General features: G+C 63.7%; 48 protein-coding genes and 2 pseudogenes (2 of these 50 running past the window's edge). 20 read left to right on the forward strand and 30 right to left on the reverse strand.

Annotation, left to right across the window (positions count from 1 at the left end; all coding sequences use genetic code 11):
- Window positions 1-1,184, reverse strand: partial view of a translational GTPase TypA gene (gene typA, locus RW095_RS29600; RefSeq protein ID WP_020070123.1) — the 5' portion only. 643 nt of this gene lie to the left of the window's left edge; the window shows 1,184 of its 1,827 coding nt (coding positions 1-1,184); the start codon lies at window positions 1,182-1,184; the stop codon falls past the left edge of the window.
- Between the two features lie 346 nt (window positions 1,185-1,530).
- Between typA and RW095_RS29605 the strand changes: the two genes are divergently transcribed.
- From RW095_RS29605 to RW095_RS29620, 4 genes are all read left to right on the forward strand, one after another.
- A complete protein-coding gene (locus tag RW095_RS29605) occupies window positions 1,531-2,046 on the forward strand; it encodes a MarR family winged helix-turn-helix transcriptional regulator (RefSeq protein WP_317022290.1) in 516 nt (171 codons plus the stop codon).
- Window positions 2,047-2,095: 49 nt separating this feature from the next.
- Window positions 2,096-3,664 carry an efflux transporter outer membrane subunit gene (locus tag RW095_RS29610; protein ID WP_317022291.1) on the forward strand — a complete coding sequence of 523 codons (1,569 nt, stop codon included), beginning with the start codon at window positions 2,096-2,098 and terminating at the stop codon, window positions 3,662-3,664.
- 90 nt (window positions 3,665-3,754) lie between these two features.
- Entirely contained in the window at window positions 3,755-5,011 is a 1,257-nt protein-coding gene (locus tag RW095_RS29615) for an EmrA/EmrK family multidrug efflux transporter periplasmic adaptor subunit (protein ID WP_317022292.1), read from the forward strand.
- 31 nt (window positions 5,012-5,042) lie between these two features.
- Window positions 5,043-6,605 carry a DHA2 family efflux MFS transporter permease subunit gene (locus tag RW095_RS29620; protein ID WP_317022293.1) on the forward strand — a complete coding sequence of 521 codons (1,563 nt, stop codon included), beginning with the start codon at window positions 5,043-5,045 and terminating at the stop codon, window positions 6,603-6,605.
- A gap of 150 nt (window positions 6,606-6,755) precedes the next feature.
- Here the strand turns inward: RW095_RS29620 and truB are convergent, their stop codons facing one another.
- From truB to RW095_RS29665, 9 genes are all read right to left on the reverse strand, one after another.
- The gene (truB, locus tag RW095_RS29625; protein ID WP_317022294.1) at window positions 6,756-7,691 is read right to left on the reverse strand and encodes a tRNA pseudouridine(55) synthase TruB; all 936 of its coding nucleotides are present in this window, start codon (window positions 7,689-7,691) and stop codon (window positions 6,756-6,758) included.
- A gap of 109 nt (window positions 7,692-7,800) precedes the next feature.
- Window positions 7,801-8,166 carry a 30S ribosome-binding factor RbfA gene (gene rbfA / locus RW095_RS29630; protein WP_027777275.1) on the reverse strand — a complete coding sequence of 122 codons (366 nt, stop codon included), beginning with the start codon at window positions 8,164-8,166 and terminating at the stop codon, window positions 7,801-7,803.
- A gap of 178 nt (window positions 8,167-8,344) precedes the next feature.
- Window positions 8,345-11,290 (reverse strand): translation initiation factor IF-2, encoded by a 2,946-nt coding sequence (infB, locus tag RW095_RS29635; protein WP_317022295.1) that lies wholly within the window; start codon window positions 11,288-11,290, stop codon window positions 8,345-8,347.
- A gap of 94 nt (window positions 11,291-11,384) precedes the next feature.
- Window positions 11,385-12,860, reverse strand: a complete 1,476-nt coding sequence (nusA, locus tag RW095_RS29640) for a transcription termination factor NusA (protein ID WP_317022296.1) — start codon at window positions 12,858-12,860, stop codon at window positions 11,385-11,387.
- On the reverse strand, window positions 12,857-13,315 hold the full coding sequence (gene rimP / locus RW095_RS29645) for a ribosome maturation factor RimP (protein ID WP_317022297.1): 459 nt from the start codon (window positions 13,313-13,315) through the stop codon (window positions 12,857-12,859). The genes nusA and rimP overlap by 4 nt, the downstream gene beginning before the upstream one ends.
- Window positions 13,316-13,790: 475 nt before the next feature.
- A complete protein-coding gene (rluB, locus tag RW095_RS29650) occupies window positions 13,791-15,680 on the reverse strand; it encodes a 23S rRNA pseudouridine(2605) synthase RluB (RefSeq protein ID WP_317022298.1) in 1,890 nt (629 codons plus the stop codon).
- A gap of 65 nt (window positions 15,681-15,745) precedes the next feature.
- Complete coding sequence (scpB, locus tag RW095_RS29655; RefSeq protein ID WP_317022299.1) at window positions 15,746-16,882, reverse strand: SMC-Scp complex subunit ScpB; 1,137 nt, start codon at window positions 16,880-16,882, stop codon at window positions 15,746-15,748.
- A gap of 349 nt (window positions 16,883-17,231) precedes the next feature.
- Window positions 17,232-18,458 (reverse strand): pyridoxal phosphate-dependent aminotransferase, encoded by a 1,227-nt coding sequence (locus RW095_RS29660; protein WP_317022300.1) that lies wholly within the window; start codon window positions 18,456-18,458, stop codon window positions 17,232-17,234.
- A gap of 237 nt (window positions 18,459-18,695) precedes the next feature.
- Entirely contained in the window at window positions 18,696-19,598 is a 903-nt protein-coding gene (locus RW095_RS29665; protein ID WP_317022301.1) for a LysR family transcriptional regulator, read from the reverse strand.
- A 407-nt stretch (window positions 19,599-20,005) separates the two neighbouring features.
- Here RW095_RS29665 and RW095_RS29670 point away from each other — a divergent pair.
- Window positions 20,006-20,401 (forward strand): annotated as a pseudogene (locus RW095_RS29670) (transposase); the annotation flags it as partial.
- Between the two features lie 569 nt (window positions 20,402-20,970).
- Window positions 20,971-21,225 (forward strand): hypothetical protein, encoded by a 255-nt coding sequence (locus RW095_RS29675; RefSeq protein WP_201701820.1) that lies wholly within the window; start codon window positions 20,971-20,973, stop codon window positions 21,223-21,225.
- Window positions 21,226-21,635: 410 nt separating this feature from the next.
- On the opposite strand, the gene RW095_RS29680 is transcribed toward RW095_RS29675, so the two are convergent.
- On the reverse strand, window positions 21,636-21,959 hold the full coding sequence (locus tag RW095_RS29680) for a hypothetical protein (protein ID WP_317022302.1): 324 nt from the start codon (window positions 21,957-21,959) through the stop codon (window positions 21,636-21,638).
- 309 nt (window positions 21,960-22,268) lie between these two features.
- Here RW095_RS29680 and RW095_RS29685 point away from each other — a divergent pair, with 309 nt between their 5' ends.
- From RW095_RS29685 to RW095_RS29695, 3 genes are all read left to right on the forward strand, one after another.
- Window positions 22,269-22,946: a YdcF family protein gene (locus tag RW095_RS29685; RefSeq protein ID WP_317022303.1), complete on the forward strand. Its 678-nt coding sequence runs from the start codon at window positions 22,269-22,271 to the stop codon at window positions 22,944-22,946.
- A gap of 220 nt (window positions 22,947-23,166) precedes the next feature.
- Window positions 23,167-23,409, forward strand: a complete 243-nt coding sequence (locus tag RW095_RS29690) for a hypothetical protein (protein ID WP_317022304.1) — start codon at window positions 23,167-23,169, stop codon at window positions 23,407-23,409.
- Window positions 23,410-23,630: 221 nt separating this feature from the next.
- Entirely contained in the window at window positions 23,631-23,888 is a 258-nt protein-coding gene (locus RW095_RS29695; protein WP_006052974.1) for a hypothetical protein, read from the forward strand.
- A 95-nt stretch (window positions 23,889-23,983) separates the two neighbouring features.
- Here the strand turns inward: RW095_RS29695 and RW095_RS29700 are convergent, their stop codons facing one another.
- On the reverse strand, window positions 23,984-24,274 hold the full coding sequence (locus RW095_RS29700) for a putative quinol monooxygenase (protein ID WP_128591228.1): 291 nt from the start codon (window positions 24,272-24,274) through the stop codon (window positions 23,984-23,986).
- 539 nt (window positions 24,275-24,813) lie between these two features.
- Between RW095_RS29700 and RW095_RS29705 the strand changes: the two genes are divergently transcribed.
- Window positions 24,814-26,139 carry an EAL domain-containing protein gene (locus tag RW095_RS29705; RefSeq protein ID WP_317022305.1) on the forward strand — a complete coding sequence of 442 codons (1,326 nt, stop codon included), beginning with the start codon at window positions 24,814-24,816 and terminating at the stop codon, window positions 26,137-26,139.
- On the opposite strand, the gene arfB is transcribed toward RW095_RS29705, so the two are convergent.
- The 4 genes from arfB to recC form a co-directional block, all read right to left on the reverse strand.
- The gene (gene arfB, locus RW095_RS29710) at window positions 26,136-26,540 is read right to left on the reverse strand and encodes an alternative ribosome rescue aminoacyl-tRNA hydrolase ArfB (RefSeq protein WP_317022306.1); all 405 of its coding nucleotides are present in this window, start codon (window positions 26,538-26,540) and stop codon (window positions 26,136-26,138) included. The two genes, RW095_RS29705 and arfB, sit on opposite strands and share 4 nt — an antisense overlap.
- Window positions 26,541-26,745: 205 nt before the next feature.
- Entirely contained in the window at window positions 26,746-29,046 is a 2,301-nt protein-coding gene (locus RW095_RS29715; RefSeq protein WP_317022307.1) for an AAA family ATPase, read from the reverse strand.
- Window positions 29,043-32,744: an exodeoxyribonuclease V subunit beta gene (gene recB / locus RW095_RS29720; protein WP_317022308.1), complete on the reverse strand. Its 3,702-nt coding sequence runs from the start codon at window positions 32,742-32,744 to the stop codon at window positions 29,043-29,045. The genes RW095_RS29715 and recB overlap by 4 nt, the downstream gene beginning before the upstream one ends.
- Window positions 32,741-36,130 carry an exodeoxyribonuclease V subunit gamma gene (recC, locus tag RW095_RS29725; protein ID WP_317022309.1) on the reverse strand — a complete coding sequence of 1,130 codons (3,390 nt, stop codon included), beginning with the start codon at window positions 36,128-36,130 and terminating at the stop codon, window positions 32,741-32,743. The genes recB and recC overlap by 4 nt, the downstream gene beginning before the upstream one ends.
- A gap of 225 nt (window positions 36,131-36,355) precedes the next feature.
- On the opposite strand from recC, the gene RW095_RS29730 reads away from it, so the two are divergent.
- Window positions 36,356-38,857, forward strand: a complete 2,502-nt coding sequence (locus tag RW095_RS29730; protein WP_317022310.1) for an FUSC family protein — start codon at window positions 36,356-36,358, stop codon at window positions 38,855-38,857.
- Between the two features lie 192 nt (window positions 38,858-39,049).
- Here RW095_RS29730 and RW095_RS29735 read toward each other — a convergent pair whose 3' ends face one another.
- Both RW095_RS29735 and RW095_RS29740 read right to left on the reverse strand, forming a co-directional pair.
- Window positions 39,050-39,277 carry a hypothetical protein gene (locus RW095_RS29735; RefSeq protein WP_317022311.1) on the reverse strand — a complete coding sequence of 76 codons (228 nt, stop codon included), beginning with the start codon at window positions 39,275-39,277 and terminating at the stop codon, window positions 39,050-39,052.
- Between the two features lie 160 nt (window positions 39,278-39,437).
- Entirely contained in the window at window positions 39,438-39,911 is a 474-nt protein-coding gene (locus RW095_RS29740; protein WP_317022312.1) for an Lrp/AsnC family transcriptional regulator, read from the reverse strand.
- Window positions 39,912-40,169: 258 nt separating this feature from the next.
- Here RW095_RS29740 and RW095_RS29745 point away from each other — a divergent pair, with 258 nt between their 5' ends.
- Complete coding sequence (locus RW095_RS29745; RefSeq protein ID WP_317022721.1) at window positions 40,170-40,673, forward strand: cysteine dioxygenase family protein; 504 nt, start codon at window positions 40,170-40,172, stop codon at window positions 40,671-40,673.
- Between the two features lie 10 nt (window positions 40,674-40,683).
- Here the strand turns inward: RW095_RS29745 and RW095_RS29750 are convergent, their stop codons facing one another.
- The 4 genes from RW095_RS29750 to RW095_RS29765 all read right to left on the reverse strand — a co-directional run bounded on the left by RW095_RS29750 (window position 40,684) and on the right by RW095_RS29765 (window position 45,521).
- A complete protein-coding gene (locus RW095_RS29750; RefSeq protein WP_317022313.1) occupies window positions 40,684-43,404 on the reverse strand; it encodes a mechanosensitive ion channel family protein in 2,721 nt (906 codons plus the stop codon).
- A gap of 229 nt (window positions 43,405-43,633) precedes the next feature.
- Window positions 43,634-44,281 carry an NAD(P)-dependent oxidoreductase gene (locus tag RW095_RS29755; RefSeq protein WP_317022314.1) on the reverse strand — a complete coding sequence of 216 codons (648 nt, stop codon included), beginning with the start codon at window positions 44,279-44,281 and terminating at the stop codon, window positions 43,634-43,636.
- A gap of 178 nt (window positions 44,282-44,459) precedes the next feature.
- Window positions 44,460-44,915 (reverse strand): Rrf2 family transcriptional regulator, encoded by a 456-nt coding sequence (locus RW095_RS29760; RefSeq protein ID WP_317022315.1) that lies wholly within the window; start codon window positions 44,913-44,915, stop codon window positions 44,460-44,462.
- Between the two features lie 129 nt (window positions 44,916-45,044).
- A complete protein-coding gene (locus RW095_RS29765; RefSeq protein ID WP_317022316.1) occupies window positions 45,045-45,521 on the reverse strand; it encodes a hypothetical protein in 477 nt (158 codons plus the stop codon).
- 221 nt (window positions 45,522-45,742) lie between these two features.
- Here RW095_RS29765 and RW095_RS29770 point away from each other — a divergent pair, with 221 nt between their 5' ends.
- The gene (locus tag RW095_RS29770) at window positions 45,743-46,324 is read left to right on the forward strand and encodes a DJ-1/PfpI family protein (RefSeq protein ID WP_128591664.1); all 582 of its coding nucleotides are present in this window, start codon (window positions 45,743-45,745) and stop codon (window positions 46,322-46,324) included.
- Between the two features lie 114 nt (window positions 46,325-46,438).
- Entirely contained in the window at window positions 46,439-46,765 is a 327-nt protein-coding gene (locus RW095_RS29775; RefSeq protein ID WP_128591666.1) for a hypothetical protein, read from the forward strand.
- 103 nt (window positions 46,766-46,868) lie between these two features.
- On the opposite strand, the gene RW095_RS29780 is transcribed toward RW095_RS29775, so the two are convergent.
- A complete protein-coding gene (locus RW095_RS29780; protein WP_317022317.1) occupies window positions 46,869-48,551 on the reverse strand; it encodes a sensor histidine kinase in 1,683 nt (560 codons plus the stop codon).
- Window positions 48,552-48,957: 406 nt separating this feature from the next.
- On the opposite strand from RW095_RS29780, the gene RW095_RS29785 reads away from it, so the two are divergent.
- The 3 genes from RW095_RS29785 (at window position 48,958) to RW095_RS29795 (ending at window position 51,392) form a co-directional block, all read left to right on the forward strand.
- Window positions 48,958-50,160 (forward strand): ammonium transporter, encoded by a 1,203-nt coding sequence (locus tag RW095_RS29785; RefSeq protein WP_317022318.1) that lies wholly within the window; start codon window positions 48,958-48,960, stop codon window positions 50,158-50,160.
- A 234-nt stretch (window positions 50,161-50,394) separates the two neighbouring features.
- A complete protein-coding gene (gene crcB, locus RW095_RS29790) occupies window positions 50,395-50,775 on the forward strand; it encodes a fluoride efflux transporter CrcB (protein ID WP_317022319.1) in 381 nt (126 codons plus the stop codon).
- 143 nt (window positions 50,776-50,918) lie between these two features.
- The gene (locus RW095_RS29795; RefSeq protein WP_317022320.1) at window positions 50,919-51,392 is read left to right on the forward strand and encodes a PRC-barrel domain-containing protein; all 474 of its coding nucleotides are present in this window, start codon (window positions 50,919-50,921) and stop codon (window positions 51,390-51,392) included.
- A 93-nt stretch (window positions 51,393-51,485) separates the two neighbouring features.
- Here RW095_RS29795 and RW095_RS29800 read toward each other — a convergent pair whose 3' ends face one another.
- A complete protein-coding gene (locus RW095_RS29800) occupies window positions 51,486-51,809 on the reverse strand; it encodes a DUF883 family protein (RefSeq protein ID WP_317022321.1) in 324 nt (107 codons plus the stop codon).
- 212 nt (window positions 51,810-52,021) lie between these two features.
- Here RW095_RS29800 and RW095_RS29805 point away from each other — a divergent pair, with 212 nt between their 5' ends.
- On the forward strand, window positions 52,022-52,474 hold the full coding sequence (locus RW095_RS29805; RefSeq protein ID WP_317022322.1) for a DUF3597 domain-containing protein: 453 nt from the start codon (window positions 52,022-52,024) through the stop codon (window positions 52,472-52,474).
- A 254-nt stretch (window positions 52,475-52,728) separates the two neighbouring features.
- Here the strand turns inward: RW095_RS29805 and RW095_RS29810 are convergent.
- From RW095_RS29810 to RW095_RS29835, 6 genes are all read right to left on the reverse strand, one after another.
- A protein-coding gene (locus RW095_RS29810; protein ID WP_317022323.1) for an IS5-like element ISRme6 family transposase occupies window positions 52,729-53,546 on the reverse strand; the annotation gives its coding sequence in 2 pieces (ribosomal slippage) (window positions 52,729-53,198 and window positions 53,198-53,546; 819 coding nt in all).
- Between the two features lie 102 nt (window positions 53,547-53,648).
- Window positions 53,649-53,921 (reverse strand): hypothetical protein, encoded by a 273-nt coding sequence (locus RW095_RS29815; protein WP_317022324.1) that lies wholly within the window; start codon window positions 53,919-53,921, stop codon window positions 53,649-53,651.
- A gap of 90 nt (window positions 53,922-54,011) precedes the next feature.
- Window positions 54,012-54,974, reverse strand: a complete 963-nt coding sequence (locus RW095_RS29820) for an SOS response-associated peptidase family protein (protein ID WP_317022325.1) — start codon at window positions 54,972-54,974, stop codon at window positions 54,012-54,014.
- Window positions 54,975-55,090: 116 nt separating this feature from the next.
- On the reverse strand, window positions 55,091-55,354 hold the full coding sequence (locus RW095_RS29825; RefSeq protein ID WP_317022326.1) for a hypothetical protein: 264 nt from the start codon (window positions 55,352-55,354) through the stop codon (window positions 55,091-55,093).
- Window positions 55,355-55,544: 190 nt separating this feature from the next.
- Window positions 55,545-55,982: a YeeE/YedE family protein gene (locus tag RW095_RS29830; RefSeq protein WP_317022327.1), complete on the reverse strand. Its 438-nt coding sequence runs from the start codon at window positions 55,980-55,982 to the stop codon at window positions 55,545-55,547.
- 1 nt (window position 55,983) lies between these two features.
- Entirely contained in the window at window positions 55,984-56,418 is a 435-nt protein-coding gene (locus tag RW095_RS29835) for a YeeE/YedE family protein (RefSeq protein ID WP_317022328.1), read from the reverse strand.
- A gap of 191 nt (window positions 56,419-56,609) precedes the next feature.
- Here RW095_RS29835 and RW095_RS29840 point away from each other — a divergent pair.
- Together RW095_RS29840 and RW095_RS29845 are read left to right on the forward strand one after the other, a co-directional pair.
- Window positions 56,610-56,832: pseudogene (locus RW095_RS29840) on the forward strand (MBL fold metallo-hydrolase); the annotation flags it as partial.
- A 574-nt stretch (window positions 56,833-57,406) separates the two neighbouring features.
- Window positions 57,407-57,671, forward strand: partial view of a YncE family protein gene (locus RW095_RS29845; protein WP_317022329.1) — the start only. Its footprint extends 788 nt past the window's final position; the window shows 265 of its 1,053 coding nt (coding positions 1-265); the start codon lies at window positions 57,407-57,409; its stop codon lies beyond the right edge, outside the window.

The following is a 57,671-nucleotide window of genomic DNA, read 5'->3' on the forward strand; positions in this document are numbered from 1 at the left end:
CCGTCGATTTCCTGCATCACCACGCGCGGACGCGACACGGCCAGCTCGTAGCCTTCACGGCGCATGTTTTCCACGAGAATGGTCAGGTGCAGTTCGCCGCGGCCCGCCACTTCGAACGTGGTTTCGTCGCCGGTTTCTTTAACGCGCAGCGCGACGTTGTGATTCAGTTCCTTCATCAGGCGGTCACGAATCTGACGGCTCGTGACGAACTTGCCTTCGCGGCCGGCGAGCGGCGACGAGTTGACCAGGAAGTTCATGGTCAGCGTCGGTTCGTCGACAGTGATCATGGGCAGCGCTTCCGGCTGTTCCGGCGAGCAGATGGTCACGCCAATGCCGATTTCCTCAATACCGTTGATCAGCACGATGTCGCCCGCTTCAGCCGACTCCACCTGCACGCGCTCGAGACCCTTGAACGACAGCACCTGGTTGATCTTGCGGTTCAGAATCGCGCCGTCCGGACCCGAACGCACCGCGACCGCCATGCCCGGCTTGATGCGGCCGCGCGTGATACGGCCCACGCCGATACGGCCGACATACGACGAGTAATCGAGCGAGGTAATCTGCAGTTGCAGCGGGCCTTCCGGATCGGCCGCGCGGACCGGCACGTGCTCGAGCACGGCTTCGAACAGCGGACGCATATCGCCTTCGCGCACGTCCGGGGTCAGGCCGGCATAGCCGTTCAGGCCCGACGCATACACGATCGGGAAGTCGAGCTGTTCGTCGGTCGCGCCCAGCTTGTCGAACAGGTCGAACGTCTGGTTGATCACCCAGTCGATGCGCGCGCCCGGACGGTCCACCTTGTTGATCACGACGATCGGCTTCAGACCGAGCGCCAGCGCTTTCTTGGTCACGAAGCGCGTTTGCGGCATCGGGCCTTCGACGGCGTCCACCAGCAGCAGCACCGAATCGACCATGGACAGCACCCGCTCCACTTCACCGCCGAAGTCCGCGTGGCCCGGGGTGTCGACGATGTTGATGTGCGTACCCTCGTACTCGACCGCGCAGTTCTTCGAAAGAATCGTGATGCCACGTTCTTTTTCGATGTCGTTCGAGTCCATCACACGCTCGGCAACCTGCTGGTTGTCACGGAACGTGGCGGTCTGACGGAGGAGCTGGTCGACGAGTGTGGTCTTGCCGTGGTCGACGTGGGCAATAATGGCGATGTTGCGTAGGGCGCGGGTCATAGGAAACCTGGAGACAGTTGAGTGCGCCGCTTGCTCATGCCGCTTCGCTCTTCGTATAAGAGCAATGTGAGGATAAAACCACGACAAGCCCAATGCGCACTTTTGGGAACCCAACATTATAGCACGCACAGGTGACGCTTTCTGGTATTCCCTGATAGGGAGCGCTGCGGCGGCGCATCCGTCATGAGCAAATCTCGCGTCCAACCCGCCTCATCCCTACGTGAAAACGCGCCGATTCTTGCTTGAGCGCGGAAAATTCCTTGCCTAAGCTGCAATAACGCTTGCCGCGTCAATCATCCGACTCTTATAATTGTGCCTAGTCAACCATTGCATTCGCACGAGAATCATGACGGAGCCGTCCTCAACCCCAGCGCCTGAAATCGCCGAATACCAGCTAGGCGAAAGTGTCGGCTATCTGCTTTCCCGCGTGAAATCGACCATGTCGAACCTGGTGACCCAGCGCAGCATGGCGGAGCTTGGTATCACGAGCCAGCAGGGCAGCATCCTGTTCATGGTGGCGAGCGGAAAATGTCTGCTGGCGGCCGAACTCGCACGCGAATACGGCATTGACGCAAGCGCCGTCACGCGTCTGATAGACCGTCTCGAAAAGCGCGGCCTCCTCACGCGCGTGCGCAGCAACGAAGACCGGCGCGTCGTGCGTCTTGCACTCACGCCGGAAGGGCACGCAATCGCGGCAAAAATGCCGAAGATCTTCAACGGTGTGCTGGATAGCCTGCTCTCCGGCTTCACCCCGGAAGAAGTGGGCTTCCTGAAGAGCATGCTGCGCCGCGTGCTGCTCAATTGTGGCGAACACACGGGACTGACCCGTGATGCAGCAAGCAATCTAGACAGCAAATCGTAACAAATTGCTTGCAGCGTCCATCATTACATTCCACTCAAAGAGTCGAGCGATGAAATCCCTTTCCCTGTCCGCGCCCGCGCTTTCGAGCCGGGCCGCTGTCGCCGCCGCGGTGGCGGCGCTCGCCCTCACTGGGTGCGCGAACTACTTCGGCGTCAAAAGCGACAAGCAGATTTCGTCGCCGGCGCAGTATGAGTCCACTGAGAGTCTCGCGGGCCAGAGCGGCCAGTGGCCGTCGCTCGACTGGACGAACCAGTTCGGCGATCCGCAGTTGCCCAAGCTGATTTCCGAAGCGCTGGAAGGCAGCCCGTCGATCGCGCAGGCGCAGGCGCGTCTCGCCAAGGCGTCGTCGTACATCGAAACCTCGCGCTCGGCGCTCTATCCGAAAGTCAACGGCAGCTATTCGTGGACACGCGAACTGTTCTCCGCCAACGCGCTCTACCCGCCTCCGTACGGCGGCACCTGGTATAGCGAGAACAACGTGCTCGCGAGCGCTTCGTGGGATCTCGACCTGTGGGGCAAGAACCGTCAGCGCCTGGGCCAGGCTGTGTCGCAGGAAAAGGCGGCCGAGGCCGACATGCAGCAGGCGCGCGTGACGCTCGCGGCGTCCGTGGCGAGCACGTACAACCAGCTTGCGCAGCTTTACGCGCTGCGCGATATCGCTGCACGGGAAATCGCCAACCGTCAGGATATTGGCCGCATTACGAACGGTCGCGTTGCGGCCGGTCTCGACACGAACGTCGAGCGCCAGACCGCAACGGGCAATATCGCGTCGAGCCAGGCGAGCTTGAGCGACCTGGACGGTCAGATCACCGTGGTGCGTTATCAACTGGGAGCGCTGCTCGGCAAGGGTCCGGATCGTGGCCTGCAAATTGCGCAGCCTGCCCTCGGCGTCGGCAACACAGTCGCGCTGCCGAACAACCTGCCGGCCGATCTCGTCGCGCGTCGGGCGGATATTGTCGCCGCGCGCTGGCAAGTCGAAGCGGCGATGCATGACGTCAAGGAGGCGAAGGCAGAATTCTTCCCGGACGTGAACCTCGCAGCCGGCTTCGGCTTCGACGCGTTCGGCTGGGGCCGATTCCTGACAGCCGGCAGCCGCCAGATCCAGTTCGGTCCGGCGATTCACCTGCCGATCTTCGACGCGGGCGCGCTGCGCTCGCAATTGAAGGGCCGGTATGCGGATTTCGAGCTGAATGTGGCGAACTACAACCAGACGCTGATCAGCGCGTTGTCGGATGTGGCGACGCAAGTGTCGTCGATCCGCTCGATCGACCAGCAATCGGGCGACGCTCAACGCGCGCTCGACGCGTCGACGAAGGCATATGAACTGGCCGTAATCCGCTACAAGGCGGGCCTGTCTCCGCAACTACAGGTGTTGACCGCGGACCAGAACCGCCTTTCCGCCGAACAGACGGTTACCACGCTCAAGATGCGCCGCCGCGACATGCAGATCGGGCTCGTCAAGGCGCTGGGTGGCGGATTCGACGCGACGCAGACAGGCCTGGTGGTACCGACGGATGCGCCGGCACCGGCCGCCGCGGCATCGGCCGCCGCGGCATCGGGGTCTGCGTCGCCGGGGGGTGCGTCATCCGCCCCCGCCGCGACCGCCGCTGCGAACTGATCGCGCCGGCACGCAACTGTATCGACCGCAACAGACCAGACACGAACATCCGAATAAACGACGACGTTTGAGAGAACCCGGAGCACATCGATGAGCACCCCCCAACAGCCCGCGGCTAACAACCAGCCGGCACAGCCGAACAAACCGGCACAACCGGCGAACAGCGGCAAACGCAAGCGCATGATGACGCTGCTCGTCATCGTGATCCTGATCGCCGCGATCGCCTACGGTCTCTACTATTTCCTCGTGGCGCGCTTCCACGAAGACACCGACGACGCCTACGTGAACGGCAATGTCGTGCAGATCACGCCGCAAGTCACGGGCACGGTGGTCGCGGTGAACGCGGACGACACGCAAACCGTGAAGACCGGCGACCCGCTCGTCGTACTGGACCCGGCCGACGCCCGCGTCGCGCTCGAACAGGCAGAAGCCAATCTTGCGCAGACGGTGCGCCAGGTGCGCGGCCTCTTCGCCGACGACAACCAGTACCAGGCTCAGGTGGCCCAGCGCCAGTCCGACCTCTCGCGCGCTCAGGACGACTTGAAGCGCCGTCTGACGGTTGCGCAAACCGGCGCTGTGTCGCAGGAAGAAATTTCGCACGCACGTGACGCCGTGAAGAGCGCGCAAGCCGCCGTCGAAGCCGCTCAGCAGCAACTGGCATCCAACCGCGCGCTGACCGCCAACACCACGATCGCGAATCACCCGAACGTGCAGGCCTCTGCCGCGAAAGTCCGCGACGCGTATCTGAACAATGCGCGCAACACGCTGCCGGCACCGGTCACCGGTTACGTCGCGAAACGCTCGGTGCAGGTCGGACAGCGCGTCTCGCCGGGCACGCCGCTCATGGCCATCGTGCCGCTCGGCGCCGTCTGGGTCGACGCCAACTTCAAGGAAGTGCAGCTCAAGCACATGCGCATCGGCCAGCCGGTCGAACTGACGGCCGACGTCTACGGTTCGTCGGTCGTCTATCACGGCAAGGTGGTCGGTTTCTCGGCGGGCACGGGTTCTGCGTTTTCGCTGCTGCCCGCGCAGAACGCCACCGGCAACTGGATCAAGGTGGTGCAGCGCCTGCCGGTGCGTATCGCACTCGATCCGCAGGAGCTCGAAAAGCATCCGCTGCGTATCGGCCTGTCCATGCAAGCCGACGTGAGCATCAAGGACGAGAACGGCGGCCAGTTGGGCAACGCGCAGAACACCGTCTATCAGACGGACGTGTTCGCTAAATATGGCGACGAAGCCGACGCGGAAATTGCTCGCATCATCGCGGAAAACGCCGGTCCGAACGCAGGCACGCATAAAGCCGCGCAGTCCGGGTCCAGCAAGCCCGCAGCTGCAAAACTGATGTAAGCGGCGCGGCGACTCATACAAGGTTTTCTGAATGGCTCAGGCTCAGGCGCAAGCCCCTCATCCGCCGCTCGAGGGCGCGCAACTGGTGATCGGCACCATCGCGGTGTCGCTCGCCGTTTTTATGAACGTGCTGGACACGTCGATCGCGAACGTTTCGATTCCGTCCATATCAGGCGACCTCGGCGTGTCGGCCGACCAGGGCACGTGGGTGATCACGTCGTTCGCGGTCGCCAACGCGATTTCCGTGCCGCTCACCGGCTGGCTCACCGACCGCATCGGCCAGGTGCGCCTTTTCATGGCGTCGATCATACTGTTCGTGATCTCGTCATGGATGTGCGGCCTCGCGCCGACTCTGCCCTTCCTGCTCGCCTCGCGCGTGCTGCAAGGCGCGGTGGCCGGCCCGATGATTCCGCTGTCGCAAACGCTGCTGCTTGCGAGTTATCCGCGCGCGAAGGCGCCGATGGCGTTATCGATGTGGGCGATGACCACGCTGATCGCGCCGGTCGCCGGACCAATCCTGGGCGGCTGGATTTCGGACAACATCTCGTGGCCGTGGATCTTCTACGTCAATATTCCGGTCGGCGCGATCGCCGCGCTCGCGACGTGGATGATCTTTCGCGATCGCGATTCCGTCGTCAGGAAGGCGCCGATCGACGGCGTCGGTCTCGGCCTGTTGATCGTCTGGGTCGGCTCGTTGCAGGTCATGCTCGACAAGGGCAAGGACCTGGACTGGTTTTCGTCGACCACCATCGTGGTGTTGACGCTGGTCGCGGTGATCGCCCTTGCGTTCTTCATTGTGTGGGAATTGACGGCCGAGCATCCGGTGGTCGACCTGTCGCTCTTCAGCAAACGCAACTTCACGGGCGGCACGATTGCGCTGTCGGTCGGCTACGGGCTCTACTTCGGCAACCTCGTTCTGCTGCCGCTGTGGCTGCAAACCGATATCGGCTACACGGCCACCGAGGCCGGTCTCGTCATGGCGCCGGTTGGCCTCTTCGCCGTGCTGCTGTCGCCGATCACAGGCAAGGTCCTGCCGCGCACCGATCCGCGTTATATCGCGACTTTGTCGTTTCTCGTGTTTGCGCTGTGCTTCTGGATGCGCTCGCGTTATACGACCGGCGTGGATACCTACTCGCTGCTATTGCCCACGTTGATTCAAGGCATCGGCATGGCCGGGTTCTTTATTCCGCTGGTTTCGATCACGCTGTCCGGTTTGCCGGGCAATCGCATACCGGCGGCGTCGGGTTTGTCCAATTTCGTGCGGATCATGTGCGGCGGCATTGGCACGTCGATCTTCCAGACCGCGTGGGACCATCGGACGATCATGCATCATGCGCAATTGACTGAGCGCGCCAACGCCTACAACCCGGTCTTCGACGAGTCGATCCGGCAGATGGGCGCTGCCGGTTTCAGTCAGCCGCAAGCGTACGGGCTATTCAATTCGATGGCCACGCAACAGGCCGCGCAACTCGGCGTGAACGACATCTTCTTCATTTCCGCCGGTATTTTCGTGGCGCTGATCGCGCTGATCTGGGTCACGAAACCGGAGAAGGCCGGCGGCGACGCCGGTGCCGCTGCCGCGGCGGCGCACTGATCTCGCGTTTCATTCCCTGATCGACGAGATGCAAAAAAGGCGGGGCCGCTTTATAACGGTCCCGCCTTTTTCATTGCAGCGGCGTAATCAGCTCAGCTGAATTGCCTGCTGGAACGTGTATCTGACGCGCTTTCGGGCCGCGTGAGCGGACTAGTTCGCCGTCGTCACGACCAGGCGTTCAGGCGCGAGCACGCCCTCACCCTGTTTTGCGACTCCCAGCAGACGCCCTTGCGCCGCGTAGACCCTCACGCGCGGCGCATCCGCCGCTTCACCGCTCAGACTCAGTTCGGAAAGCTTCAACCGCTGACCGTGCAGAAAGCGGCGCGTCGCATCTTCGTCCAGATGCACGGACGGGAACGTCGACAGCAAGGCGTCGACCGGTTGCAACCACGCGTCTCGCTCGCTTTCCGTTGCATCCGATAGCGCATCGAGCGTCACCGAATGCTCGAGCGTCAGCGCGCCGACACCAGTGCGCCGCAGGGCAACCAGATGAGCCCCACAACCCAATGCCTCGCCGATGTCCTCCGCCAGCGTGCGCACATACGTGCCCTTGCTGCAGGTGACGCGAAACGTCACATCGGGCAGCGCGCAAGCGAGCAAGTCGAGCGCATGGATCGTCACCTGTCGCCCCTCCCGCTCGACTGTCTGCCCGGCGCGCGCGTATTCGTAGAGCGGCTTGCCGTCGCGCTTGAGCGCCGAATACATCGGCGGCACCTGAATGATTGCGCCGAGAAACGCCGGCAGGGCCGCGAGGACCGCCGCCTCGTCGCACGTCACCGCGCGCGTGTCGACCGGCTCTCCTTCGGCGTCGCCCGTGGTGGTGCGAATACCGAGGCGCATGGTGGCCTCGTAGGTTTTGTCGGCCTCGAGCAGATCCTGCGAGAACTTGGTGGCTTCGCCAAAACACAGCGGCAGCAGGCCGGTCGCGAGCGGATCCAGCGTGCCGGTATGTCCGGCCTTTTTAGCCAGATAGAGACGCTTCGCGCGAATCAGTGCGTCGTTGCTCGACAGGCCGAGCGGCTTGTCGAGCAGCAGCACGCCGTCGAGTGCGCGGCGCGGCACGCGGGGGCGTTGAGGTGCGGTCATGTGGGAAGACGGGTTTTCTATGGAATCCGGAGCAGCAAATTGCGCCTGAACGAACCGGGCGTTGCCGCACGCAGCGTGGCGCGGCTCGGGACGCGTGCGCCGACTGCATTTAATCGTCTTTCGCGCGATTGGCGTTCGCCTCGTCAATCAGACGCGACATTTCAACGGCGCGCTCGATCGTCTGGTCGTAATGGAAATGCAGCGTCGGCACCGTGTGAATATGCAGGCGCTTGAACAGCTGGTTATGCAGATGGCCGGCCGCATGCGTGAGCGCCGCGAGCGTCTGCTGCGGGTCGCCGGTCAACGTCGTGAAATAGACCTTCGCGTGTGCGTAGTCCGGCGTCAGCTCGACGCTCTGAATCGTGACGATGCCGATGCGCGGATCCTTGACCTCGCGCAGCAGCTCCGACAGATCGCGCTGGATCTGATCGGCGATCTGCACGTTGCGATTGGGTGAAGAACGTTTTTTAGGCATGGTGTTGTGTGATCCGTTGTGGCGGATGCAAAAAATGGTTCGCGGCCGCGAGGGTCGAAAAATCGCGGCATTCGCGCGGCGCAACGGCCGCAGACAGGCGGGCGAAACGGCGGCCCCAAAAACAACGGGCGGAGCGGGCGTTGATGCCCGCTCCGCCCCTGGAATCGTGCCGCGTGACTTACAGCGTACGCGCGACTTCGGTGACCTCGAAGACTTCGAACTGGTCGCCTTCGACGATGTCGTTGAAGTTCTTGATCGACATACCGCACTCGAAGCCCTGGCGGACTTCCTTCACGTCGTCCTTGAAGCGCTTGAGCGAATCCAGCTCGCCCGTGAAGATGACGACGTTGTTGCGCAGTACGCGCACCGACGACGAGCGCTTCACGAAACCGTCCGTGACCATACAGCCTGCCACCGCGCCGATCTTCGGCACCTTGAAGACCTGACGCACTTCGACCGTACCCGTGACGACTTCGCGCTTCTCCGGAGCCAGCATGCCCGACATCGCAGCCTTCACCTCATCCACTGCGTCGTAAATGATGTTGTAGTAGCGAATATCGACGCCGTTGGCTTCCGCCAGCTTGCGAGCCTGTGCATCCGCACGGGTGTTGAAGCCGATGATGACCGCCTTCGAAGCCGTTGCCAGGTTGACGTCGGACTCGCTGATGCCGCCCACGGCGCCGTGCACGATCTGCACACGCACTTCGTCGGTGGAAAGCTTGAGCAGCGACTGCACCAACGCTTCCTGCGAACCTTGCACGTCAGCCTTGACGATGAGCGGCATGTACGCCACTTCGCCTTCACCCATCTGCTCCAGCATGTTCTCGAGCTTCGCGGCCTGCTGCTTGGCCAGCTTGACGTCGCGGAACTTGCCTTGACGGAACAGCGCGACTTCACGCGCCTTGCGGTCGTCCGGCATGACGATGACTTCTTCGCCTGCTTGCGGGACTTCCGACAGACCCTGGATTTCCACCGGGATCGACGGGCCAGCGGACTTGGTCGGCTTGCCGGTTTCATCCAGCATGGCTCGCACACGACCGTAGGCGCTACCTGCCAGCACCACGTCACCGCGGTTCAACGTACCCGACTGGACCAGGATCGTTGCAACCGGACCCTTACCCTTGTCGAGCTTCGCTTCGATAACCAGACCCTTGGCCGGGGCTTCGACCGGTGCTTTCAGTTCCAGCACTTCGGCTTGCAGCAACACGTTTTCCAGCAGATCGTCGATGCCCGCGCCGGTCTTTGCCGACACCGAGACGAACGGCGAATCGCCACCGTATTCTTCCGGCACGACGCCTTCCGCGACGAGTTCCTGCTTCACGCGGTCCGGATTCGCATCCGGCTTGTCGATCTTGTTGATCGCGACGACGAGCGGCACGCCGCCAGCCTTCGCGTGGGCGATCGCTTCCTTCGTTTGCGGCATCACGCCGTCGTCGGCTGCGACCACCAGAATGACGATGTCGGTTGCCTTCGCACCGCGAGCGCGCATGGCCGTGAAGGCCTCGTGACCCGGCGTGTCGAGGAACGTGATGACGCCACGCGGCGTTTCGACGTGGTAAGCGCCGATGTGCTGCGTAATGCCGCCCGCTTCGCCCGCTGCGACCTTCGCGCGGCGGATGTAGTCGAGCAGCGACGTCTTGCCGTGGTCGACGTGACCCATGACCGTGACGACCGGCGGACGCGGCAATGCTTCTGCATCCGACACTTCGCCTTCGACCAGCATGGCTTCCGGATCGTCGAGCTTGGCCGCAACCGCGTGATGACCCAGTTCTTCGACGATGATCATCGCCGTTTCCTGGTCCAGCATCTGGTTGATGGTGACCATCTGGCCGAGCTTCATCATCGACTTGATGACTTCCGACGCCTTCACTGCCATCTTGTGCGCCAGATCGGCGACGGTGATGGTTTCCGGCACGTGCACTTCACGCACGATCGGTTCGGTCGGCGCCTGGAACGTGGTGTTCTGGTCCTGATGCTTGCCGCGACCCTTCGGGCCGCCGCGCCAGCCGCGGTCGACGCCGCCGCTCGTATCGCCGCGCGTCTTGATACCGCGGCGCTTGGCTGCGTCGTCCTGCCAGCCGCCCTTGCCGCCCGGCTTCTTCTTGTCGCCAACGGACGGCGTGGTGGTGGCGGCCGGAGCCGCGGCAGCCGGCTTCCTGGCAGCCGGACGCGCCGGAGCTTCGCCAGCCGGACGCGCCGGCTTATGCAGCGTGCCCTTGGCTTCGGCAGCCTTGGCCGGCTCAGCGGGCTTCGGTGCCGGTTCCGGCGCCTTGACCTGCGCCTTGCGCGGCGTGTTCATCATTTCGCGGATCGCGCGCGCTTCGGCTTCGGCCGCCGCGCGGCGCTTGGCGATTTCTTCCTGTTCGGCACGCGCTTTTTCCGCAGCTTGACGCGCTGCATCTTCCGCCTTCTTAGCGGCTTCGCGTTGCGCCGCGCGCTCGGCTGCGGCGCGCTCGTCGTCCTGCTCGGTGTCTTTCGCGGCGACCGGCTCTGCCGGTTTGGCAGGCGCCGCTTCGGCCTTCGCGACTTGCGGTGCGGGCTGCGCCTTCTCGCGGACTGCCGCCTCGGCCGCAGCCGCTGCGCGCTTCTTCGCCGCGTCTTCTTCGGCGCGACGGCGCTCGGCTTCCGCAGCCTGCTCGCGTGCCTGGCGCTCGGCCTCTTCGCGTTCGAGCTGCTCCTGACGCGCCTTCAGTTCCTGAGCCTGCTGCTCGAGCAACTCGGCTGCGTGACGAGCTTCTTCTTCACGGCGCTGAAGTTCGAGATCGTCGACTTCGGCGGCCTCGGCCACATGATTCGATGCATCTCCGCCATCAGCGGAGGTTTCGTCGCGGCGGACGAAAGTGCGCTTCTTGCGCACCTCGACCTGAATGGTGCGAGCTTTGCCCGTCGCATCGGACTGCTTGATCTCCGACGTATGCCGTTTCGTCAGCGTGATCTTGCGCTTGTCTGCATCAGTCGAGCCGTGAGACTTGCGCAAGTGGTCGAGCAGACGCGCCTTGTCCGTTTCGGACAAGGAGTCGGCTTCGCTCGCTTTTGTGACGCCTGCCGCCTGCAGCTGCTCGAGCAGCACGCCTGCAGGCATTTTCAGTTCCGCGGCAAATTGGGCTACGTTGTTACTCGCCATTCATTCCTCTTAATGCAAGGACCGATTCCTTGCGGTTAGCATCGGGTCATGCGGCCTGACGGCCGCGTTCAATTTAGTGCGCCATGGTCATTTCTCACTGGAACCAATGTTCACGTGCTTTCATGATCAACGCCTTAGCGGCATCCTCTTCCATTCCGGTCATCTCGACCAGTTCATCCACAGCCAGCTCGGCGAGTTCGTCGCGCGTCTGGATCTTATGTTCGGCCAGCTTCGCGAGCAGGTCGGCGTCCATGCCGTCCAGGCTCTTCAGGTCGAGCGCTACATTTTCGACCTTTTCTTCATTCGCGATTGCCATCGTCAACAACGCGTCGCGCGAGCGGTTGCGCAGTTCGTGGACGGTGTCTTCGTCGAACGCTTCGATTTCGAGCATTTCGTTGAGCGGCACATAGGCAATCTCTTCGAGGCTTGTGAAGCCTTCGTCGATCAGGATGTCGGCAACTTCCTCGTCGACATCGAGACGCGCCATGAACAGGTCACGCAAAACGCCACGTTCCTGATTCTGCTTTTGCGCAGATTCGTCCGGCGTCATGATGTTGATCTGCCAGCCGGTGAGTTCGCTGGCGAGACGCACGTTCTGGCCGCTGCGGCCGATCGCGACCGCCAGTTCGTTTTCGTCCACGACGACGTCCATCGAATGCTTCTCTTCGTCTACGACGATCGATTGGACGGCTGCCGGCGCGAGCGCGCCGATCACGAACTGAGCGGGATCCTCCGACCATAGCACGATGTCGACGTTTTCGCCACCGAGCTCGTTACGCACGGCCTGCACTCGCGAACCGCGAATACCGACGCAGGTGCCGATCGGATCGATACGCTTGTCATAAGCGACCACGCCGATCTTCGCGCGCACGCCTGGATCGCGCGCCGCCGCCTTGATTTCGAGAAGGCCCTGTTCGATTTCCGGCACTTCCATCTCGAACAGCTTCATCAGGAATTCGGGCGCCGTACGCGACAGTTCGATCTGCGGACCGCGGGCGGTGCGATCGACCTTTGCAATATAGGCACGCACGCGGTCACCCACGCGCAGGTTTTCCTTCGGGATCAGCTGGTCGCGGCGCAGCAGCGCTTCGACACGTCCCGTTTCGACAATGAAGTTGCCCTTGTCGAGACGCTTTACCGAGCCGGTCATGATGTGCTCGCCGCGCTCGAGAAAGTCGTTCAGGATCTGTTCACGCTCTGCGTCGCGCACCTTCTGCAGGATCACCTGCTTGGCGGCCTGCGCGCCGATACGGCCGAATTCGATCGACGGCACCGGTTCTTCGATATATTCGTCGAGCTGGATTTCGGGCTTCTGTTCACGTGCTTCGAACAGCAGGATTTCCTGATCGGGTTCCTGCAGGCCGGCCTCGTCCGGCACCACTTTCCAACGGCGAAACGTTTCGTGCTCGCCGCTTTCACGGTCGATATGGACGCGAATATCCGCGTCTTCTTCGAAGAGTTTCTTGGAGGCCGAAGCGAGAGCCGCTTCGAGCGCGGCAAATACCACGTCTTTATCGACGTTCTTCTCGCGTGCCAGCGCATCCACCAGCATCAACACTTCGCGACTCATTGTTTGCGGCTCCTAAAGTCAACTTTCGGAACGAGGCGTGCTTTGTCCACGTCCGCGAGCGTGAAATCGAGCATCGCGGCGCCTTCCTTCCCTTCAAATTCCAGACCGATGGTCTCGCCTTGCGGAGCATGCAAAATACCCCGGTACGATTTCCGTCCGTCCAATGGCTTTTTCAATGTGATTACCACTTCGCTGCCTGCGAAGCGTTCAAAATCCGCCAGTTTTTTCAGCGGACGGTCGAGCCCCGGCGACGATACTTCGAGCCGCTCATAATCGATATTTTCGACCGTCAGTACGTGCTGGAGCTGACGCGTGACTTTCTCGCAGTCTTCGATCGCGATGCCGGCCGGCTGGTCGATATAAATACACAGCATGCCGCGCCCGGTGCGCTCGAGATCGACGAGCTCGTAGCCGAGTCCCACGACCGTGGTTTCAATCAGTTCCGTCAGTTGCACAGTGCCCTCTTAGATGTTCGCGCAGCGAGCCTGCCGCTTGTTCTGCAAACAACCAATGCGGGCCGCGCGCCTGGCCGGCGCACGTTCGTGCTACCCGAGATGACGAACCACGATGAACTGAGCGGCAAAAAAAAATGGGCTAAACGCCCATCATCTTATTACCGGTGGTCGCACCTGAGCCGCACATGAAAAGCCGCACGCCCAGCGACTTCGCGATTGTAGCCATTTTTCAGGACAAACGCAAACCGCAGAACGCCGTGCCAAGCGCATTTCCGCCTGATTTCATGGGGCTCTTTGGACGATATGGCGGCGCTTGGCGACTTTTGCAAGCCGGGGCGAGACAACCTGCCCCTACTTCCGCCTGCGCAACCTTCGTACGCCAGGGGCCACAGCAACGGAAGTCGTACCCCGAGTCATGACGGCGAGCATTGCGGCTCGCTCAAACGCGTCCGCAACGCCAGCCCATGCCTCGCGATTATCGCCCGCGCGAACGACCGCGAGGCGCGCCGCCACCTCGGTTCGCGCCACCGGGGTTGGCGTTACCGCCACCCGCGCGGTTGCCGCCGCCTGAATTCGGACGATTGCCGCCCGGCGCACGATTTCCGCCGCCGGGATTCGGGCCGTTGCCGCCAGCGCGCTTGCCGCCGCCCGCCGCGCGATTGCCGCCGCCGGAAGGCGCGCGATTACCGTCGACCTCACGACCGCCGCGCGGACCACCCACGCCGCCACTCGCACCGCCGAAGCCACCAGCGCCGCGGCCAGCACCGCGATTGCCGTAGCCTCCGCCGAAACCAGCCCCGGCGCCGCCGCCAAAGCCGCCGCCTGCCGCACCGCGCCGGCCCTGACCACGCGGCTGCTGTTCGAAGCGGCTATGCGACATCAGCACCGGTTCGCGGCTGATGAAGCCCATCGACGTCTGCATCGGATCGGGCTGCTTGCGCTCCGGCGCGGAGCCGCGGCTACCGCGCTCCTCGCTCGGCGCCTTGAGTCCCACCGACGCCATCAGCGCACGCACCTGGTTGTCTTCGAGTTCTTCCCAACGGCCGCGCTTCAAGCCCTTCGGCAGCGAAATCGGGCCGTGACGCGTACGGATCAGGCGGCTGACCATCAGCCCCGCGGCTTCGAACATACGACGCACTTCGCGATTACGCCCTTCGGCGAGCGCGACGTGATACCAGTGATTCGTGCCTTCGCCCCCGCCATCGCGGATACGCAGGAAGTTCGCCGGACCGTCTTCGAGTTCGACGCCGTGCAGCAGCTTTTGACGCATGCCTTCGGCCAGCTCGCCGACCACGCGCACCGCATATTCACGCTCGACGCTGTAGCGCGGATGCATGAAGCGGTTCGCCAGATCGCCGGAAGTGGTCAGCATCAGCAGACCTTCGGTATTGAAGTCGAGGCGGCCGACCGCGAGCCACTTGGCGGTCTTCATGGGCGGCAGCTTGTCGAACACCGACGGACGGCCTTCCGGGTCGGCATGACTCACGATTTCGCCGGTCGGCTTGTGATACAGCAGCACGCGCGGCGGCTTGTTGGCGAGCTTGCGCTTGACCGGCTTGCCGTTGATGCGCACCTGGTCGGTCGGCATGATGCGCTGGCCGATGTGAGCCGGCTCGCCGTTGACCGACACGCGGCCCGCGACGATCAACTCTTCCATATCGCGGCGCGAACCCATGCCGGCTTCCGCCAGGACTTTGTGGAGCTTCGGCGCGTCGTCGTCGGCAGCCAGCACGCGCTTGGGAGCGGCCGGCTTGCCACTGCGCAGCATTGGTGCACGCACGCCGCCCGTCGTGCTGTTGTCGGCGTCGAAGGCCGGCGACGTGACATACGAGAACAGGTCGTCCTGAGTGGCGTCGGCCGCTGCCGCCGGCGCTTCGCCGCCTCGCCGGTTCTGGCGCTGACCGCCTGCACGCGGCTGACGTTCGCGTTGACCTTCGCGCTGGCCTTCGCGAGCACCGGCCTCGCGGGGGCCGCCCTCGCGAGGCGCGCCTTCGCGCTGACCTTCGCGTTTCTGCCCCCCCGCATTGCGTCGCGGCCCTTGGCCTTTCGCACCCGCATCCTTACGCGGCATGCGCACCTTCGCCACGACTTCGCCGTCCGGCGGAGCTTCGGCGACGACCGGCGCGGCCTGCGCAGGCGCGCCTTCCGCGGCCTTCGTCTTGGTCCCAGCGCGGCGCCGGGCAATCAGGCTGCGCGGTCCGCGACGCAGGCCGCGGCGCGGACGGTCCTCGCCGTCTGCTTCCGTGGTCTGCGCCGGGTGCTCGCCCTCGCCTGCCGACGCTTGCGCGGTGCGCGTTTCGTCAGCGCGCGCCGACGGCACGGCGCGCTCGGATTCGGACGAATCGGTGTCGTGGGTATGTGTCAAAACAACCTCAAAATGTCAGGTCGCGCGCGCCCATTGCGGGCGCGGCAAAAAAAAGTTCGGTTACGTCAGGCGCTGCGCGACTCGGGTTCGTCGTCGGTCAGAATGCCTGCGTCCTGTGCAGCATCGCGACGATCTTCCTGATCGCCGCGCGCCGCCGTGGTCGAGTTCGGTTCGGCGGCGTGCTCCATATCGCGGAGTACGCCCGAACCGTGCGCGGGTGTTGCCGGATCGGCCTGGGAGACCGGATCTTGATTCACTTCAGACTCTGCAGTGCCCGATAGCGGCGCAACGTTTGCCGCTTCGGTGGGCGTCGGCACAGCGGCCTCGCCTGGTTCGCACGCCGCTTCGGGCGCTGCCTCTAACTCGGGCGTGACTTGTTCGGCGGTCTCGGGACTGTCGAAGCTCTCATGGCTACCGACGCTCCCGGTGCTCTCAGCCGCCGCTTCCAGTCGTTCACCGGGCTCCGGCTGCGCGCGCTCGACATTCTGCGCCTGGTGCGCTTCACCCTGCTGCGCAGCGATTTCCGTTCCTGCCGCCAGCTCCGCGCCGCTTCTTGCTTCCGCGCCGGTCGCCTCCCGCAGTTCAGGCGCGCTAGGCTCGCTCGTTTCGTTCGACGCCGCTGCCCCAGCGGATTCGACGTCGGAAAACTCGATTGCGTGCTGGCCGAGCAGATCCGCGTTCAGTTGCGCCGACGGGTCGGCGAGCGGCGGCAATTCGTCCAACGCGCGCAGACCGAGGTCGTCGAGAAACTGCCGCGTGGTCGCGTACAGCGCGGGACGCCCCGGCACGTCGCGATGCCCGATCACCTCGATCCAGCCGCGGTCTTCGAGCTGCTTCACGACCTGCGTGTTCACCGTGACGCCGCGAATCTCTTCGATGTCGCCGCGCGTAACCGGTTGCCTATATGCAATGATCGCGAGCGTTTCGAGCACCGCGCGCGAGTATTTCGGCGGTTTCTCGGGATGCAAACGATCCAGATACGAACGCATCGCGGGCTTGCTTTGAAACCGCCAGCCCGACGCCAGCCCGACCAACTCCACACCGCGCCCCGACCAATCCTGTTTCAGGTCTTCGAGCAAAGTCCTAACGGTGTCTGCCGACACGCCGTCGGCAAAGAGCTTGCGCAAATCGCCGAGTTTTAACGGCTCCTGCGCGCAGATCAAGGCTGTCTCGAGGACGATCTTCGCCTCTTGGGTATTCATGCAGCTAGGTCAGACCCTGTGGTCAAAGAACCGGATCAAACAGACGATGTGGAACTGAAGACGCGCTCGCCCGATTCTGATCGGTCATATTGATGGGAGCACGCACCGGGGGGAGGCGAAACAGACTATCGAGCCAAACCCAGCCGGACGGAGCAGCGATATTCCGGACAGGAATCGCGTGACTGAGCGCCATATTACGCAAAAACAATCGGTGCGTAAAGCTGAACCCCAGGACAAAATGCCCGCCGCATTAGCGCATAGCGCTTGAGCGGAAGACTGCCTGCGCAAATGCGCGTACATCTGACAGAGCGCTCGTTGTCGTCGAGGTTCCCCCGCGCTCACGCGCGGACTATGACGTCCGATGCATTGCCAGAAACCGCTTCAGGCGCTCGACGCCGGCGTCGAGCCGCGCCACGTCGCACGCGTAGCACCAGCGCAGGAAGCCTTCGCCCTGCGGACCGAATGCGCTGCCCGGCGCGAGTCCCAGGCCCACTTCCCGCACCATCGTTTTGCAGAGCTCCAGGCTGCGCGAGGCGCCCGTCATCGAGAAAAAGAGATACATGGCGCCGGCAGGCGCCTTGACGTCAATGCCGGGCACGGCCGACAGCGCCCGCACGAGGTGGTCGCGCGACGCCTTCAACTCGCGCACCAGTTCCTGCGTGAAGCGCTCGCCTTGCTGGACGGCAGCGATCCCCGCCTGCTGCACGAAAGCCGGCGCGCACGACGTGTTGTACTCCACCAGCTTGCCCAGATCGTCCATCAAGCTCGCGGGCGCGACGATCCAGCCGAGCCGCCAGCCGGTCATCAGCCACGCCTTCGAAAACGAGTTCACGCAGATCACGCGCTCGTCGCGCGTGGCGAGATCGAGAAACGACGGTGCGGTGCGGGTCGCCGCTGCGCTTTCGCCGTCGTCGGAATGGTCCGGATAATAGAGACGCTCGTAGACCTCGTCCGCGACGATCCAGATACCGTGCTCCCGGCAATGTGCGAGCACCGCGTACTGCTGCTCGCGGGTCATCACCCAGCCGGTCGGGTTGTTCGGCGAGTTGACGAGCAGCATGCGGGTGTCGGGCGTGAGCGCTGCCAGCAATCGCTCCACGTCGAGCTGCCAGCCATGTTCCCCGTAGTCGAGCGAGACCGTTTCCACATGGGCGCCGAGAATTTTCGGAATCTCGACGAGATTCGGCCACAGCGGGGTCACAGCAACCACCCGGTCGCCCGCGCCCACCACCAGTTGCGCCGCGAGCATCAGTGCGTTCACGCCCGCGCTCGTCACGGCGATATGGTCCGCCGTCGTCTCACCGTGAAGTTCGCTGACGTAATCCGCGAGCGCCGCGCGCAGGGGTGCAATGCCCAGGTTGTGCGTATAGAACGTAGCGCCGGCGGACAGCGCGGCGCTCGCGGCGTCGCGGATGAAGGCCGGCGTCACGCGGTCGGATTCTCCGAACCAGAAAGGCAGCACGTCGGCGACGCCAAAGCCGGCGTTGGCCACTTCACGGATCTGCGAGGGACGCAGCGCGCGCACCGCATCGCGCGCGTTAGGGACGGATGGCACGGAGAATTCCGGTTCGCTCATCGAGGCTTCCAGGTGATGTCGAGATAGTAACGGGCTAAGAGTCAACAGGAATGTCAGTTGAGGCGCTCCCGGCCGGCACAGCCGCCAGCGAGCGCAGACGGGAGTTTAGCCCAAGGTCCGGCGCTCGAACGCCGAGCCACCCACACGCCGCGGGCATCGAGCGGCGTAGGCATCGGTCGGGAGCATCCGACAGCTGCGGCACCGCAAGCCCCGAAAGCGCGCTGTCCGCTGATCGGATCAGGTCAGATCCTCGGCCCGTGCCGGCAATTCGCGGATCAAATCCCACACTGCCTCAGCAGCCGGCGACAGCGAGCGATCGCGACGCCGCACCAGTTCGACCGTGCGCTCGGCCCGCGGCACCAGCGGCCGCGCGGCCAGCGCGGCGCCAGCCGGCAACGGCAACGCGAGCCACGGCAGTACGCTCACGCCGATGCCCGCCTCGACGAGCCCGAACACCGTCGCGGAATGCCCCAGTTCCTGCACCACGCTGGCGTTCACAGCGTACTCGTGCATGACGGCGTCGATGAGCGGCCGGCTGCCGGACGCGTAATCGAGCATCACTAGTTGCTGGCCCTCGAGATCGCCCCAGCCTATCTGCTTCTGCCGGGCGAGCGGATGATCGTCGCGACACACGAGGCAGAAAGAATCGGTCATTAGCGATTCGCTCAACAGATCGTCGGCGGCAAACGGGCCGATGATCACGCCGAAATCCACCTCGCCGGATTTGACCTTGCGCACGACATCGCTTTGCACGTCGTCGCGCAAGCCGAGCGCAATGTGGGGAAAGCGTTCGCCGCATGATGCCAACACGCCGGGCATCAGCCGGCACGCGACAGTCGGACTTGCGGCCACGACAACCCGCCCACGACGCTGCTCGCCGATTTCGCGAATCTCGCGCAACGCGTCGTCCAGATCGATCAGAAGACGCGACACGCTCGCGACCAGATTGCCGCCCACGTCGGTGAGCTGCACCTCGCGCGTCGTCCGATCGATCAGTTTCAGGCCGATTTCCCCCTCCAGTTCACGCACGCAACGGCTCACCGCCGACTGCGTCAAGCCTATCTCCTCGCCCGCACGACTGAAGCTCTGCAGGCGCGCGACCTCAATGAAAACCCTTAGCTGGCGCAGCGTTACATTCATTTAGACGGCTCATCAATGGCATGTTTTGATGCGCATTGTAACCGGCCTCGCACGTCAACCACGGGAATGCGCGCAGTCGCTGCAATGCAGCAATAAGGCGCAAACGCACGCGGTGCGGGCCTGGTTGCACAAGATTGGTGATTGTCCCGATTTGCGAGATGGGTTTTTTGGATTCTTATACGGCCCTAGCTAGCGCCCGCGCTGGCCCGCTGTCACGGGGCTTTCAGGCGGTTGGACTCAACTTGGCACACATCCTGCATTTACATGTTCACAGGGTCGGCGCCATGACTTCTGACTGCATAGCAGGCCGTGGCAACCCGACCCCCTTGGCACTCGCCTATCGAGTGCGTGGAGAGTGCGCGGCGCGGGGCAGCGCACCGGAGTTAGCTTCGCTGAGGTGAAACATGATGCTGTTCGACGATTTGAGAGACAACGAGTGGGCGCTGGTCGAGGCGTTGTTCTGTGCGGAGCCTGCACGGAGCGAGCGTCGCGGTCGGCCGCGCGTCGAAGCGCGCGCCGTCGTCAACGCCGTGCTGTGGGTGCTGTCGACGGGCGAAGGCTGGTCCAAACTGCCGGGCCGCTATCCGTCGCCACCGACCTGCCGCCGCCGTTTCGACGAGTGGCAAGCCGATGGTACGCTCGCCGAAATAGTTAAGCGACTGGGCACGAGCGGACGCGAAATCTCGCTGCGCGGACGCATTGGCGCGACCGCGGCCAAGCCGCCGGCACCGCCGAGCCGTGACCGTCTGCGCGGCGCATTCTGGACGAATCCGGAATCGTGGCGCGCGCCGGTCAAGATGGCTTAAGCGAAATCGTGTATTTCCGGGCGCCTGTGGCGCCCGGAGCATATCTGGAACCGCCCGGCGACTGCCCGGCGGTTTTCTTCGGACGGCCTCGGTTCGGCGATTCCATTCCCGACGGTAGCGGTTTGGACGGTTTCAGCTCTGACAGCTTGGTTGCGACGGCTTCAGCTTCAACGGCTTCACTGCCGGCAGGCTGATTGCCGACAACGCATCTCAGACGGCCTGTTTGAGAGCGCCTATCTCCCACGACTCCACTTCCTACGGCCTCGTTCAGGCTTCGCGTTTTAGCGACTTCTCCCGCCGACTGTTGTTTGCACGGCCTCCCTCCCGGCAACTGCGACTGGACTCCCGTCTCTCCCCCCGAAAGCGCCAACACGGCACGCCGGCCTACACCGCCGCCGCAAATCAACTACCGCTTTGTCCTGCGCTGCCTCAGACGTTTGACGCACCCTGCGAGTTGCGGGTGAAACATCCATTTACCATTACTTACAGCGTGCTTTCGTCTGCGGACATACCTTATGGCTATGCAAACATGCCTGGTATGCACGGGGCTTGGACGGGAGCTCAGCATGAAAGCAATGTCACTGCTTCTGTGCGGCATTGTGCTTTCATCAATGGCCGCATCGACGCTCGCGCAACAGCGCCCTCAAGGTTGGAATTGGCGCCCCGATCGGACGGCTTCGATGGAGGCGTGGCAGCAAAGCGCGGCGCGTAGCCGCGAATTCACGCCGCCCACGCCGCGGGGCGACTTGCGCGGCGATATCGCGAGCAACGTGCGCACGCGCCCTGAAGCGCCGCATGGCGAGCCGTCGCGCCGCCGTTAGGTCGGGGGGCGCCGGCCGTGCCTCACGCGCCGCTCGCTCGCTCGAGCGAGCGCGAAAGCGAAAGCGAAAGCGAAAGCGCGACGAATGTACAGCGAATATCGGGGAACCACGGCTCGCGTCACCGGTCTGACTTAACGCCATTAGCACAGCGTGGCAGCAGTAATTCCGGTACGCCCGCATCTTCGTGATACGGGCTTTTTTTTGCTCGCGCCGGATCGGTGCTTGCAAGCTCGGAGTGGTTAAGGATTCAAGGGAGACGTGACAGGTTTCCGTCCGCGTGGCGCGGACGGAAAATCGAAGCATATGACGCCGACGAGAGCCTGTAGCCGCGCGGGCCACCAAGCCATCCGGCCACCAGGGCCGTCTGGCCATGAAGCTTGGGCGAGGCCTGCTTCAGCTGCGGCGAACCGCTAGGTGCGAGCTTCGAGCGGCATTGGTGAACGGCTCTCTACTGCAGCAAGAACATAGTCGTTCATGCGCTGCGCGGTCCAGGTGAGGAGCCCCTCGTCGTGCGAGAGCCGGGCGAATTCTGCGCGACCCCGGTCTGTGAGGACGGCGATGTCGACAGGGGCATGAAAGCCCGGCGCCGGCGCGACAGTGCGCTGCCGAACGGTGTCCATGAGGCCTAGCGCGCGAAGATATTGGAAAACGCCGGGGCGTTTTGCCCATGGCACCTGGCGATATTGCGCTCGCCGCAGCGCTTCGAGTACCGCTTCGTTGGAATACGTGGTCATCTCACTTCTTTCTTAAAGTGCAGCTATGACACATCTATGCCAACACGTCACCGCGCCACCAGCGACGCGCTTGGCACCCGCCCTTGGCTGGAAGCTGGTCGTAAGCGCTACGGCCGAATTCCACCAGGTGCTGCCTTGGTCTTGATTTCGGAACCCCCGTCAGAACGGCATGTTAGCGTTCTACCTACGAGCCGACGATGCAACCGCTGCGGCGCGATAGCAGGCTCGAAGCTTTAATCCCGAAAGACATACGTTACCCCATCTAAATTGATTCTATTCACTTTATTGGCGCTTTTTTTTGCAGCAATCGTGATATGGAAGCGCGCTCGACGCCCCCTCGCCTTTTGCACAATTGCCTTCTTCTGGCTGGTTTCGGCCGGATGGCTCACAGCTCCGTTGCTGCGCCTCGCCCAGCCGCAGGCGCAAACCAGCGCGCCCGCGCGGTTCGCGTCGCGCACCGCGATCATCCTGCTCGGCGGAGGCACCGTATACAACCGGGACAAGGTGCTCGTGCCGCCGCGCGATGTACTCACGCGCATTGACGTCAGCGCGAAGAACTACGCGGCGTGCAAGCGCGCCGCCACCCTCTGCAGCGTGATTGTCAGCGGCGGCAATCCACAGCGGCATCCCGCGACGGAAGCCGACACCTATCTGCCGTACCTGCTACGCGAACAGGTGCCACGCGCTGACATCGTGCTGGAAAACAGCAGCCGCACGACCTACGAAAACGCGCGCAACGTATCCGCTATTGTCGGACAGTCACGTTACGATTCCTTGATACTCGTCACGTCGGCGTACCACATGCCCCGCGCGATGCTCGACTTCCAGCATTTCGGCCTTTCTCCGCAGCCGCTGATCTCCAGCGCGCGCCGCGCGAATCTCGGCCTGCTGCCGCGCTACTCCAACCTGGTGAACGCGGAAATCGCGCTGCACGAGCTTATCGGAATCGCGCAATATCACGTGTACAGCGCCATTGGCCTGTTCTGAACGTGCGGGTGCCACCAGCCGATTTACCTGGCGATGCGAACGACTGTGAAGCGTCGAGCGCATCGCTATGCACTAAGCATACGCGCCGAGTAACAAGATGTAAGCCCGGCGCCTTTGTCGTTACAAAGCACCCGCTGGAGCGCATATTGCTGACTAGAATGAACTGTCTTTCCCAATCGAAAGACAGGTACCTGGGTCCAACCACTCTGCGGAGGTAGCAATGAAGCAAGTGTCCCTCGCGATCCTGATTTCCCTCGGTGCAGTAACCGGCGCGGCCTACGCGCAGGAAAGCGGCGTGACGATGAGCACCGACCCGGCAAAGGCCGCCGACGTCGAGCAGCGCGCGCAAGATTTGCAAAACCGCCCGCAAACCATGGAAAGCGCCCCCGCGCCCATGAAGCATCACAAGAGTTCGCCGCATCACAACAAGAAAGGTGCGAAGGCCGACGCGTCGAGTTCGTAAGCGGTTGCCAGCCCCGCCGGTGGCCGGCGCTTTCTGGCGTACTGCGTGAGAGCACCTGCGGCCTCGCCGCGAAGGTGAAAAGCCGAAGCCGGCACCGCCGGTTTCGGCTTTTTTATTGTCTGATGCACCGGCCGGCGCGCGATGCCCGGTATGCTAAAGTCGCGCACCGACCGGCGCCTTGCCGGAACCTAACCCGTGCGCACCCTGGTGCGGAGGACAGCATGAGCAACATCCAGCTTGATATCGAATGGACCGAAGCAGCATCCCGCAAAATCGAAAAATTGATGCCGCGCGGCGGTCAGGAAGCGTTCCTTGCGCTGCCGCCCGTCGAATGCCTGCCGATGGAAGGCGACGTGCTGTTTCTCGGGCCGGACGGCAAGCAGCAGCCGTTTATCGTTGCCGAGCGCCAATATCATCACGACGGTGAAGCGGACTGGACCATCATCCTGATTCTCGACGTGCCGCAAGCCACGCATTAACGTCGACGGCGAGCGTAGCTCGGCCTGCACCGGCCCCGCAATCACTCGCCGTACGAAGTGCCGCGGCCCTGACGCTCTGCAGGTGCCCGGAAGACTTACAGAATTTTCGTCACAACGCGAATTTCCGCGTGCTCCACCCAGTCCGCCACTGCTGCCTTGTAGGCCGTGATGTGCGCGGACTTTGCGTGCGCGGCCAGCGTCTCCTGACTTTCCCAACGCTCGAAAAACACGAACCGGCGCGGCTCCTGAACGTCGCGATGCAAGTCGTATTGAAGCGCGCCCTGCTCGTTGCGCGTCGGTCCGACAATGCCTTCGAGAGCCTCGCGCAACTGCTCTTCGTAGCCGGGTTTCGCCACTGAAATTGCGACCACCGCGATTTCCGACATCCTTTCTCTCCATTTCACGAAAAGCAGCAGCATACCCGCCGCTCGCCGGCGCTGCAGGCGACCACACCACGCGCACACCACGCAATTCTGGAACTGCTCGCCGGATCGGTCCAATATGCAAATAGCATCACGGACTGAAGTTTGGCGTGCATACACAGGCCGCCCTGCTACCCTCGGCTCATGCAGGCTCACAAATGCCGGATGGCAATCGGTCCGGATTGGCGCAAGGCGGCACAGCAGTGAACGCCGGCGAGGCAAACTCGACGCCGCGGCCTGCGTCATCGGCGGGTGGCCACGTGACCTCACGGGTGACGCGGCCGGTTTGCTCCTCTGTGACAACCCGCACATTCATGCAAGTTGCAAGCTGCTAGACTCATTTTGACCACTCCGCCGGAGTCCCGCATGGCTGGCACTGCTCTCAGCGTTCCAGGGTTTGTCCCACTGCGCGGTGCGGGCGTCCGCGTTGAGTATTCCGTTGCGCATCCGCTGTGCGCCGAGTCTGCGTGCGCACCCCGTCACCCGATTGCCGCGATGCCACCATGTCCGCTCTCGTGCCCGTCTTTATGCCATCCGTCAGCGAAGTCAGTCTGAGCGGCCTGCTTCCCCATCTGGTCCGGGACGAATCCGGCTGGACCGCCACGTGGCGTGCTCTCACGCTGCATAGCGTGTTTCAGCCGGTGCTGTCGGTCACGCATCAGTGCGTGGTCGGCTACGAGGCACTGCTGCGCGCATTCGATCCGGTCGGCCTGCCGGTTTCGCCCGAGGTTCTCTTCTCGGGCACCCGCTCGGCGGCCGACGCGCGCGAACTCGACCGCATCGCGCGTTGCCTGCACGTCGCCAATTTCATGGAGCAAGGCATCAGTAGCGGATGGCTGTTTCTCAATACGCGGCCGCAGGTGTTCGAAACCGGCTGGCCGCAGCGCACTTTTATCGACGAGCTTTCCGCGCACTTCGGCCTGCCGCAGGAACGTATCGTGATCGAGGTGCTCGAGCAGCCCGCCGACGACGAGTCCGCCGTCGCCAGCATGCTGGCCGCCTCGCAGCCTCGCGATTTTCTGATCGCGATCGACGACTTCGGCACCGGCTTCTCCAACTTCGACCGCGTCTGGCGCTTCCGGCCGGACATCGTCAAGCTCGACCGCTCGCTCGTTGCGCGCGCCGGCAAACGCGAAGGCGACGACTCGATGATCGGCCACCTGATCGCGATGCTGCATCAGTCCGGCACGCTGGTACTCGCCGAAGGCGTCGAAACGGACGAGGAACTGATGATCCTGATGCAGGCCGACGTCGATTTCGTGCAGGGTTTCTGGCTCGGCCAGCCCAATGGTTCCGTCGAGGCGGCCATTGCGCGAGTGCCGGCGCAGATCGAGTCGATGTGGGGCAAGTTCGCGGACTACGAGCGCGCGCATGCGCGTCACAAGCAACTCGGCTTCGAAGGCTTCGCCGAAGCGGTAATGGCAGCAGCCGAGGCTTACCGGATCACGGGCGACCTGCAGCAGGCGGCGCACAAAGTCTGGCATCTGGGCGAGGCGCGCCGCGTGTTCATCACCGACGAGCACGGCCAGCAGACTCAGGCATCCGTCACCGCCGCCTTCGTGCCGCCGCCCCCGCAGCGGCTCGCGCCGCTCGCGAGCAGCGCTTGCAGCAACTGGTCGCGGCGCGCCTATCTCAAGCACGCGCTGGCCGCACGCGGACGCGTCGCGATGATGGGTCCGCACTATTCGCTCGCGGACGGCGAAGACTGCTACACCGCGGCGCTCGCCTTCGATCGCGACGGCAAGACGCACGTGCTGTGCGTCGACTTCGTGCCCACGATGCCGGCCGGAGCCGCAATAGGGCTACGTGCAGGCGGACGGCCTCGTTAGTCGTCCACGCGGCTGCGGCCCGATTTGATCTCGCTGCGCCTTAGCTTGCTCTCGAGACGCCGCACGTTCGATGCGCGCGTAGGCCGCGTCGCAACGCGCGGCTTGCGCGTCACGCTCACGCTTTCCACGAGTTCATCTAACCGCGCGAGCGCCGCCGCGCGATTCAGTTCCTGAGTCCGGTGCTCCTGCGCCTTGATGACCACCACGCCTTCACGCGTGATACGGCGATCGGACAACGCGAGCAGGCGCATCTTGAGCACTTCGGGCAACGACGAAGCCCGCACGTCGAAGCGCAGCTGGATCGCGCTCGACACCTTGTTGACGTTCTGGCCGCCCGCTCCTTGCGCACGCACCGCGGTCAATTCGATTTCGTTCGACGGAATGCAATAGCGGGATGTCATGACGCGAGATAAAGAAAGAAATCCAGCAAATGTAGATAGCGTGAGCGGCGCAAGCATCGCGCTATCACCCTCGCGATTCGGCCGATGGCCGCGGATCTGCGGCATCGGCCGGCGCGGCCCGAACCGTGCAGCGTGAACAGACGGGACGCATGCTTCGCGCCTGATTGGCGGTGAAGCGATGAGTCGCGCTATCGCGATTCATCGGCTAGCGGCCGCGCGATGCCTCCTCGATTCTCGCAGCAAGGCCGGAGTCTCGCTGTGTGGGCGTGGCGATGGCCTGGGCTAGCACCGCGCTCGCGCCGATCACTTCGACGCGCTCACGAGCGCGCGTGATCGCCGTATAGACCAGCTCACGCGACAACACCCTGCTGAAGTTGGACGGCAGCATCAACACCGCGTGCTCGAACTCCGAGCCTTGCGACTTGTGGACGGTCAGCGCGAACGCGGTGTCGTGCGGCGGCAGCGCGGCCGGCGACACCGCGCGCAGACCACCGTCGCCGGTCCGGAAATAGACGCGCAGCGCGCCGCCCGCGCCGGGCAACGCAATGCCGATGTCGCCATTGAAGAGCCCCAGCGCGTAGTCGTTGCGTGTGACCATCACCGGTCGCCCGGCGAACCACTGCGCACCGACTGCGAGCGTCACGCCGGCCGAGCGCCGCACGTGCGCGGCCATTAGCGCGTTCACCTGATCTACGCCGCGTGGGCCCGAGCGGGTCGCGCACAAAACCCGGAAGCGATTCAACGCGTCGAATAGCGGCAACGGGTCCGGAGTTCCCGCGGCGAGCGCGGCGGCAAGCGCATTGGCATAGGGCGCGAAACCGGCCGCGAGGCGCTCGACGGTGCGTTCGGCCAGCGCGACTTGCGCGTCTTCGTGAAGCGAGGCGGCATGTTGGGTGGCTTCGTCGAGCAGCACGTCGAGCGCCGCGCTTGCCGCGCCATTGCGAATCGCCAGCGACAAACGGCCAATCGGCGATTCGAGCCCGAATCGATAATTGCGCTCCAGCCAGACGACGCAATCCGCAAGCGGGTTTTGCGACCCGTGACCCGGCGTTCCGAATCGCGCACTGGCGGCTGATGCATCGGCGTCGTACAGATCTGCGCTGTGCGGGTCGGCGGCGTTGCTGTCGAGGTTGCTGGCCCCGTCGGGCGCGGCGAACAGGTCGTCGGGGGGCGCATAGAAAAGATCCGATGTGTAATCCGCCGAATGATCGGCTTGCCGAAAGCGCTTCGGCTCTTCGTCGACGTCTTCGGGCAGTCGTGGCAGCGCCTCTGTTAGTCGCGTCTCGCCGATGCCGAGCGCACCGGCGATTCGCTTCACGCCCTGCGCGCTGAACGCCGGCCGCGCGCTCAACTCGGCGAACACGGCGCCGGCCTCTACCGCCGCGAGCTGATCTTTATCGCCGAGCATCACGAGCCGTGTGTGCGGCGCAATGGCGTCGAGCAGATGCGCGGCCATCGCGACGTCGATCATGGATGCTTCGTCGATCACAACCACGTCGTAAGGCAGAGGATTATCGCGATGATGCCGGAAGCGCCCGCCCGGCCCTGAGCCGAGCAGACGATGCAACGTGTACGAAGTTTGCGGCAAACGCGCGGCAAGTTCAGGCGGCAAATCTCCGGCACGCGCAAGCAGGGCTTCCTGCATGCGCTGCGCCGCCTTGCCGGTGGGCGCCGCAAGCGCGATTCGCAGATCGGCGCGCGTGTCGAGCAAGCAGGCGAGCACGCCGACCACCGTTGTGGTCTTGCCTGTGCCCGGACCGCCGCTAACGATGGTGAGCCGCCCCGACAATGCCATGACAGCGGCCACGCGCTGCCAGTCGACGTCATGGTCCTTCGGGGGGCCGAAGTAGCGCAGAAGCCGTTGATGGAGTGTTTGGGTGGTGTCGGTGTTCGCGCTGGTGTTAGTGCTGATGTTCGCGCCAATGTTCGCGCCGGCCTCGCTATCGACGGCCGTGCCCTGTTCCGCGTCGGCTCGACTGCGAACGCCTGCGGGCAACTTTTCCGCAGCTCGCTCAGCCGACCTCTCAACCGCGCCGCCAACATCGCGTCTACTCCCGAACGCACCCGCACTCGTCCCCGCGCCTGCATGCGCGACCAGCGCCCGCGCGAGACGCCGCTCGTATTCGTAGTAACGCGCGAGGTACAACCGCCCTTGTGCGTCGATTACCAGAGGCCGCAGTGCGGCTGCCGCTTGCGACCCATCGCTCGCCATGCCGCTCGCGAACAAGGCCGTCCGCACTTCGGCGGTCGGGGCCTCGAACCGACGCGCGAGCGCGGCCAGCGGCACACACACGTGTCCTTCCGCGGTCGCGCGGCTCGCCGCGAATGCGGCGCGCGCCGCCCATCTGACAGCTTCCGCCGATGCCCCGCCGCGTCGCGCCAATGCACCGATCCGCCGAGCGAAGCCTTCCGCCAGCGCAATGCTGAAATCCGCCGGCGCGGGCAGATTGACACCGAGGTCGTCGAGTTGAAGCGGCGCCGACACGGTTTGATCGAACGTGCTCATGCTGCACCTCCGATCATCGCCGCGTCGAGCAGCGCAACGAGTTCGAACGCGGGCCGCCTCACGTGCACACCGGCTTGGGCCCCGGCGTCGCGCCAATGCGGACGAACGCCGCGCACGAACAGATACAGATAGCCGCCGATATGCGTCTCGTACGAATAATCGCGCACGCGAGTCTTCAGGTAACGATGCAGCGCAACTGTATAAAGCAGCGCTTGCAGATGATACGCATGGCTCGCCATCGCCGCTTCGACCGGCGCGGCCGCGTAATCCTGCTCGGTATCGCCCAGATGGTTGGACTTCCAGTCGACGATCCAGAACCGCCCGTCGTGCTCGACGATCATGTCGATGAACCCCTTCACGAAACCTCGCAGCACACCCGGCTCGAGCGCGACGTCCGGATAGCCATGCGCGACCAGCAACTCGCGCAGCGCGGCGAAATCGAGCGACGGAGCCGCGAACAGGAATTCGAGTTCGTTCAGACGCCGCCGCGGATCGAGACGCGCCAGCGTCATGCCGGGCACGAGTTCGGTGCTGACGACGTCTGCGAGAAGTTTGCGCATCATCGCCGGCAAACGCGGAGCAAGCTCGGGCGACACTGGCGCGGGACGCTCGTGCAACGCTCCGCGGATCGCATCCGGCCAGCTTTGCGGATCGCTAAAATCCGCAAGTTCGAACATGCGATGCAGACACTCGCCGGCCGCTGCTCCGCGCGGAAACGCGAGAATGTCGTCGGCGGCAACGGACGGCGCCTGTAGCGCCGGCGCGGACACTGTGACCGGCGTCGAGACGAGCGCATCGGCGATTTCATCGTGATCGGGCCACACTTCTTCCACTGGCGGCTGCGCGTCTTCGGCCTTGCTGCCCGCGACGATCAGACCGCTAAAGCTCGCCATGCGCCACTGATCGCGCAAGGGCCGGCGATTGCTGCGCGCGCGCCTGTCAGCGCCGCTTTCCTGCATGCTTTCGAGCGGCGTGCGGCGCTCGACCTTCGGCAGTGCCCGCAATGCGATCGGCGCACCCGCCAGTGCTTGCCAGCGCGAGGACAACGCGGCCTCGTCGGGCGGATCGGCGAGCCAGCCGTCGAAGTCATAGCCACCGCCGGCCACCAGCCAGTTCAACACACTGCGTCGCGACTCTTTCGTGGAGCGCGACGACAGGTACGTGCCCGCGACCAGATAACAGCGGTACACCGCGCGTGTCAGCGCAACGTACACGAGCCGCGCCCGTTCGGCCGCCTGCTCGCGCGCTGCGTGACGGGTCGCACGTTCGGCCTCCTCGTCGTCGCAACCGTAGTGCAGCACCGCGTCGCCGCTGGCATCGTGATACTCGCGGGCGTCGGGCAAGCCCGACGACGGCGGCTCACGCAAGCCGCCGTCGTTCAGAAACGGACAGAACACGACTGCGTATTCCAGTCCCTTGGACTTGTGCACGGTAACGATCTGCACGAGATTGCGGTCCGACTCGAGCCGCAGTTGCGCCTCCTCGCCGCCGCCCTGGGTGCGCTGCGCGGCGAGCCAGCGCAACGTCGGCGCAATGCCGGGCTGTGAAGCCGCGCGCGCCTGCACGAGTTCGGCAAGGTGATTGACGTTGGTAAGACGCCGCTCGCCGTCCGGCGCGGCGACGAGCCGTTGCGCGACCCGCAGTTCGCGCATCAGCGTGCGCCACATGACGGCAAAGCCGCGCTCATGCCAGAGCGTGCGGTAGCGCGAAAAACGCTCGACCCAGCCCATTGCGTCCGCCGCGTGCGCGGGATCGTCGGCGACAGCGGGTGCGTCGGCAACCTGTTCGAGACGCCACAGCGCCGCGGCGTCGAGACCGAGCCAGTCGGTCGCGAGCGCGGCGCGCAAACGGCGCAGGTCGCCGGGTGTGTCGACGGCTGCAAGGACGCGTTCGATCTGCTCCGCGTCGAGCGTTGCAAACACCGAGGCCTGCGCGAGCTCCACACTGCCGACGCCCCAAGCCGCCAGCACACGTTTGATGAGACTGCCCTGCTTGTGCGTCTGCACGAGCACTGCAATGTTGCCGGGCGCGAGCGGCGCGTCGCCGACCGTGACGGTGCCCTCGCGCGCGCCGCGCAAGAGCCGCACGATCTCGGCCGCGCACGCTTCACTCGCTTCGCGCTGGGCCTCGCGTTTGGTCAATGCGCTCTCACCTTGAGGCAAGGTCCAGACGTGGAAGTCGCCCGCTCCCGCGTCCGGGTCCGACAATGGCGGCCTGCGCCGCTCGCCGGCTCGCACCGGCTGATAGTCGAGCCCGTCGAGCACGAACGCCTGTGGGTTTGCCTCGAAGACCCGATTGCAAGCTTCGACGATCGGCGCCGTCGAGCGCTGGTTGACGGCAAGCGTGTAGCGTGCCGAAGCCGACGCGCGCGCCGCCAGATAGGTATGCAGATCCGCCGCGCGAAAACTGTAGATGGCCTGCTTCGGATCGCCGACCAGAAAGAGCGGGCCCGCCGGCGCAAAAATACGGCTGAAGATTGCAAACTGCAGCGGGTCGGTGTCCTGGAATTCGTCGATCAACGCGGCCGGATAACGTGCTCGCAACGCATCCGCGAGCCACGGGTGCGCTGCGAGCGCGCGGTAGAGATTGGACAGCAGATCGTCGAACGAAACGACGCGGCGCGTGCGCTTGCGCGCCGCCAGTTCGGCGGGCGCATAGTCGAGCCAGATCTGCATCAACGCAAGCCAGCGCGCGCGTTGCGCCGCTTCGCCCGCAACAACAGCTGCCGCCAGCGCTTCTGCATGCTCGAAGAACGCATGCTCCGGCGGTTCGAACTTGACCTTGGTGGCCTTCTTCAACGCGGAAGCCGTCAATTTGAGCGCGGCCCGCGGCGGCGGCGCATGGCAATCGCCCTGCGCGAAGTACTCGGTCCATGCGGCAATCGCGGCGCTCACATGATCCGGTTTGTGCGTGGTTCTGCTCAAACGGTCTTGCGCCTGTTCGAGAAGCGCCATGATCGCATCGCGCTCCGCATGCCACAGTTCGCATGCAGTGTCGAAACCAGCTCGCGGATCGGTGCTCGTCTCGACGTCCATCACGCCCCAGCGCAGTTGCGCCAACGGCTTTTTGAGGCGCCGCGCGAGTTGTTCGTCGAGCGATGCCGGGCCGGCTCGCTTTGCCACTAGCCAGGCCGCGAACGCCGGATGCGCATGCGCGACAGGCTCGACCTGCTCGCGCCAGAAATCGGCAGCCATTTCGAAGCGCAAGGCGGCGTCGTCGGCTTCCATCTCGAACGCGAACGGCATTGCGGCAGCGAACGGCGCTTCCTGCAACGCCCGTTGGCAAAACGCGTGGATTGTGTGGATCGCCGCCTGGTCGAACGTGCGCAGCGCTCGGCGCACCACCTTCAACGCCGCTTCGCGGTCAATGCCACGCTCCGGCGCGAGCGTCGTTTCGAAGAGACGGCGAATGAACGGATCGCCGCCGTCGTCGTCCACCTCGATCGCGCGGTGCAACTCAGCAAGCCGCCCGCGAATGCGCTCGTGCAATTCGGCGGTCGCGGCCTTCGTAAAGGTCACGACGAGAATCTGGTCAGCGTTCAGATTTTTCTCGAGCAGCAACCTCACGTAGAGCGCGCAGATGTTCCAGGTCTTGCCCGTACCCGCCGACGCCTCTATCTGATTGACGCCGTCGAGCGAACACGCAAATACATCGAGCTCTTCAGCGAGGAGCGCATGACGATGCAGCGCGCCGCTCATGACACGCTCCGCAGATGCTGCAGCAACGGCTTGAAAACGATCGACGCGAGACTGCCGAACGGTTCGTCGAGGGTAAGCGGCGTACCTCGCAGCGCGATGCGCAATGCGGGGTCGTCGGACTCGCCGCGCACGCGGTCGTTGATCCATACGCCCTGGGCCGCCGAATCGCTTTCGCTCACCTTCGCCCAGGCGCTTTTCGGGAAAAAACGCAGCGGCAGCCTGCGCCCTGACTTGAACAGCGCGGCGAGCAGCGCGAGTTCGTCGAGCGGGGCAGCGACGGGCGCGAGCTCGAAGCTCTCCCCGCTGCCGTGCCAGACACTGCGACGCGGACCGTCGGGCCGTGCCGCGCAATAGGCGAGATGCGCGAGCCATGCAGAAAGATAGTCGCGCGCGGTAGGTTTGGCGTAGCGAAAAATCACTTGTCCGGTTTCAGTCAGCAGATTCAACGTGCCGTGCAGTTGCAACGGCGTCAGGGCGGCCTCACGAAGCTGCGTGTCATGAGCGCCGAACAGCGCGCCTGCAATGTCCGCGTTATCCGGCCAGCGCGGTGCGATGTCGAGCACGAACGGCAAGCGTTCGACTCCCGATGCCACCTCGCGGCGCACACTGTCGGCGAGCTGGCGCAACGCGCCCAGTTCTCGCGCGCGCCACACGGCGCCGGTCGCGCCGCCGGGCAACTCGGGACTCGCCTCGGCAACGCGCCGCACGCGGTCGAACATGAGATCGTCGTCTTCGATATCGGCATCTAGCAGCACGGGCAACAGACGCCCGGCCAATGCATCGCGTCCTGTGTAATCGAGTTCGAACGGCTCGGTGTCGAGCAGTTCGCCTTGCGCGTCCGATAACACAATGCCCAGGCGGTCGCGCAGCAGCGCGCGCGCCGGATGACGCCAGAAGCGCACGAATTCGTCGAATCCGACGGACGCGGCATCTTCAGGGGGCAACGGTTGATCGAAGAATGGCGCGGCGGCTCGCTGCTGCGGCGTGGCGAGCAAAGTGGCGAGTTCCGCGCGATCGGCGTCGTAGGTAAACAGATCGGGCTGCGCGGTGAAGTACTCCGACGCAAACGCCTGCAGCGGGTGATCGACGATGAACGCGTGGCGCGCCTGCTCCACTTGGGCGGGACTCGCGCCCTCGCCCGCCGACACCTGCGCCAGATGGTCGAGCAGTTCGTCGACGAGAGCGGCCGGTGGCAACGGCGCATTGTCGCGGATGCTGCGGCCGGTATAGGCGATAAAGAGACGGCTGCGCGCGGCGAGCAGCAGATCGAGAAAGAGATTGCGCTCGTCGTCGCGGCGCTGCCGGTCGCCGGCTTTGCCGAACGCGGCCATCAGATCAAATTCGTCGGCGCGGGCGAGGCTCGGCAACACGCCGTCGTCCATGCCCAGTAGGCAGACAACGCGGTACGGCAAACCGCGCAAGCTCGTCAGCGACGAAAACGTCATACTGCCCCAGGGCACACCGCCGCGCGCGGGGTCGTCGAGCGCTTCAGTGAGCGCGCCGCGCACGACCGCCGCGGGCATTGCGACCTCGTGCGCACCCGCCTGCATCGCGTCGCCCATCTTGTCGATCGCGTCGCGCACGGCGGCGAGCGACTCCGCGAATTCCACGCCGCCGTCGAAACACTGCGCAAGCGTTTCGAGCAGCAATTGCGTCCATTCGGCCGGAGTCTGTTCCGTCGCGCAACGCACCGCGAAACTGTCTATGTCGTCGACGAAACGCGACAGGCGGCCAAGCAACTCCGCGTCAGAACCGTCGGCGCCCTCGACGGGCAGCCACGCGTCGACTGGCTCGCCGCCCTCCGGCATCGCATAGCCGAGGTACAGACGGGTCAGCGCATCCGCGAACGTGTGTCGCGCAACCGGCACGTGTTCGCCGCTCGGCTCCGCGGGCGAGAGTCCGCGCCGCGCCCCGGCCGCCGCGAGCCATTCCTGCGCGGCTTCGAGCGAGCTCGCGTCGATGCCGTAACGCACGGCGACCGCGTCGACCCGCAGCCATTCGATCAGGTCCGGCGCGCCGACGCTGCGCTCCGGCAAAGCCAGCCAGTCGAGCACGAGGCGCGCGACGGGATTGGCCTGCGAAGGCGGCAAGCCGGTGATCCGATATGGAATGCGGCGCGTATCGCCAACGGGTGTAGTGCCGAAGACCGCGTCGATCAACGGACCGGCGGCGGCCAGATCGGATACGGCGACAAGCACGTCGGACGGTTGCAGATCGTCGAATTCGTCGAACCAGCCGAGCAGACGGTCGTGCAGCACTTCGAGCTGCCGCGACAGGCTGTGACATACATGAACTTCAATGCCCCGCTCGTACGGCAACTCGTCGGCTTCGGCCTCCGGGCGCAGATCGAGGATGCCGTTCTGCACGGCGGCGAGCCAGCTCGGTTCCGGATTCTCAGAGAAGTCGCCGGTCTCGCCGGAAGCCGCGCTTTCGGTGAGCTCGTGCAGCATATGCAACTGCGCCTGAGTTTGACGGCCCCACTCCGCAAGCAGCGGATGACCGACTTCCTGATAGTCGAGCTGGCCTGCCGCGTCGAGCGCCTGAACGCGGCCTTCGCTCACCACGTCGAACCAGAATTCGCGGCACGGGTTCATGACGTAGAGACGCACGTCGACCCAACGCGACAGCGCACGCAGCAATGCGACGTGCAGCGGCGGCATGGTGGGCAGCGCGAAAACGCTCACCGCCTCCGGCCAATCCGCTTTCGCGATGGCGTCGAGGTCGAGCGTGCCGATCTCATCGAGAAAACGGTATGCGGGCGGCAACGCGGCGGCGGGCGTTTGCGCGTTGCCAGCAAGTTCGGTCAGGACAGCGCGCCACAATGCGGCTTGCCAGCGTTCGTCCTCGCGCGCCGCGTCGCTCGCGCCGACGAGGCGCGGGCCTGTGTCGTTCGCCGCGCCGTTCGCCGCGCCGTTCGCGAAAATCGAGCCGCCCTTCTGCCATTGCAGCAACCATTCCGGACGATAGGTCAGATAGTGATCGAGCACGGTCGCCACACGCCGCGCCAGTTCGTAGCGCATCGACGGATCCGCGGCATCGAGATAGGTGCGAAGACGCGGCGAAGCGTTCCACGGCGGAGACTCGTCCGAATCGCCCAGCAGACGATAGCAGCGCCACACGAGCCGGTCGGGCGCGAACGGCGAATGGCGCGGCACCTCGATCACGCCACCGATTTGCGCCCACAGCCACTGCGCGAGGTAGCCGAAGCTGACGTTCGCGCAGATGCCCTGGCGCGCGGCGATATCGAGCTCGAGCCGGCGCCGCACAGCGGCGCTCGGGACGATCACCGGCTGCGCGGTCCAGGCGTCGGACGGCGCTTGCGCGAGGTCATCGAGCAGCGCGCCGACAAGCGTTTCATAGCGGTTCGAGTAGAAGAGCTGGAGCATGGATCCGGGACAAGACGGTATGGCGTTGCCGCATTCGCGACAAGCGCGCGAACCGCGGCAGACATTGAAGCGACAGCATAACAAAGCCGCTCGCCGGGCAGAACCTGGCCGAATGGACGAGGTCAGATCAGATGCAAAATCAGTTAGACTCGTCGGCAGTTTTGGGGCTGTCCCCGGGTTCGTGCCTTCAACCGCTTTTCGTCAGTGAATGGAATCAGGCAGTCGATGCGTTATTCGGTTGAGATAAAAAAATTCCTTTATAGCCAGTACTTTTATGGCGGCCTGCGCATCGCGGTCGGCGTGTCCCTGCCGGCGATGCTGTGCCTGATCGTGTTCCACAACCGCGAACTGGGCTTCACGATTGCAACCGGCGCCCTCGGCGCCTGTGTCGTCGATATGCCGGGCCCACTGAAGTACAAGCACAACGAAATGCTGGCGTGCTCGGTAATCGGTTTTCTGTCCGCGCTCGCCACCGGTCTTGCCACCGTGAACCCGGTGGCGCTGTGGTGCACCGTGGTGCCGCTCACGTTCGTGCTGTCTTTGATCGTGGTGTACGGCAACCGCTGGCCGCAGATCAGCTTTGCCACGCTGTTCATGATGATCATGACGCTGGAAGAGCATTTCACGCCGATGCAGGCGCTCGTCAACGCGTCGTGGATTCTGCTGGGCGGCCTCTGGTACACGTACTGGTCGACTGCCGTGAGCCGCTGGATGATGCATCGCATCGAACAGCAGGCGCTGGCGGAAAGCGTCTTCGCCTGCGCCGATTATCTGCTCGCGCGTGCCGCCTTCTACGACCTCGACAACGACCTGGACGAGTGTTATCGCAATCTGGTCGACAAGCAGATTGCCGCGGTGGAGCGGCAGGACGCGGCGCGCGACATCGTGCTGCGCAATCTGCCGAAGTTAAAGAGCGGCAAGCTCGAACCGCGCCGGGCAATGCTGTTCAATCTGTTCATCAATACGGTCGATCTGCACGAGTTGTTCGTCGGCGCGCATACGGACTATCCGCTCGTGCGCAATACCTTCGGCGGCACCGACCTGCTGGTGTTCTATCGTGACCTGATTTGCAAGGCCGCGAGCGATCTCGAAGAGATAGGACTCGCTGTCCTGCAAAACCATGCGCCGAGGGCGCGCGTCAACGTGAAGGCGGAGTTGCGCGCGATCGAGTTCGAGATCGAACTGATGCGCAAGCAGGAGTTGCCGGCGAAGAATCCCGAGGCGTATTCGGCAGTGTCGTCCACGTTCCGCCGCGTCTGGAGCGCCACGCGTCTGATCGACAAGATGCGCAGGAGTCTGTCGAGCGATCCGAGCGCGACGGAAACCGAACTGCGCCTCGACCAGGCGCTGAACCGTTTCGTGTCGAGCCGCCGCGTGCCGTTCGGCCAGATCTTCTCGAACCTGACCATGGCCTCGCCGAGCTTTCGTCACGCGCTGCGCGTGACGATCGCGGTGGCGGTCGGCTTCTGGCTCGGCCGCCTGCTGCCGCTCACCAATGCATACTGGATCGTGATGACCACCGTCATCATTCTGAAGCCAGGCTACTCGCTGACCAAACAGCGCAACGGGCAGCGGATTGTCGGAACGTTGATCGGCTGCACGGCGAGCATCGCGCTCATGATTTTCGTGAAGGAGCCGCACATTCTGCTGGTGGTGATGTTCGCGTCGATGGTGATGAGCTACAGCCTGCTGCTGTTCAACTACACGGCGAGCGTGGTGTTTACTTCGTCGTATGTGCTGCTGATGTTCCACCTGCTCGCGCCGGGCAGCATGCGCCTCATCGGGGAACGCGCGATCGACACGGTGGTGGGCTGCGCGATCGCGATTGCCGCGAGCCACCTGTTCCCGTACTGGGAATATCGTCTGATGGGCAAGCTGGTCAACAACATGATCGGCGCCACGCGCCAGTATCTCGAAGCAAGCTGGTGGTGGAGCGGCAAGCCGGCCGCCGCCGCGGTCGCCACGGTGACAGAAGCCGGCGCGTGGGCGCCCGTCGCGGCAATGGCCGATCCGGCCACCGAGTTCGGCAAGCCGGCGCTGGCAGTCGCGGGCCGCGCCTTCGAAAGCGGCGGTCAAGCCAGTTTGCAAACGGGCGATCCGGCCGGCACCGGCACTCACGCAAACACTGGTGCGGGACCGAACGCGCCGGCCGGCTCGGGCGTTTCAACGCTCGGCAACGCGGCGGCAAAGCCCGTCGCGGGCGCATCGCCTGCGGCCGCGGCTGCCGCAACCGCACTGGATCGAGACTACCGTTATCGGCTCGCGCGCAAGAACGTCCACGTGGCGTTCGCGAATCTGGGACAGGCGTTCCAGCGCATGATGCTCGAACCGAAATCGGCGCAGAAGTTCGTGCCCGAACTCAACGGCCTGCTCGTGCGCAGCCATGTGCTCGCTTCGCAGATCACGGCGGCCGCGCCGCTGCTGCGCACATCCGCGCAACAGGCCGACGGCGTGTCGCTGCAACCGCTGCAACGGGCGTTGAGCCTCGTGCGAGACAATCTCACCGAGGCGGAGGCCGGCAGTGCGCCGCCCGCCGATCAGGGCGAGCAGATCAGGCAACTCACGCGCGAGCTCGACACGATGGTGGTCGAAGCGGAGAAGTCGAAGGAATATTCGGCGGATGCAGTGCACGACATGAAGCTGCTCGTGCATCAATGCAAGCAGATGCTGGCGGCGGCGGCGTTGATTCGCAAGGATGCAAGTGTGATTCGCCTGCCCGATGAGTGACGTGGCCGACTGAAGTTCAACCAAGGTTCGGCCAAGGTTCGGCATTGGGTCCGACATGGGTCCGACATGGGTCCATATGGCTCCGCATGCCTCGGACGGCTCCTACGAGACGCGAACTACCCGCTTTCCCGTCTCGCGCGATTCGCCCCGCGATAAGTCGACCGGCGTTCATGCACGATGAGCGCCGTAACCTCACTGGGCGGTGCCGCTCGCGGGCTTCACAGCGGTGGTTGCCGCGCTCGTTGCAGTCGCTGCGGCCGCGCCCGATGAAATGGACACCGCCGGCGCGTTGTTGCTGTCGAACTCGCGCTTTTCCTTGATCGCGTTGTAGAACAGCGTGGCGATCACCAGCAGTACCGCGACCACGATGAATACAGCGATGCCCAACGTCGGATTTTTCTTGCGCGGCGGTTTGTTCATGAGACGGCTCGGACCGCGATGCGAATCGCGGAAGATAGCGGAGAAGGCGGCATTCTACGCCGACCCACCTTGCACTCGCCTTGCAGCCGGCAGCGCTTAAAGGCTTAGTGAGCCGCCACGGCCTGTACGCGGCGAACGCGCACTTCGCCCAAGGCTCGCCTCACACGACTGCGGCGGGCCGCACCGGCAGCGCCGTCGAATATTTGATCTGCTCCATCGCGAAACTCGAACTCACGTCGTACAGCGGCACCGCCGCGATCAACTGCTTGTACACGCGGTCGTAGTCGTCGATATCCGAGACCACCACGCGCAGCAGGTAGTCTGTTTCGCCGCTCATCCGGTACACCTCGACGACTTCGGGAATGTCCTGCACCGCCCGTGTGAAGCTTTGCGCCCACGCTTGCGTGTGCTGATTCGTGCGCACCGCGACGAATACCGTCGTGCCCACCCCAAGCTTGCGTGCATCGCACAGCGCCACTTGCGCGCGAATCACGCCGGTCTCCTTCAGCCGCTGCAGCCGCTTCCAGCAAGGCGTTTGCGACAGATTCACGCGCTGTGCCAGTTCGGCAATCGGCATGGTCGCGTCTTCCTGCAACAGCTCCAGCAACTTCCGGTCGATGATATCCATTCCCACCGTCTCGCCCCTTTAGGAAATTATTCTACTTTTCAAATTGCACGGGGAATTATATGGAAACTCTTTCTCCGGGCAAAACGGTATAAATGTTCCAACGTAAAAACGTCGGCAAGCCATTGCCGTTCAACGACCTTGGACCACGACCTCCGTTCCTCCGCCCGTCTCCTCGATCAGTTCGCGCAGCCTCACGGTCACGAGGCCTCGCGGCACGCCGGGCACCACGAGCCTCTCGCACGACTGTGCAACGCACTCGACGCGATGTTCGAAGCCTGTGCAAGTTTTCCGGAGCCTTCGCATTCCACTTTCTTCGCGCGCGGCATGCGAATCGCGCTCGCGCAAGCCGCGGCCGACCCCGCGCTGCTGAAACCCTGGCAACGGGAGGCATCGCTGGACAACTACCGCCGGCATCTGCTCGCCGCCGATCCGCAAGGCCGCTATGCAATTGCCGCACTCGTCTGGCTGCCGCATCAGGCGAGCCCGGTGCATGCGCATCACACGTGGTGTGGATACGCGGTGCTCGACGGCGCGCTGAACGAAACTGTTTTCGAATGGAACGGCTCTGAGGACTTCGCCATCGCGACGCGCTCGCATGCGCGCCCACGCGGCGCGGTTTCGTTTGTGCGGAGCGGTCGGGGCAACATTCACCGGCTGGGCAATTGCAGCGATGCCCCCGCGGTGTCGTTGCACGTGTACGGTGTTCCGGGCGCGCGCATCGGAACGCATGTCAACGACGTGGTGCGCGTCGCGCCCGCGCTCGTCTAGCGCCTGACAATCAAGCCTTGCCCTCGCCCGCCGTGGGAATCTGCGGCGGAATTGGCGCCGTCTGTCCCGTCGGCGGCGGCGCCGGCCGCGGTTCATGCGACACATCGCGCGCTGCGACGACACCCGGATGCGCGCCGCGTATTGCCTGCGCTTTCTGCGGATGCCCGAATGCATGCTCGTGCCGACCCGCATGTGCTTCGGCCTGGGCATCCGCTCGGTTATCCGCTCGGTTATCCGCTCGGGCTTCCGCTCGGGCTTCCGCTTCGGCATCCTCATGGTCATGCCGGGCGGCCCCGGGCACGTCTTCCTCGTGCAAAGGCTGGCCCTCGCTGTCTCTGGACGACGTGAACAAGCGCATCTGCGGCACCGGGATCTCGATGCCGGCCTCGTCCATCTTGCGCTTGAGTCGCAGATTGAACGCCCGCGCCACGCTCCATTGCTGCAGCGGCCGCGTCTTGATCTGCCCTTTGACGACCATCCAGTTCGGGTCGAAACGGTCGAGCCCCCACACCTCGATCGGCCCCAGCATCTCGCGACGGTAACGGAAGTCGGCCATCAGATCGGCACCGACTTCACGAATCAATTGAGTGATTTCGTCGACGTCGGTCGAGAACGACATCCGCACTTCGAACACTGCATAGGCAAAGTCGCGCGACAGGTTCTTGACGATCTTGATCTGCGAAAACGGAATTGCGTGGATCGCGCCCTGGCCGTCGCGCAACCGCACGGTGCGAATAGACAGATGTTCGACCGTGCCTGCATGGCCGCCGTCCACGTCGATCCAGTCGCCCACCGAAATCGTATCTTCGATGATGATGAAAAGCCCCGTGATCAGGTCGGTCACGAGCGACTGCGCGCCGAAACCGATCGCGAGGCCGATCACGCCGGCCCCCGCGAGTAGCGGCGTCACGTTGATGCCGAGATTCGCCGCTGTAACGATGCCCGCTATCGTCATGATGCTGACAAGCAGCACATTGCGCACGAGCGGCAACATCGTTCGGGCCCGCATGCTCGGACTGCGCGACTTGTTGCGTGCGCTGCCGGGGTTGAGCGCCTCGGTGATCGCGGTGTCGACGAGGATCCACAGCAGCCATGCAATGAACACGGTGGCGACGATCGCCGTCACCGCATGCGCGATACCGCGCGCGGCGACGTTTTCTTCGACGACCGCGGCGAGCGAAACGCCCCACAATCGGGCCGCCAGTTCGAAAAAAAACAGCCAGATGAAAAGCGTCAGCAACGTGCCGCAAAAACGCAGCAGCCGTGTCAGATAGGGAGAGCGCCGCCGCGCGCGCGGGCTGCGTGGACGCGTCATGCGCAAAACGATGGCCGACAGGAAAAACGCCAGCACCAGCAGCAATGCTGTCACCACTGAAATTTGCAGCACGTTTTCGCTCGAACCGGAGCCGCCGAGCGTGGCGACCACCGACGCCGTCGCCAGCACGAGAACAGGCACGTGCCAGAGCGCGGCGAGCACCTCGAAAGCATCGGTCGCGGCCTTGTGATCGTTGCGTTGCTCGTAGGGCCGGTTGCGGATCAGATGGGCGACCGGCCGGCGAAAGGCGAGCGCGAAATAGCCGGTAAGCACGGCGGCCGTCATGTTGGCGGCGGTCGAAACCAGCGCGGCAAGATTGGAGCCCATCTGATGCGCGACGTCGTAGTTGACCGCTGCATCGCCGAGCGCGCCGCAGACGCCAACCGCAAAAAGCAGGCGCCGCGCATGATCGATCAGCAAACGCACCGCGATTCGGCGGTGCCCCGAGCCGAACAGCGAAAACATGATCAGGCAGATCGCCGAAAACACCGCACCCGCGACAATCGCATACGCGACGACCATGCCGAGCGTGCGGCCGAGCGCATCGGGCATCGCGCGCACGAACAGCAGCGCGGCGACGAACGCGATGACCCACGGCCCGACGCGCCGCAATGCGAAGATCAGCAGCTCGCGTGTGGTCGGGTTCGGATTGAGGCCGATCACGATGCCAAGTCGCCGGTAGAGCCTGTGCTGCAGATAGATCAGCGCGGCGGCGCATGCGCCCCAGCCGGCCAGCATCGCGAACATCGAAAAGAGAATGCGGCCGAGGCTTTCGTGGCCCTGGCCGGAGATGATCGTGTAGAGCTCGTTGCCGGCCGCGTTGAAGCGCCCGCCCCAGTAGCGCACAGGCGTGCGGCCTTCATGCACGTCCGATTCGAACGACGCGATGCCCGACGCGATCGCGCCTAGCAGACCAGGGCTCGGTTGCGCCGGCGTGGGCGCGAGCGGCCCGACGGTTCGCGACACGTCGCGCAGCTTCTTCAGCTGGGCGACGAGCGCGCTGCGCTGCCGGTCGTTGTCGAGCGTGGCGATCACGCTGTCGAGCGAACGCGCGATTTCCGCCTGGCTAGCGGGCGACGGCGCCGACGCGGCGTCCGGAGCCGACGCGCCGGACGCGGCCGCGGCGGGCGCCACCGTCGCGCTGTTGATCAGGCTTTGCAACGCCGGGATGACGGGCGTGCTGGTGCTCGCGCCGGCTGCCTGCGCGCCAGCGGGAATCCACGCTGTGCAAAGAAAGAGCGCGACGACGATCGCGGCCGGCCATACGCTGAGCCGGCTCGCGCCGGGCGCGCGGGCGCCGCAACCGATCAAGGATCCGATCCGAGTGAAAAGACGACGAAATGCAGCGTGAATCGCGAAAAGCCCGCCGTTTGACGGCGCAGCCTCGGACTCACGCCGCGACGGGCATGACTGCATGGCAATCCGTGAGAAAACGGGAGACGCCAGTGTAGCCCCAGTTTGGCCGCCGGCAACCGGACATGCGTAACCGATTGTTAGGACGCTTGCACGAATTCTTGCGTGCAGTGTGCGCGGCGCCGGTCTGGCTAACGCCCGTTGCGGTCGTTGCAGGCGGCGCCAGACCGGCTATTGCCTGCTGTGCGGCGTGCGCGACGCGACGCGCCGCGCAACAGACACACGCCCACGCTCAATAAGCGACGGTTGCAATCTGGCGGACGAAACGGCCCTGCTCCAGTTCGTCGACGAACGCGATTGCGTAATCCTCGGCGGAAATCTGGCTGTTGCCCCGCGCGTCGGCGATGAGCGAGCCCGTGCCGGTGCGGAACGTGCCGGTGCGCTCGCCGGGAGCAATGAGCGCGGCCGGCGAGAAGAACGTCCAGTCGAGATCGGCGACGCCGCGGTAGTAGCTCAACGCCTCGCGATGAGCCAGCGCCACGGGCTTATAGGCGTCCGGGAAACCTTCGGTGTCGACGAGTTGCTTGCCCGGAGCGACTTCAAGCGACCCCGCTCCGCCCACCACGACCAGCCGCTTCAAGCCCGCCGCCCGCACACCTTCGACGAGCGCACGGGTCGCCTTGTCCAGCACGCCGACGTCGCCTTGCGGCGGCGCATACGCGCTCGCCACCACGTCGTGACCGCGCACCGTCGCGCCGACGCTCGCCGCGTCGAGCAGATCGGCTTGTGCCGCTTTCAGATTCGGCACGCCGGCCGGCACGCGCGCGGGGTTGCGCACGAGCGCCGTCACCTGATGCCCGCGACGCGCTGCTTCCGCCGCGATCCGCGAACCGATCATGCCGGTGGCGCCGAACAATGCGATCTTCAACTGTTTGCTCATTTCAACTGCTCCTGTCATGGTTTATATGTAACTGTCTTGATTACATATACATCGAAAAAAGAGGGGCGTGAGCCCCGGGTTCCTGCGAAACATTCATTGCGAAACATTCACTGCGACGTATCCACTGCGCAGACACGTCATTGCGAATCGACGCGCGCCTCAGTAGAAAGCGCTCGCGTCACGCATGCGGTCGCCGCTTGCGCTCCCTCGTCCGCTCGGCATGCAACAGGTCCGCTGTCGCATCGGCCAGCGTTCGCTGCGCGAGCGACGCCTCCATGGCCTGCTGCGCTTCGTCGATGATTCCGCGCAGCACGACCTGGATATTGCGCCCCACCATGCACGCCGGATTCGGCTCCTCGCGATGAAGCGCGAACAGCTGCGCGTCGTCCACCGCGCGGTACACGTCGAGCAGGGAAATCTGCTCGGGCGCGCGGGCCAGCAGCGCGCCGCCGCCTGCGCCGAGTTGCGAAGTGGTGAGGCCCGCCTCGGCAAGCATGGTCAGAAGCCGCCGGATGAGCGCGGGATTCGTATTCACGCTGCCCGCGATCATCTCCGACGAAAGCGGCGCGCCCTCCTGCAACGACAGCAGCGCGAGCACATGCACCGCAAACGCAAACCGGCTACTCGTGTTCACAACAACCCGTCCTGCGAAGACAATGTGTAACCATGGTAATTACATTTATGGACGCTGTCAAACGCGCTGCTGCACACATGCTTATCGCACCCGAGCGAGCGCACGCGGTTCAACGGGCTCATGCGCATCTCACTTGTCCATCTGCTTTTGCGCGTCGCCGCCGTAGCTGGAACCGGACGACGAAGCAGCGGCGCTCGTCGACGAAGCCGTGCTCTGCGCCGACCATTCCTGCAGCTTGCGCCCGGCGTTCTCGAGGCTCTGACCGGTCAGCGAGGCCGCTTTGCCGAGTTGCAGGTTGGCGGTGCTCGCCGCGTTTTGCAGATTGGCTTGCGCGCCCGAAGCGAGCGCATTGGGGTCGATGGTGACCGACGGCGCCGAAGCCGATTCGAGGTTCTGCTGGGCGGCGGATTTGGTCTCGTCGACCTTCTGGCCGACGTAGCTCGCCGCCTGATCGACCTTCTGGCCGGCGGCCTGCGCCGCGTCGTTGAGCTTGCCGGCAACCTGTCCCGCCGACGCATCGTTCTTCTGGCAGGCCGCGAGACCGCCGAATACGAAGAGGACCACGGCGGCACGGCGCAGCAACGGAGAACGGATAGATGAAGTCATGTGTGTTTTGAACCGCGCGAGGCGGCATAGCTGACGAAAACGCGCCCATCATACGCCGTTGCCGCGAACCGCCCGGCAAGCGGTTCATGCAAGATGGATCGACGCGGCTCGCCGACCGCGGGCAGTCGCCGTTCTGTCAAACGTTGTGCGGTAGACTGGCCGCGGGCAATCAAGGTCTGTCCAGGTTTCGCAATGTTCCATTGATCAACCGGAGTCATACGATGGCGGCAAAGAAAATTCTGTTTCTCACCGGCGATTTCGCCGAGGATTACGAAACGATGGTGCCGTTTCAGGCACTGCAGGCAGTCGGACATGTGGTCGACGCCGTGTGCCCCGACAAGAAAGCGGGCGATCGGATCAAGACCGCGATTCATGACTTCGAAGGCGATCAGACGTACACGGAAAAGCCGGGCCATCTGTTCGCGCTGAACGCATCGTTCGAAGATGCCGATCCGCGCCAATACGATGCCCTCGCCATCGCCGGCGGGCGCGCACCCGAGTATCTGCGGCTCAATCCCAGAGTGATCGATCTCGTGCGACAGTTCGCCGAAGCCGGCAAGCCGATCGCCGCCATCTGTCACGCCGCCCAACTGCTGGCCGCCGCCGATGTGATCCGCGGCAAGCGCATTTCCGCATACCCGGCCTGCGCGCCCGAGGTCAAACTCGCTGGCGGCGAGTTCGCCGACATTCCGGTCGACGCCGCCATCACGGACGCCAACTTCGTGACTGCGCCCGCGTGGCCTGCTCATCCCGAGTGGCTGCGTCAGTTCCTCGTTCTGCTGGGAACGCGTATCGAGCTTTGAGCCAGTTCAAGCGCCGCGCGGCTATTGCTGGCAAGCGCGGCATTTGAGAGTCGTCCTATAGTTCGCATTGGATGGCCTTCCTATAGTCACGGGCTGACTTGGGAGCGCTTTTCGATGGAACTGACCGACTGGATCGTGATTCTCGCCATCATGTTGATGACGATTGCTTTTCGCTGCGCGCGCACGCCCGCCGGCTGGTCACGAGAAAACCGCGCGCGGCGCCTGGCGGGCACGCGGATGCTGGTGCAAGCAGCCTGCTCCGTCTGGGCAGCCTTGCTGATCGTGGCGCGCTGCGTGTTCGCGCTCGACGGGTTGCTCGGGTTGCGCCCAACGTTTCAGGAAGTGCTCGCCGTCGTCGCCATTCTGCTGGCGTGCGGCTGCTACTGGTCGGTTCGCGGCCGGCGGCTCCTGAAGCCGCGCCGTCTGTTTATTTCCTGCTAACCGGCGACGGCGCTCAAATGACGCGGCAAGCCGCGCTCGTGGGCTGCGCGCTTACTCGCCGAGGTCAAGAGCCAAGCCTCACGGCACAACGCAACAGCCTGCCTCAACGCCCCATCCGCACGTTCCCTTGCTCATTAGCCATCGCCTGATCGTTCGCAGCGTGCGCCCCGGCACGGACTTCGGCAGCCGCCGATGCCATCCGTGCGCCGGCCTCGGGCAGCGACAGATAGAACGTGGTGCCCGCGCCTTCCGTCGACTCCGCCCACACGCGTCCGCCATGCCGCTCCACGACGCGCCGCACGAGCGCGAGGCCGATGCCCTCTCCCGCCGCCGCCGTGCCGTGCAATCTCTGAAAAGCGTTGAATAGCCGGGGCAGCGCGATCGCCGGAATGCCCAGACCGTTGTCGCGCACGTAGAAGATCCGCAGCGATTGCACGCCGGGCGGCGCGGGCGTCGTACCGATCTCGATCCGGCCTTCGCGCGACTGGTCGAGATAATTCACCGCATTGCCGATCAGATTCGCGAACACCTGTTCGAGCGCGGTCGGGTCGCCCCACACAGCCGGCAATTCGCCGACATGCACTTGCGCATGCCTAGCGCGGATCGAACCTTGCATCGCGTCAATCACGCGCTGCACGATATCGCGCACTTCCACTTTCTGCTGTCTGTATTCCACACGGCCAATGCGCGAAAGCCGCAACAACGCGTCGATGATATGCGACGCGCGCAGCACCGCCGTCTGCAAATAGTGCAGCGCTTCCCCGATATCCTCGTCGACTATCCGTTCGATGCGTTGCCGCGTCTGCGCCGCGAGCGACGAGTCGCTGACGGCCGCTCGCAGTTCCTCGCAGGCGCGGATCAGCTCCTTCGAAAAGCCTTGCAGATTGACAAGCGGCACGCGCAGGTCATGCGACACGCTGTATATGAACATCTCGTTTTCCTGCGTCTGCTGCCGCAAGCTCTCGTTGATGCGCGACAGTTCGTCCGCACGGCGCGCGAGGTCGGCCTGGAAGCGCGCCTGGATGCGCTCCACTTCGAGCAGACGTCGGCTGGTGTCATGCAAGGTCAGATCGAGGCGCGCGATTTCATCGTGACCCGGCTCGATGGGCGCGAGCGGCTCGTTGCCCGCAAGGCGCCCGGCGTTGTCGGAGAGAAGCGCAAGCCGTCCGCGCACCCCACGCGTGAAAAGCCACACGGCGAGCGCCACGAACAGCAACGAACCAAGCACCGCCGCGACCACGAGCGTCTGCTGCCGATCACGGGCGGCATCGGCGGCACTCGCGCGCTGCGCATCCAGACGCCGCTCTTCCGCCTGAAAGGCGGCCAGCTGCTGGCGGAAGCGATCGAGCACGTCGGCCTGAGCCAGCTCGGTGAACCGGTTGACGACGTCCTTGTGTCGCCCCGAATGCAACATGTCCTGCGTGCGATCGGACCATTGCCGATAGGCCTGCACCGCCTGGCGCACCTGGACTACGCGTTCGACCTGCGGCGGATTGTCCGACACGAGTTCGGCGAGTTGATCGATGCGTCGATCGACGTCGACCCATACGGACAGCGGCGTCACGAAACGGCTGTCGGCGGCGAGCACGGCGCCGCGCAGCGCGACGGACTCGCCTAGCACCGGGTCGAGAATGGCCGTGGTCTGGCGCATCACCTCCTGGCCGTGAGCGGCCCAGCGCTCGGCTTCGGCCGCGTCGGACTGCGCCTTGACCAGGCCGGACAGAAGGGCCAGTTCGAAGACAGCAGGAATCGCAATCAGCAGCAGGCCTTTAGTGGTAAGTCGCATGCGTGCGCATTGAAGGTGTGGGCCGGCAGATCGTGCGCGGTACGGCACATTATGTCGGCGTTTGCTTTGGAAACAAAGCGGCACGCCATAGACCAGGCCTTGTCCGCCAATGCAGCGGAGACTCGGCGCTGGGCTAGGCAGCGCCTCTCGGCACGCGGCAGCATGCGTAAGCAAGACGAAAACTTACGAACCAACTTGGTTCACGAATTACCAAAACGGAACGCTTACGCACATTTATTGTGCTGATGACGGGCCGTCTAGGTGCGTCTGACGGACGTTGGCACGAAAATCACACCGGCGCAGCTCCCTTCCAGTGCCCTCTGCACCGCCACAGCGCCTAACAGCACCGATTTGGCCCGCTTCTTGCGTTCGGTGCGCGTCTTTTTGGCACAAGCGGAAATAATCGATGGAAAGCCTCAAAACCGGGACCGATACCCTCTTTCTCCTGCTCGGGGCCGCTATGGTGCTCGCGATGCACGCGGGATTCGCGTTCCTTGAACTGGGCACGGTTCGCAAGAAAAACCAGGTCAACGCACTCGTCAAGATTCTGGTGGACTTCTCCGTCTCGACGATCGCCTACTTTTTCATCGGTTATACGATCGCGTACGGCGTGCAGTTTTTCGGTAACGCCGAGTCGCTCGCCCTTCACAACGGCTATGCGCTGGTGCGCTTCTTTTTCCTGCTGACGTTCGCCGCCGCCATTCCGGCGATCGTCTCCGGCGGCATCGCCGAGCGCTCGAAATTCAATCCGCAACTCTTCGCGACTTTCGTTCTGGTCGGCTTCGTCTATCCATTCTTCGAGGGGGTCGCCTGGAACGAGCGCTTCGGCGTGCAGAACTGGATCGGCCAGACGTTCGGTGCGCCGTTCCACGACTTCGCAGGCTCCGTCGTCGTTCATGCGTTTGGCGGCTGGGTCGCGCTGCCCGCGGTGTTGCTGCTCGGTGCGCGCCACGGCCGCTATCACCGCGATGGCGGTATTGCAGCGCATCCGCCATCGAATATTCCGTTTCTCGCGCTGGGCGCGTGGGTGCTCGCGGTCGGCTGGTTCGGCTTCAATGTGATGAGCGCGCAGACGGTCGACAAGATCAGCGGCCTCGTCGCCGTGAATTCGTTGATGGCGATGGTCGGCGGCACGTTGACCGCATGGCTCGCGGGACGCAACGACCCCGGCTTCACGTACAACGGGCCGCTCGCCGGACTCGTCGCCGTGTGCGCCGGCTCGGACCTGATGCATCCGCTCGGCGCGCTCGTCACGGGCGGCATCGCCGGCGCGCTGTTCGTCTATATGTTCACGTGCGTGCAAAACCGCTGGCGCATCGACGACGTGCTCGGCGTCTGGCCACTGCACGGTCTGTGCGGCGCGTGGGGCGGCATCGCAGCAGGCATCTTCGGCTTGCGGGCGCTCGGCGGCCTGGGCGGCGTCTCGTTCGGCGCACAGGTGATCGGCACGCTGGGTGGCATTGTCGTGGCCTCGCTCGGCGGCACGCTCGTGTATGGCGCGATCCGCCTGACGGTGGGTCTGCGCCTCGACCAGGAGGACGAGTACAACGGTGCTGACCTGTCGATCCACAAAATCTCGGCTACGCCGGAGCGCGAAAGTCTGGGCTGACGGCATGCGCCGGCCATACCGGGCCGGCGCGTGCGACCTGTCCCCATGGAATAGCGAATGTTAGACTTGCGCGCTGCAGGCGGGATTCTCGAATGGGTTTGCCATGCACTCGGCATGGCATGTCCGATCATCGCCTCCTTCTGAACGATGCCTGCTTTCCCGGAACAGAGCGAACGCGACATTGCGTCCCCGCTTCGCCCGGCTTGTTGACTCCCCGTTTCGCCTGGCACACTCATGTATTGGTCGATACTCGCGGTCGCCGTCGGCGGCGCACTCGGTTCGTTATTTCGCTGGTTTCTCGGCCTGCGTCTGAACGGACTCTTTCCGTCGTTGCCGCTCGGCACCTTCGCGGCAAACGTGGTCGCCGGCTACATCATTGGCGTGGCCGTCGCGGGCTTCGCGCGCGCGCCCCAAATTGCGCCCGAGTGGCGGCTTTTCGTGATCACCGGAATGATGGGCGGACTGTCCACCTTCTCGACGTTCTCGGCGGAAGTAGTGCAGCACCTGCAGGACGGCCGCCTCGGCTGGGCCGCCGGCGAAGTCGCGATGCATGTGGGCGCCTCGCTCATCATGACGATTCTCGGCATCGCCACGGTTACGCTGCTGTCGCGTTAGGCCAGGCTCGGCTCAGCCCGCCAGCTCGTTTCTTTCGTCCCTTCATGGCACTGACTCTCCCGCTGCACCGCAGTTGATGCGACCCGCAGCGGGCACAGCGCTTGCGCGATTCAAAGCGCACCCTTTCCATAAGGAGGTGAAAGATGGGCTCAATCAACCCGCAAGGCGCCCCTGGCGGCGGAGCGAAAATTGTCGGCGGCGGAATCGGCGAAGGTCCGGGGCCCGACGTCATGGCTGCGGCCACGCTCGACGGCACGAAGGTGATGTCGTCGGATGGTGAGCATGTCGGCAAGATTTCCGACATCATGCTGGACGTCCGCAATGGGCGCATCGCGTACGCCGTGCTATCGGAAGGCGGCTTCCTTGGCATGGGAGCGAATCTACACGCCATTCCGTGGAGCGCGCTGACTCTCGATACCGATCAGAAGTGCTTCTTCGTCGACATCACGGCGCAACGCCTGAAGGACGACCCCGGCTTCGACCCTGACCACTGGCCGGCTATGGCCGATCAGACCTGGGGCGAATCGACCTACAGCTACTACAACCGGGAGCCGTACTGGTCGGCGACGCGCGACGTCGTCGAGAATGACCCCGCCATCCGGCCGAGTGAGCACTGAAGCTTGCTAGCGCTCAAGGCGTAGCAGACCTGTGAGTATCCATGTCACCGCGTTGTACAGCGGTGACATGGAGCACGTTGCACGGAACGCGCGTTATCGGGCAGCCAGCATCCCGATGATGAGCCCGCCGATTAACGCCATCGTCACCGCTTTCCACGGACTGTCGTGGACGAAATCGTCGGTCGATTCGGACACCACGCGGTATTTCGTTTTGACGACGTCCTGCGCGTCGGCAAGCTTGTCCTTCAGTTCGGAAAGTTTCATCGCGCTGCGGGCACGTAGTTCATCGCTGCCGTTCGGCCTTGCTGCGAGGCTGTCATCGCGCGATGCATCGGCGGAACCCGAACTGGTGGATTGAAAAGACTCGGCCATTTGAACCTCCCTGTCTCCGTTAAGTGGACAAGGTTCAGCAAACACCGTGCCTCGCGGAATGCTCCTGACCTAGCGTCGTTCAAACCATCTGCACTGGTTAGGATGACGATGATTCTTACCACCAATGCATTTTCAGAGGTACACCGGTGACCATGACAGACAGCGGCTCGTGACGGCCTGAAGGAAGTCAGCACAGGCACGCGCGTTGCGCGCCCCATACGCCGGCCGCAGTGACCGGCGCGAACCAGGAGCGATAAATGAGCATTTTTTCGACGATCCTCAACAAGATCTTCCCGCATGATCATCCGGCCAACACCGGCTCGGGCGCGACCGCCGGACCGGCAGCCTCGGCGACGGCGGCACCGGGCAGCGCGACTGCGCCCGCTGGAACACCAGCGACGCCCTCCACTGCCGCCGCCGGGAATTCACAGCCTCCCGTCACACCTATGCCAACAGTCGACGTCGAAGTGGTTCTAACGAAGATGCAGGAAAGCAGCGGCGAAAAATTGAACTGGCGAACGTCCATTGTCGATCTGATGAAGCTGCTTGGCCTCGACAGCAGTCTCACGGCCCGCAAGGAACTTGCATCCGAGTTGCACTACACCGGCAGCACCGAGGATTCAGCCGCGATGAACATCTGGCTGCACAAGCAGGTGATGCTGAAGCTCGCTGAGAACGGTGGTAAGGTGCCCGACGATCTGAAGAACTGACGCGCCGACGCGCTCGCACGCGGCTAGCCGGCCGTGGCAAGGCGCGCGGCATCCCCGTTCAATCTCGTAGACCGGAAGGAACCTGACGGGCCAGCGCCGTGTCGCCAACGCGCTTGTAAGCGGCATGGAAAGATTTATAAGCGCGGAAAATGGCGCACGACATAGTGAGTGCCACGCCATTGGCGATGGGCATACGCGTGACATGCCCATCCGTAACTTTCAACTCGTGGACGATGATGCTTTAAGAGGCCAGTTCAAAAAGGCTGCTCCGTACGCCTGAAGATGTTCCAGCAGACGAGGGCGCAGCCGAATTTCAAGAATGCTTCGTGAATGTCAGCTCGACGATCGAAGCGTATGCGAAGACGACGGAAGTTGTGGAGCCACGAGTGAGTCCGTTCAACGACCCAACGGAATTTGCCCAGACCACTGCCATGTTCAGTGCGGCGCCTTGCGATCACCGGTTTGATGCCGCGTTCGCGCAATCGTTGACGATGCGGATCGGAATCGTAACCACGATCGGCATAGATGACCTTGGGTCTCTGAAGTGGTCGGCCGCGCGCGCCGCGGATCGGGGGAATCGCGTCGACGAGCGGCAGCAACTGGGTGACGTCGTTGCGGTTCGCGCCGGTCAGGATGGCGCTGATGGGAACGCCATTGGCGTCTACGAGGATGTGGTGCTTGGAACCGGGTCGCGAGCGATCCGTGGGGTTCGGGCCAGTTTTTCGCCCGCCCCAACAGCGAGTACCGACGAGGAATCGACAGCAGCGTATGAAAGATCGATCTGCCCGGCCTCGCGCAACTTGTCGAGCAGCAGTTCGTGCAGTCGATCCCATACTCCTGCATTGCGCCAGTCGTTCAGTCGTCGCCAGCAGGTCGCGCCGGAGCCAAAGCCCAATACGGTCGGCAGGTGGTTCCATCGCAGACCGGTTTTCAACACGAACAGGATGCCATTCAACGCCGCCCGATCCGATACGCGTGGGCGACCAGGATGCTCTTTGCGCCGAGGCTTGGGCGGCGGCAGTAACGGTTCGATCAGTATCCACAATTCGTCATCAATGATCGGCGCTTCCATCCCTTGGGTTCCCTTGTTCAGACATCCAAGGTTAACAGTTTGCCGAGAAAGTAAACAGCCCCCTCAGGGGTTTTTGAACTGGCCTCTAAGCGTCTTGCGCAGTTAGTCCCCGAACGGGTTACCGGTGTCTTTCACTTCAGTACTGAGATTGTATTCGGCACGCACGGCCTTGAGCACGCCCTCGATGTCGCGCTCGAAGCCGACCGCGTTGCCGAAATTGGTCATCTTCCAGTTGCAGCCTGTCTTGTCCGCCTCTTGCAACTGCGGTCGCGGCACGCGGATCTTTACGCCGTCCTCGACGATTTCCTGCAGCCGATGGATTCGCCGGTTGACCTCCTGCTGAAGCTGCGACGCATTGAGCATTTTGCGTGTCATTCAAGTCTCCTTCCGATTGCCCGAGTCCGGTGTGTTGCCGCGCGTTGGGCATAAGCTTGCGCAAGAAGCCCCGGCGCATTTGCGTAACCGTTATGCTGCCAGCCTATGCTCGTAGAACGGCCGGTCCCTGTCATCAAGAATGGCGTACATTGCGTCCAGATTCTTCGGGTCCGGGTTGAGCCATGCATCTATGTTTTCCGGCTTGATAGGAATGATGCATCGGTCGTGACCGGTCGCTGCGACTTCCGGTGGCGGCTCGTCCGTCATCGCCGCGAATGACAGCAGGTCCGGTTCGCCTGGTGCCGACCACCGCGACCACAGACAGGCGACATGCATCAGCTCCCCGTTGCCCGGACGAAACTCCAGCACGATATTTTCATCCCGCTCGTGAGTCTCCAGTAACGTGCCTTCGTACTTCGCCCGGTTGACGTTTTCATAGAAAACCTCGACAAGCAGGACGGCATGCGTGTACCCGAAGCATGGGGCCCAGAAAGCTTCAAGACTCTCCCGGCGCGCAATGTATGTTCCGGGATATTTCATATCGTACGACGCAGGCTTTCCAGCAATGCGGCATTGGTAGCGCATGGGCTTCACGACCCGTTGCCCATTTTCCATAACCATCACAGGCGCATAGTGACCGGGAAAGATGCGCGCGTCCCGCGGCTCAGATTCGGTTCGCCGCAGGTCTTCAAGTTTTCCCTTGGTCCATGCAATTTTGTCGGTGGCAATGCGCTGGCTTTCCGTTGCTGCTTTCGTGACTTTCGTCTGCAGCGTGCGCTCGGCGTCCGCAAGCCGCGTGCGCTGTTTGAAGAGGTCCTGCTCCAGCTTCGTCACCTGCGCCGATGTGAAGCGGGCGATAAGCGCATTGATTTCACGCGCTGCTTCATCCTGCGGTTCGGCAAAGGCGTCTTCCATGGCTTTGGGTATCGTCGCTTTGCTGATGCCCTCCGCGCGTTCAAAAAATAGACGCGCAAACTCGTGGATGTCCATGATTGCGCCAAACGTACGCACGAATTTTCGATAGTCCGCCAGGACTTGGGCCGAGTAGCACATGGTGCCTCCGTTTCATGTGGTCATGATATGCGAGCCGGCCTTGAACTCGTTTTCAGTGCATCAATGAGTCGCTTGACTTTGGCGTCGACGAATTGACCTGACGGGTAAACGTGAATTCATTGTGCTTGAGCATCCCGTTCGCCCGGACGCACTTCCGAGTTGTCGAACGTGCGAATGCCCTTGGCGAGAGGCGCACTGCTCCTCTCGGAACCCGCATCGTCTCTTGGCCAAGGAACGTCCGTCCGGATCAGGTAAAGCCCCACGGCAGTGCCTACGACGTTCGCCTTGTTGGACAGATGCCAGTGGTAAAGCTCTCTGGCTTCCAGCAAGTCTTTCAGTGAGAGGCTCGGGAAATTCTGCTGCGTGGACAGTGGGCTCATCTCATCACCTTCGCGAATTCGACCAGGACCGGCCGGTTAGGGTGCGCGTCGCAGAAGCGAAACTGCTAGCTTCGCGCGCGTTCGCATTCAGGTTGGATGACCCATGTGACAACTTCGCGAAAGCGTCGGCGACGCGGTCGCAACGCGGGTGCCACCTCGAACCGCCAGATTGGCGCGGATCGACCGGCAATCAATGCGCAGCGTCATGCCGACGCAGGTTCGCGCGCTCGAGGAACTCGAACACGCCCATGCCGCCGAGCATCGCGGCCACAAAACCCCACGCCTTCGGGAACCCAGCGCCAAGGGCGACCAGTGCGGGCCCCGGACAAAATCCTGCAAGCCCCCAGCCAACCCCGAACACCGCGCTTCCTAGTACAAGTCTCAAGGTCACGTTGGTGGTGGCCGGAATCTGCATGGGTAGACCCAGCAGCGACTTCCTGCGACGCTTTGCAAACAGGAACGCGATAGAGCCGACGGCTACCGCCCCGGCCATCACGAATGCAAGCGAAGGGTCCCACCGCCCCGCGAGGTCGAGAAATCCCAGAACCTTCGCCGGATTGGCCATGCCAGACACCATCAGGCCGACTCCAAACAGCAGGCCGGAAATTAAAGCAGCGAGCAAGCTCATCTCAGCCTCCCAGCAGATGTCTGGACACGAATACGGTCAGAAAGCCGGTTGCCATGAATGTTGCCGTCGCGATCAGCGAACGGACGGAGCCCCGTGAGATGCCGCAGACACCGTGGCCGCTCGTGCAACCGCTCGCGTAACGCGTGCCGATGCCAACCAGAAATCCTGCGAAAAGTATCTCGGCCCACCCTGCCTGGATGTTAGGCGCTATCGGGTCGCCGAGCAGATTCGCCAGTAAAGGCGCGCCAATCAAGCCTGCAAGAAAAGCGATACGCCATCCCGGCATCTTGTGTGAGCTGCTCAGCAGGCCGCCGAGAATGCCGCTGATGCCGGCAATACGCCCGTTGAAGAGAACCAGCATCGCAGCTGCCGCGCCAATCATCAGGCCCCCCGTCAGGGATAGGCCCGGCGTAAAACTCGCCATATCAATCGACATGGTCTCTCCTCATCTTATGAATAGAATGAGTAATTTTTGAGGCGGCCATCATGCAGCCGATCGTTCAGCCGTTCTTCGACCCGGACATAGGCACGGTCAATTATGTGGTTTTCCAGTCCGGGCACCGGGAATGCGCGGTCATTGACCCGGGTTCTCGACTACGGCCAAAAGGCAGGACGCACTGCAACGAAGGCCGTGGACTCGCATGGGAGACTACGGTGCTCCCGCAGCGCGCACATAGCATTCATGTGCCTGACGGCGTCACAGAAGGACAGTTCGTAAGCATGCGCGATGCAACGCCGGCGACGCCCGTGTTCATCCTGCCTTCTGTGCAGGTGAATATCCGGGCCGGCGACTTGCCTCTGCCGAGGAAACGGCACCCGCTACCTGAAGTTTCCCTTAAACGCACTTTGATTCAACGCTACGCTGGTCCGAGTAGATCGAGTCGGCAGGCTGGGACCGTTGCGGCACTCGTCAAAGCATACGACGGCGCGGCGTTGTGCGAACCATGAGCTCATTGAAGCGTCCCTGGTTCTTGTTTTTCGCTGAAGACAGCAGGAAGGGCCGAGCTCGCGCGGGCGCGGGCCTGGAAAAGGCAGTCACGGATAGGTGGATTTTGCCCGGACGTACGACGCGGCCATCCAATGCTGTCTCTTCGGAACCCTGTCTGGTGTTGGACCTGCTTCCGTTGGGTTACTCTCCTTGAGTACTGACACTCGTGCAAAGGTCTCCGCCCTAAAAGAGTTCCATCCTATCTATGGCTTTATATGTCAGGAAAGTCTTTGATTGAAGAAGATGCAAAGACATATCCAGCGAATGGCTTTAGCCGGCACACAATCTAAAATTCAGAGCGCCGCCGTTGAACGCATCGCCGTGCTGGCATCGGCACCTGACGTACGACGCGCTCTATGCGTGGTGCCGCTATTGCCAGAGCGGAGAGCACGGCTGGCCGCCCGCCGTGCATGAATGATGGCGCCGGAGTGAAATCATGGTCCTGCCGAGTACCTCGTCCACGGTGCGAGCCCTCGCTGTCACGGTTCTCGCGATTGCCGTTCTTGCATCTGTCCCGGTCAGTCCGGCGAGCAAGGACGAAGCGTTCGAAGCCTCCAACCTGCCCCTGCAAAAAGTCGCGGACATTCCGCTTGGCGGGAACACAACCCGCTTCGATTACGAAAGCTTCGACGCCACCAGACACTTGCTGTTTATCGCGCACCTGGGCGATAGCGAAGTTGTCGTCTTCGACACTGAGTTGT

It is taken from the genome of Paraburkholderia kirstenboschensis, from assembly GCF_032806925.1.
Lineage (GTDB): Bacteria > Pseudomonadota > Gammaproteobacteria > Burkholderiales > Burkholderiaceae > Paraburkholderia > Paraburkholderia kirstenboschensis.

Excerpts from the sequence above, each read along its gene's own strand:
- RW095_RS29755 (WP_317022314.1), bottom strand. The coding sequence starts at position 44,281 with ATGAGCAAACAGTTGAAGATCGCATTGTTCGGCGCCACCGGCATGATC.
- RW095_RS29730 (WP_317022310.1), top strand. The coding sequence starts at position 36,356 with ATGCGTTATTCGGTTGAGATAAAAAAATTCCTTTATAGCCAGTACTTT.
- RW095_RS29805 (WP_317022322.1), top strand. The coding sequence starts at position 52,022 with ATGAGCATTTTTTCGACGATCCTCAACAAGATCTTCCCGCATGATCAT.
- RW095_RS29770 (WP_128591664.1), top strand. The coding sequence starts at position 45,743 with ATGGCGGCAAAGAAAATTCTGTTTCTCACCGGCGATTTCGCCGAGGAT.
- RW095_RS29680 (WP_317022302.1), bottom strand. The coding sequence starts at position 21,959 with ATGACCACGTATTCCAACGAAGCGGTACTCGAAGCGCTGCGGCGAGCG.
- recB (WP_317022308.1), bottom strand. The coding sequence starts at position 32,744 with ATGAGCGGCGCGCTGCATCGTCATGCGCTCCTCGCTGAAGAGCTCGAT.
- scpB (WP_317022299.1), bottom strand. The coding sequence starts at position 16,882 with ATGAATACCCAAGAGGCGAAGATCGTCCTCGAGACAGCCTTGATCTGC.
- RW095_RS29700 (WP_128591228.1), bottom strand. The coding sequence starts at position 24,274 with ATGTCGGAAATCGCGGTGGTCGCAATTTCAGTGGCGAAACCCGGCTAC.
- truB (WP_317022294.1), bottom strand. The coding sequence starts at position 7,691 with ATGACCGCACCTCAACGCCCCCGCGTGCCGCGCCGCGCACTCGACGGC.
- RW095_RS29705 (WP_317022305.1), top strand. The coding sequence starts at position 24,814 with ATGTCCGCTCTCGTGCCCGTCTTTATGCCATCCGTCAGCGAAGTCAGT.
- RW095_RS29765 (WP_317022316.1), bottom strand. The coding sequence starts at position 45,521 with ATGACTTCATCTATCCGTTCTCCGTTGCTGCGCCGTGCCGCCGTGGTC.
- RW095_RS29825 (WP_317022326.1), bottom strand. The coding sequence starts at position 55,354 with ATGAGCCCACTGTCCACGCAGCAGAATTTCCCGAGCCTCTCACTGAAA.
- recC (WP_317022309.1), bottom strand. The coding sequence starts at position 36,130 with ATGCTCCAGCTCTTCTACTCGAACCGCTATGAAACGCTTGTCGGCGCG.
- RW095_RS29715 (WP_317022307.1), bottom strand. The coding sequence starts at position 29,046 with ATGAGCACGTTCGATCAAACCGTGTCGGCGCCGCTTCAACTCGACGAC.
- RW095_RS29610 (WP_317022291.1), top strand. The coding sequence starts at position 2,096 with ATGAAATCCCTTTCCCTGTCCGCGCCCGCGCTTTCGAGCCGGGCCGCT.
- RW095_RS29735 (WP_317022311.1), bottom strand. The coding sequence starts at position 39,277 with ATGAACAAACCGCCGCGCAAGAAAAATCCGACGTTGGGCATCGCTGTA.
- RW095_RS29820 (WP_317022325.1), bottom strand. The coding sequence starts at position 54,974 with ATGTGCTACTCGGCCCAAGTCCTGGCGGACTATCGAAAATTCGTGCGT.
- RW095_RS29785 (WP_317022318.1), top strand. The coding sequence starts at position 48,958 with ATGGAAAGCCTCAAAACCGGGACCGATACCCTCTTTCTCCTGCTCGGG.
- RW095_RS29775 (WP_128591666.1), top strand. The coding sequence starts at position 46,439 with ATGGAACTGACCGACTGGATCGTGATTCTCGCCATCATGTTGATGACG.
- RW095_RS29830 (WP_317022327.1), bottom strand. The coding sequence starts at position 55,982 with ATGAGCTTGCTCGCTGCTTTAATTTCCGGCCTGCTGTTTGGAGTCGGC.
- RW095_RS29745 (WP_317022721.1), top strand. The coding sequence starts at position 40,170 with ATGTTCGAAGCCTGTGCAAGTTTTCCGGAGCCTTCGCATTCCACTTTC.
- RW095_RS29795 (WP_317022320.1), top strand. The coding sequence starts at position 50,919 with ATGGGCTCAATCAACCCGCAAGGCGCCCCTGGCGGCGGAGCGAAAATT.
- RW095_RS29660 (WP_317022300.1), bottom strand. The coding sequence starts at position 18,458 with ATGAGCGAACCGGAATTCTCCGTGCCATCCGTCCCTAACGCGCGCGAT.
- nusA (WP_317022296.1), bottom strand. The coding sequence starts at position 12,860 with ATGAGTCGCGAAGTGTTGATGCTGGTGGATGCGCTGGCACGCGAGAAG.
- infB (WP_317022295.1), bottom strand. The coding sequence starts at position 11,290 with ATGGCGAGTAACAACGTAGCCCAATTTGCCGCGGAACTGAAAATGCCT.
- RW095_RS29695 (WP_006052974.1), top strand. The coding sequence starts at position 23,631 with ATGAGCAACATCCAGCTTGATATCGAATGGACCGAAGCAGCATCCCGC.
- RW095_RS29605 (WP_317022290.1), top strand. The coding sequence starts at position 1,531 with ATGACGGAGCCGTCCTCAACCCCAGCGCCTGAAATCGCCGAATACCAG.
- RW095_RS29690 (WP_317022304.1), top strand. The coding sequence starts at position 23,167 with ATGAAGCAAGTGTCCCTCGCGATCCTGATTTCCCTCGGTGCAGTAACC.
- crcB (WP_317022319.1), top strand. The coding sequence starts at position 50,395 with ATGTATTGGTCGATACTCGCGGTCGCCGTCGGCGGCGCACTCGGTTCG.
- rbfA (WP_027777275.1), bottom strand. The coding sequence starts at position 8,166 with ATGCCTAAAAAACGTTCTTCACCCAATCGCAACGTGCAGATCGCCGAT.
- RW095_RS29815 (WP_317022324.1), bottom strand. The coding sequence starts at position 53,921 with ATGACACGCAAAATGCTCAATGCGTCGCAGCTTCAGCAGGAGGTCAAC.
- arfB (WP_317022306.1), bottom strand. The coding sequence starts at position 26,540 with ATGACATCCCGCTATTGCATTCCGTCGAACGAAATCGAATTGACCGCG.
- RW095_RS29620 (WP_317022293.1), top strand. The coding sequence starts at position 5,043 with ATGGCTCAGGCTCAGGCGCAAGCCCCTCATCCGCCGCTCGAGGGCGCG.
- RW095_RS29780 (WP_317022317.1), bottom strand. The coding sequence starts at position 48,551 with ATGCGACTTACCACTAAAGGCCTGCTGCTGATTGCGATTCCTGCTGTC.
- RW095_RS29665 (WP_317022301.1), bottom strand. The coding sequence starts at position 19,598 with ATGAATGTAACGCTGCGCCAGCTAAGGGTTTTCATTGAGGTCGCGCGC.
- RW095_RS29675 (WP_201701820.1), top strand. The coding sequence starts at position 20,971 with ATGAAAGCAATGTCACTGCTTCTGTGCGGCATTGTGCTTTCATCAATG.
- RW095_RS29615 (WP_317022292.1), top strand. The coding sequence starts at position 3,755 with ATGAGCACCCCCCAACAGCCCGCGGCTAACAACCAGCCGGCACAGCCG.
- RW095_RS29835 (WP_317022328.1), bottom strand. The coding sequence starts at position 56,418 with ATGTCGATTGATATGGCGAGTTTTACGCCGGGCCTATCCCTGACGGGG.
- RW095_RS29750 (WP_317022313.1), bottom strand. The coding sequence starts at position 43,404 with ATGCAGTCATGCCCGTCGCGGCGTGAGTCCGAGGCTGCGCCGTCAAAC.